This window comes from Streptomyces sp. 4N509B, from assembly GCF_052245655.1.
Taxonomy (GTDB): Bacteria; Actinomycetota; Actinomycetes; order Streptomycetales; family Streptomycetaceae; genus Streptomyces.
Genome location: NZ_JBQQBZ010000001.1, coordinates 1 through 56,431 on the forward strand (window position 1 = coordinate 1; position 56,431 = coordinate 56,431).

Annotated in this window: 47 protein-coding genes, 3 tRNA genes and 1 pseudogene (1 of these 51 cut by a window edge); 31 read left to right on the forward strand and 20 right to left on the reverse strand. The window is 73.2% G+C overall.

Going from position 1 to position 56,431, the window contains the following annotated elements; translation table 11 throughout:
- Positions 1 to 18 precede the first annotated feature (18 nt).
- The 4 genes from ACTWP5_RS00005 to ACTWP5_RS00020 all read right to left on the reverse strand — a co-directional run bounded on the left by ACTWP5_RS00005 (position 19) and on the right by ACTWP5_RS00020 (position 5,575).
- Positions 19 to 1,083: an ABC transporter ATP-binding protein gene (locus tag ACTWP5_RS00005; RefSeq protein ID WP_443218525.1), complete on the reverse strand. Its 1,065-nt coding sequence runs from the start codon at positions 1,081 to 1,083 to the stop codon at positions 19 to 21.
- A gap of 195 nt (positions 1,084 to 1,278) precedes the next feature.
- Entirely contained in the window at positions 1,279 to 2,316 is a 1,038-nt protein-coding gene (locus ACTWP5_RS00010; protein ID WP_443218526.1) for an extracellular solute-binding protein, read from the reverse strand.
- A 180-nt stretch (positions 2,317 to 2,496) separates the two neighbouring features.
- Complete coding sequence (locus ACTWP5_RS00015) at positions 2,497 to 3,507, reverse strand: LacI family DNA-binding transcriptional regulator (protein WP_443218527.1); 1,011 nt, start codon at positions 3,505 to 3,507, stop codon at positions 2,497 to 2,499.
- A 202-nt stretch (positions 3,508 to 3,709) separates the two neighbouring features.
- The gene (locus ACTWP5_RS00020; RefSeq protein WP_443218528.1) at positions 3,710 to 5,575 is read right to left on the reverse strand and encodes an AMP-binding protein; all 1,866 of its coding nucleotides are present in this window, start codon (positions 5,573 to 5,575) and stop codon (positions 3,710 to 3,712) included.
- Positions 5,576 to 5,709: 134 nt separating this feature from the next.
- Between ACTWP5_RS00020 and ACTWP5_RS00025 the strand changes: the two genes are divergently transcribed.
- Complete coding sequence (locus ACTWP5_RS00025) at positions 5,710 to 6,942, forward strand: damage-control phosphatase ARMT1 family protein (RefSeq protein ID WP_443218907.1); 1,233 nt, start codon at positions 5,710 to 5,712, stop codon at positions 6,940 to 6,942.
- Positions 6,943 to 7,223: 281 nt separating this feature from the next.
- On the opposite strand, the gene ACTWP5_RS00030 is transcribed toward ACTWP5_RS00025, so the two are convergent.
- Together ACTWP5_RS00030 and ACTWP5_RS00035 are read right to left on the reverse strand one after the other, a co-directional pair.
- Positions 7,224 to 7,490 carry a hypothetical protein gene (locus tag ACTWP5_RS00030; RefSeq protein WP_443218529.1) on the reverse strand — a complete coding sequence of 89 codons (267 nt, stop codon included), beginning with the start codon at positions 7,488 to 7,490 and terminating at the stop codon, positions 7,224 to 7,226.
- Positions 7,487 to 7,933, reverse strand: coding sequence for a hypothetical protein (locus tag ACTWP5_RS00035; RefSeq protein ID WP_443218530.1), 447 nt, complete (start codon positions 7,931 to 7,933; stop codon positions 7,487 to 7,489). Before ACTWP5_RS00035 ends, ACTWP5_RS00030 begins: the two co-directional genes overlap by 4 nt.
- A gap of 112 nt (positions 7,934 to 8,045) precedes the next feature.
- On the opposite strand from ACTWP5_RS00035, the gene ACTWP5_RS00040 reads away from it, so the two are divergent.
- The 3 genes from ACTWP5_RS00040 (at position 8,046) to ACTWP5_RS00050 (ending at position 10,220) form a co-directional block, all read left to right on the forward strand.
- Positions 8,046 to 8,789: a helix-turn-helix domain-containing protein gene (locus ACTWP5_RS00040; protein WP_443218531.1), complete on the forward strand. Its 744-nt coding sequence runs from the start codon at positions 8,046 to 8,048 to the stop codon at positions 8,787 to 8,789.
- Positions 8,786 to 9,280 (forward strand): NUDIX domain-containing protein, encoded by a 495-nt coding sequence (locus tag ACTWP5_RS00045; protein WP_443218532.1) that lies wholly within the window; start codon positions 8,786 to 8,788, stop codon positions 9,278 to 9,280. Before ACTWP5_RS00040 ends, ACTWP5_RS00045 begins: the two co-directional genes overlap by 4 nt.
- Before the next feature lie 274 nt (positions 9,281 to 9,554).
- Positions 9,555 to 10,220, forward strand: coding sequence for a YdcF family protein (locus ACTWP5_RS00050; protein ID WP_443218533.1), 666 nt, complete (start codon positions 9,555 to 9,557; stop codon positions 10,218 to 10,220).
- Here ACTWP5_RS00050 and ACTWP5_RS00055 read toward each other — a convergent pair.
- A complete protein-coding gene (locus tag ACTWP5_RS00055) occupies positions 10,215 to 10,670 on the reverse strand; it encodes an Lrp/AsnC family transcriptional regulator (protein WP_443218534.1) in 456 nt (151 codons plus the stop codon). The genes ACTWP5_RS00050 and ACTWP5_RS00055 overlap by 6 nt on opposite strands.
- A 123-nt stretch (positions 10,671 to 10,793) precedes the next feature.
- Here ACTWP5_RS00055 and ACTWP5_RS00060 point away from each other — a divergent pair, with 123 nt between their 5' ends.
- Together ACTWP5_RS00060 and ACTWP5_RS00065 are read left to right on the forward strand one after the other, a co-directional pair.
- On the forward strand, positions 10,794 to 11,342 hold the full coding sequence (locus tag ACTWP5_RS00060) for an RBBP9/YdeN family alpha/beta hydrolase (RefSeq protein ID WP_443218535.1): 549 nt from the start codon (positions 10,794 to 10,796) through the stop codon (positions 11,340 to 11,342).
- Positions 11,343 to 11,443: 101 nt separating this feature from the next.
- Positions 11,444 to 12,328: a calcium-binding protein gene (locus ACTWP5_RS00065; RefSeq protein WP_443218536.1), complete on the forward strand. Its 885-nt coding sequence runs from the start codon at positions 11,444 to 11,446 to the stop codon at positions 12,326 to 12,328.
- 127 nt (positions 12,329 to 12,455) lie between these two features.
- On the opposite strand, the gene ACTWP5_RS00070 is transcribed toward ACTWP5_RS00065, so the two are convergent.
- On the reverse strand, positions 12,456 to 13,238 hold the full coding sequence (locus ACTWP5_RS00070) for a helix-turn-helix domain-containing protein (protein ID WP_443218537.1): 783 nt from the start codon (positions 13,236 to 13,238) through the stop codon (positions 12,456 to 12,458).
- Between the two features lie 245 nt (positions 13,239 to 13,483).
- Between ACTWP5_RS00070 and ACTWP5_RS00075 the strand changes: the two genes are divergently transcribed.
- The 7 genes from ACTWP5_RS00075 to ACTWP5_RS00105 all read left to right on the forward strand — a co-directional run bounded on the left by ACTWP5_RS00075 (position 13,484) and on the right by ACTWP5_RS00105 (position 19,860).
- Positions 13,484 to 14,149: a DUF4097 family beta strand repeat-containing protein gene (locus tag ACTWP5_RS00075; RefSeq protein ID WP_443218538.1), complete on the forward strand. Its 666-nt coding sequence runs from the start codon at positions 13,484 to 13,486 to the stop codon at positions 14,147 to 14,149.
- Positions 14,150 to 14,181: 32 nt separating this feature from the next.
- Positions 14,182 to 15,183 (forward strand): ATP-binding cassette domain-containing protein, encoded by a 1,002-nt coding sequence (locus ACTWP5_RS00080; RefSeq protein WP_443218539.1) that lies wholly within the window; start codon positions 14,182 to 14,184, stop codon positions 15,181 to 15,183.
- Complete coding sequence (locus ACTWP5_RS00085; protein ID WP_443218540.1) at positions 15,180 to 15,971, forward strand: ABC transporter permease; 792 nt, start codon at positions 15,180 to 15,182, stop codon at positions 15,969 to 15,971. The genes ACTWP5_RS00080 and ACTWP5_RS00085 overlap by 4 nt, the downstream gene beginning before the upstream one ends.
- 293 nt (positions 15,972 to 16,264) lie before the next feature.
- Complete coding sequence (locus ACTWP5_RS00090; protein ID WP_443218541.1) at positions 16,265 to 16,711, forward strand: hypothetical protein; 447 nt, start codon at positions 16,265 to 16,267, stop codon at positions 16,709 to 16,711.
- Positions 16,712 to 16,799: 88 nt separating this feature from the next.
- A complete protein-coding gene (locus tag ACTWP5_RS00095) occupies positions 16,800 to 17,183 on the forward strand; it encodes a VOC family protein (RefSeq protein WP_443218542.1) in 384 nt (127 codons plus the stop codon).
- Positions 17,184 to 17,553: 370 nt separating this feature from the next.
- A complete protein-coding gene (locus tag ACTWP5_RS00100) occupies positions 17,554 to 18,423 on the forward strand; it encodes a lytic polysaccharide monooxygenase auxiliary activity family 9 protein (protein WP_443218908.1) in 870 nt (289 codons plus the stop codon).
- 183 nt (positions 18,424 to 18,606) lie between these two features.
- A complete protein-coding gene (locus ACTWP5_RS00105) occupies positions 18,607 to 19,860 on the forward strand; it encodes an RsmD family RNA methyltransferase (RefSeq protein ID WP_443218543.1) in 1,254 nt (417 codons plus the stop codon).
- A 42-nt stretch (positions 19,861 to 19,902) separates the two neighbouring features.
- Here ACTWP5_RS00105 and ACTWP5_RS00110 read toward each other — a convergent pair whose 3' ends face one another.
- Positions 19,903 to 21,246, reverse strand: coding sequence for a phospholipase D-like domain-containing protein (locus ACTWP5_RS00110; RefSeq protein ID WP_443218544.1), 1,344 nt, complete (start codon positions 21,244 to 21,246; stop codon positions 19,903 to 19,905).
- Between the two features lie 220 nt (positions 21,247 to 21,466).
- Between ACTWP5_RS00110 and ACTWP5_RS00115 the strand changes: the two genes are divergently transcribed.
- The 7 genes and pseudogenes from ACTWP5_RS00115 to ACTWP5_RS00145 all read left to right on the forward strand — a co-directional run bounded on the left by ACTWP5_RS00115 (position 21,467) and on the right by ACTWP5_RS00145 (position 31,848).
- Positions 21,467 to 22,045: a TerD family protein gene (locus ACTWP5_RS00115; RefSeq protein WP_443218545.1), complete on the forward strand. Its 579-nt coding sequence runs from the start codon at positions 21,467 to 21,469 to the stop codon at positions 22,043 to 22,045.
- 14 nt (positions 22,046 to 22,059) lie between these two features.
- Positions 22,060 to 24,021: a TerD family protein gene (locus ACTWP5_RS00120; RefSeq protein WP_443218546.1), complete on the forward strand. Its 1,962-nt coding sequence runs from the start codon at positions 22,060 to 22,062 to the stop codon at positions 24,019 to 24,021.
- A gap of 374 nt (positions 24,022 to 24,395) precedes the next feature.
- Positions 24,396 to 24,956 (forward strand): hypothetical protein, encoded by a 561-nt coding sequence (locus tag ACTWP5_RS00125; RefSeq protein ID WP_443218909.1) that lies wholly within the window; start codon positions 24,396 to 24,398, stop codon positions 24,954 to 24,956.
- 300 nt (positions 24,957 to 25,256) lie between these two features.
- Positions 25,257 to 25,967: pseudogene (locus ACTWP5_RS00130) on the forward strand (carbohydrate kinase family protein); the annotation flags it as partial.
- Positions 25,968 to 26,474: 507 nt separating this feature from the next.
- Positions 26,475 to 27,902: a 6-phospho-beta-glucosidase gene (locus ACTWP5_RS00135; RefSeq protein ID WP_443218910.1), complete on the forward strand. Its 1,428-nt coding sequence runs from the start codon at positions 26,475 to 26,477 to the stop codon at positions 27,900 to 27,902.
- Entirely contained in the window at positions 27,902 to 31,021 is a 3,120-nt protein-coding gene (locus tag ACTWP5_RS00140; protein WP_443218547.1) for an alpha-mannosidase, read from the forward strand. The genes ACTWP5_RS00135 and ACTWP5_RS00140 overlap by 1 nt, the downstream gene beginning before the upstream one ends.
- Before the next feature lie 278 nt (positions 31,022 to 31,299).
- Positions 31,300 to 31,848 (forward strand): GNAT family N-acetyltransferase, encoded by a 549-nt coding sequence (locus ACTWP5_RS00145; RefSeq protein ID WP_443218548.1) that lies wholly within the window; start codon positions 31,300 to 31,302, stop codon positions 31,846 to 31,848.
- A 54-nt stretch (positions 31,849 to 31,902) separates the two neighbouring features.
- Here the strand turns inward: ACTWP5_RS00145 and ACTWP5_RS00150 are convergent, their stop codons facing one another.
- A complete protein-coding gene (locus ACTWP5_RS00150; protein WP_443218549.1) occupies positions 31,903 to 32,151 on the reverse strand; it encodes a hypothetical protein in 249 nt (82 codons plus the stop codon).
- 34 nt (positions 32,152 to 32,185) lie between these two features.
- A complete protein-coding gene (locus ACTWP5_RS00155) occupies positions 32,186 to 33,880 on the reverse strand; it encodes a sodium:solute symporter family protein (RefSeq protein ID WP_443218550.1) in 1,695 nt (564 codons plus the stop codon).
- 162 nt (positions 33,881 to 34,042) lie between these two features.
- Here ACTWP5_RS00155 and ACTWP5_RS00160 point away from each other — a divergent pair, with 162 nt between their 5' ends.
- Together ACTWP5_RS00160 and ACTWP5_RS00165 are read left to right on the forward strand one after the other, a co-directional pair.
- The gene (locus tag ACTWP5_RS00160; protein WP_443218551.1) at positions 34,043 to 34,519 is read left to right on the forward strand and encodes a hypothetical protein; all 477 of its coding nucleotides are present in this window, start codon (positions 34,043 to 34,045) and stop codon (positions 34,517 to 34,519) included.
- Between the two features lie 60 nt (positions 34,520 to 34,579).
- Complete coding sequence (locus ACTWP5_RS00165) at positions 34,580 to 35,518, forward strand: hypothetical protein (protein ID WP_443218552.1); 939 nt, start codon at positions 34,580 to 34,582, stop codon at positions 35,516 to 35,518.
- Here ACTWP5_RS00165 and ctaD read toward each other — a convergent pair.
- The gene (ctaD, locus tag ACTWP5_RS00170; protein WP_443218553.1) at positions 35,511 to 37,277 is read right to left on the reverse strand and encodes an aa3-type cytochrome oxidase subunit I; all 1,767 of its coding nucleotides are present in this window, start codon (positions 37,275 to 37,277) and stop codon (positions 35,511 to 35,513) included. The two genes, ACTWP5_RS00165 and ctaD, sit on opposite strands and share 8 nt — an antisense overlap.
- Positions 37,278 to 37,511: 234 nt before the next feature.
- Here ctaD and dapF point away from each other — a divergent pair, with 234 nt between their 5' ends.
- Both dapF and ACTWP5_RS00180 read left to right on the forward strand, forming a co-directional pair.
- Positions 37,512 to 38,552 carry a diaminopimelate epimerase gene (gene dapF, locus ACTWP5_RS00175; RefSeq protein ID WP_443218554.1) on the forward strand — a complete coding sequence of 347 codons (1,041 nt, stop codon included), beginning with the start codon at positions 37,512 to 37,514 and terminating at the stop codon, positions 38,550 to 38,552.
- Between the two features lie 37 nt (positions 38,553 to 38,589).
- A complete protein-coding gene (locus ACTWP5_RS00180) occupies positions 38,590 to 39,555 on the forward strand; it encodes a hypothetical protein (protein ID WP_443218555.1) in 966 nt (321 codons plus the stop codon).
- A 22-nt stretch (positions 39,556 to 39,577) separates the two neighbouring features.
- Here ACTWP5_RS00180 and ACTWP5_RS00185 read toward each other — a convergent pair whose 3' ends face one another.
- Positions 39,578 to 40,549, reverse strand: coding sequence for a YihY/virulence factor BrkB family protein (locus ACTWP5_RS00185; RefSeq protein ID WP_443218556.1), 972 nt, complete (start codon positions 40,547 to 40,549; stop codon positions 39,578 to 39,580).
- A gap of 141 nt (positions 40,550 to 40,690) precedes the next feature.
- Between ACTWP5_RS00185 and ACTWP5_RS00190 the strand changes: the two genes are divergently transcribed.
- The 5 genes from ACTWP5_RS00190 to ACTWP5_RS00210 all read left to right on the forward strand — a co-directional run bounded on the left by ACTWP5_RS00190 (position 40,691) and on the right by ACTWP5_RS00210 (position 45,825).
- Positions 40,691 to 40,987, forward strand: coding sequence for a DUF6480 family protein (locus ACTWP5_RS00190; RefSeq protein WP_443218557.1), 297 nt, complete (start codon positions 40,691 to 40,693; stop codon positions 40,985 to 40,987).
- Between the two features lie 205 nt (positions 40,988 to 41,192).
- Positions 41,193 to 41,267: transfer RNA gene (locus tag ACTWP5_RS00195), tRNA-Asp, on the forward strand.
- Positions 41,268 to 41,271: 4 nt separating this feature from the next.
- Positions 41,272 to 41,348, forward strand: a tRNA-Phe gene (locus ACTWP5_RS00200).
- A gap of 146 nt (positions 41,349 to 41,494) precedes the next feature.
- The gene (gene hrpA, locus ACTWP5_RS00205; RefSeq protein ID WP_443218558.1) at positions 41,495 to 45,616 is read left to right on the forward strand and encodes an ATP-dependent RNA helicase HrpA; all 4,122 of its coding nucleotides are present in this window, start codon (positions 41,495 to 41,497) and stop codon (positions 45,614 to 45,616) included.
- A gap of 134 nt (positions 45,617 to 45,750) precedes the next feature.
- A tRNA-Asp gene (locus ACTWP5_RS00210) sits at positions 45,751 to 45,825 on the forward strand.
- 314 nt (positions 45,826 to 46,139) lie between these two features.
- Here ACTWP5_RS00210 and bldC read toward each other — a convergent pair.
- Together bldC and ACTWP5_RS00220 are read right to left on the reverse strand one after the other, a co-directional pair.
- Positions 46,140 to 46,346, reverse strand: coding sequence for a developmental transcriptional regulator BldC (bldC, locus tag ACTWP5_RS00215; protein ID WP_019431930.1), 207 nt, complete (start codon positions 46,344 to 46,346; stop codon positions 46,140 to 46,142).
- 429 nt (positions 46,347 to 46,775) lie between these two features.
- Positions 46,776 to 47,621 carry a hypothetical protein gene (locus tag ACTWP5_RS00220; protein WP_443218559.1) on the reverse strand — a complete coding sequence of 282 codons (846 nt, stop codon included), beginning with the start codon at positions 47,619 to 47,621 and terminating at the stop codon, positions 46,776 to 46,778.
- Between the two features lie 253 nt (positions 47,622 to 47,874).
- Between ACTWP5_RS00220 and ACTWP5_RS00225 the strand changes: the two genes are divergently transcribed.
- Both ACTWP5_RS00225 and ACTWP5_RS00230 read left to right on the forward strand, forming a co-directional pair.
- Positions 47,875 to 48,993: a Leu/Phe/Val dehydrogenase gene (locus ACTWP5_RS00225; RefSeq protein ID WP_443218560.1), complete on the forward strand. Its 1,119-nt coding sequence runs from the start codon at positions 47,875 to 47,877 to the stop codon at positions 48,991 to 48,993.
- 380 nt (positions 48,994 to 49,373) lie between these two features.
- Positions 49,374 to 49,649, forward strand: a complete 276-nt coding sequence (locus tag ACTWP5_RS00230; protein ID WP_443218911.1) for a DUF3073 domain-containing protein — start codon at positions 49,374 to 49,376, stop codon at positions 49,647 to 49,649.
- 184 nt (positions 49,650 to 49,833) lie between these two features.
- Here the strand turns inward: ACTWP5_RS00230 and purM are convergent, their stop codons facing one another.
- From purM to purQ, 5 genes are all read right to left on the reverse strand, one after another.
- On the reverse strand, positions 49,834 to 50,937 hold the full coding sequence (purM, locus tag ACTWP5_RS00235) for a phosphoribosylformylglycinamidine cyclo-ligase (RefSeq protein ID WP_443218561.1): 1,104 nt from the start codon (positions 50,935 to 50,937) through the stop codon (positions 49,834 to 49,836).
- A gap of 103 nt (positions 50,938 to 51,040) precedes the next feature.
- On the reverse strand, positions 51,041 to 52,576 hold the full coding sequence (gene purF / locus ACTWP5_RS00240) for an amidophosphoribosyltransferase (RefSeq protein WP_443218562.1): 1,536 nt from the start codon (positions 52,574 to 52,576) through the stop codon (positions 51,041 to 51,043).
- A gap of 82 nt (positions 52,577 to 52,658) precedes the next feature.
- Entirely contained in the window at positions 52,659 to 53,480 is an 822-nt protein-coding gene (locus ACTWP5_RS00245; RefSeq protein WP_443218563.1) for a sterol carrier family protein, read from the reverse strand.
- A 54-nt stretch (positions 53,481 to 53,534) separates the two neighbouring features.
- Positions 53,535 to 55,838 carry a phosphoribosylformylglycinamidine synthase subunit PurL gene (gene purL, locus ACTWP5_RS00250; protein WP_443218564.1) on the reverse strand — a complete coding sequence of 768 codons (2,304 nt, stop codon included), beginning with the start codon at positions 55,836 to 55,838 and terminating at the stop codon, positions 53,535 to 53,537.
- Positions 55,838 to 56,431, reverse strand: partial view of a phosphoribosylformylglycinamidine synthase subunit PurQ gene (gene purQ, locus ACTWP5_RS00255; protein ID WP_443218565.1) — the 3' portion only. The gene runs 81 nt beyond the window's last position; the window shows 594 of its 675 coding nt (coding positions 82-675); the start codon falls outside the window, past its right edge — the gene reads right to left on this strand; its stop codon occupies positions 55,838 to 55,840. The genes purL and purQ overlap by 1 nt, the downstream gene beginning before the upstream one ends.

Sequence of the window (56,431 nt, forward strand, 5' to 3'; positions counted from 1 at the left end):
GCGGGGAGTCGAGCGTCGTCATGCGGTCACCAGCCATGCCCTGGCCGACTCGCAGTCGAGCGAGACGGTGTCTCCCGTACGCGGGCCCGAGGTCTGGTCGGGGGTGGTGATCTGCACCGTCAGCTCGCCCTCCAGCGCCACCTCGTAGGACGTGGTCGCGCCGTTGAACTCCAGGTTCGTGACGGTGCCGCGCAGCCTGCCCTCGTCCGGGGTGGTGAACCTCAGCGTCTCCGGGCGCAGCGAGAGGAAGGTGCGCTCCCCGGCCGCCAGCTCCAGGTCGTCACGGCGGGAGACGGCCAGCCGCGCGCCGCCGGGCAGCACGACGGTGACGTCCTTCTCCCGGGCCTCGGCCACCTCGACCGGCAGCACGTTGCTGCGTCCGATGAAGCGCGCGACGAACGCGGTGGCCGGGCGGTGGTAGATCTCGCGCGGCGTGTCCACCTGGTGCACGCGGCCCGCCTCCATGACGGCGATGCGGTCGCTCATCGCCATCGCCTCGGCCTGGTCGTGGGTGACGTAGACGCCGGTGATGCCGGCCTCGCTCTGCACGCGGCGGATCTGCACCCGCGTCTCCTCGCGCAGCTTGGCGTCCAGGTTGGACAGCGGCTCGTCGAGGAGGAGGACCGAGGGCGAGATGACGACGGCGCGGGCGAGCGCGACCCGCTGCTGCTGGCCGCCGGACAGCTCGTCGATGCGACGGTCCTCGTAGCCGTCGAGCCCGACGTCCGCCAGGACCCGGGCGACGCGGCGCGCCTTCTCCTTCTTCTCCACCTTGCGGACGGTCAGCCCGTAGGCGACGTTCTGCGCCACCGACAGGTGCGGGAAGAGGGCGTAGTTCTGGAAGACCATGCCGGTGTCGCGCCGGTTCGGGGCGGTGCGGGTGAGGTCCTTCTCACCGAAGAGGACCCGCCCGCTGGTCGGCTGCACGAAGCCGGCGATGATCCGCAGCATCGTCGACTTGCCGCAGCCCGACGGGCCGAGCAGGGTGAAGAACTCACCTCCCTCGATCGTCAGGTCCATGCTGATCGGTGGTGAGTCCTCGCCGTACACCTTGGTGACGTTGTCGAGTTGGACGGGAATCATGCGTGCTCCGAGATGATGCGGTGGGTGCGTGGGTGCGTGCGTCTGTCGGCGTCAGTCGGCGTCTGGGTGCGCGGGGGCGCCCGCGAGGGCGGGCGTCACCTCGGCTGCGGCTGCTCGGTCCGGGGCCCGCCGGGGGCGGGGGCCACGCGCGGACGGGCGGAGGCGCCGGGGCGCGCTCAGCCGCTGGTCAGCTGCTCAGCCCTGGTTCTGGATGTTCTCGGCCCAGTAGGCGAACCAGTCGTCCTGGTGACGGTTGATCTCGTCCCAGTCCACCGTCATCTCCTTGACGTCGAGCTCCTCCAGCCACCTCGGGGTGCGCTGGAGCGGCAGCGTGGGGTACTGGTAGAAGTCGTCCGCCAGGAGCTGTTGGATGTCCGGGCTCATGAGGAACCGCAGGAAGGCGTCGGCGCCGCGGGGGTTCGGCCCGTTCCTGATCTTGCCGACGCCGTCGGTGACCATCGGGGAGCCCGACGCGGGGATCACGGGCCTCATCGACATCCCGAGGTCGGCCTGGACGAGGGTGTCCTGGAGGTTCCAGACGGTGACCGCCGCCTCCTGCCGGTGCACGCGGAGGTAGAGGTCGTTCGGGTTGGCCGTGTACGCCTTGGTGTTGGCGTCCAGCCTGCGCAGCCAGTCGTAGCCGGGGCCCGGGTCGCCGCCGGCGCCGGCCTCGCGCCAGATCATCGCGCAGTAGATGCTGCGCATCGTGCCGGAGGCGGCCACGTCGCGGATGAGGATGTCGCCACGGAAGGTGGAGGTGACGAGGTCGTCCCAGTCCTGCGGCGCCTGCTCGGGGCTGAGCATCTCGGGGTTGTAGACCATCACCAGGACCACGCGCATCTCGCCCAGCCACAGGTCGTCCTGGCCCCGGAACTCCTCCGGGACGCGTCGGACGACGTCCCGGGGCGCCGGCTCCAGCAGCTCGTCGGCGACCGCCTGGTCGAACTGCTGCTGGGTGCCGCCCCACCAGACGTCCGCCTGGGGCCTGGCCTTCTCGGCTCCGACCCGGGCGAGCACGTCCTGGGCGCCCATCGTGAGGATCCGCACCTTGCCCCGCCACTCGGGGTGTGCCTCCTCGAACGCGGCGATGACCCCCTCGTTGATGGCCTCCGGGCGGGCGCCGTAGATGGTGAGGTAGTCCTTGGACGAGGCCGTGAGATCGAGGCCGCAGCCCGCCAACGGCAGGCTCACCAAACCGGCCGAGGCGAGGCCCAGCCAATCACGACGACGCATTACTGCTCCTTCGCAGACGTACGGTGTACACCACTGACGCATGCGGGGATCCGAAACCGGAGGGAGACTCACGGCGGTCAGCGGACATGTCCAACGAGTTGGTAGATCGATCCAGCATCACGATGCGTGGTGGTAGATCGATCTACCATTGCTAGAGAGTGAAGGGCGGGGCGGCAGCTGTCAAGAGATGTGACAGCCGCATGACTGCCGGATGGCGAGCTCGGGCTCGGCGCGACGCACCACGGGAGCGGCGTACGGGTCGGTCATCCGGTCCAACAGCAGCCGCGCGGCCCGCTGTCCCAGGCGCCGGCCGCGCACCGAGACGCTCGTCAACGGCGGCTCCCACAGGGCCGCTCCGGGGATGTCGTCGTATCCGATCACGCGGACCCCGCCGGCGGCGACGCCGGCCTCCCGCAGCGCCCGGTAGAGACCGAAGGCGACGCTGTCGCTGTGACACACGACACCGTCGGGCAGCTCGCCGCGCGCCAGCAGCTCCCGGCCGCCCGCGAGGCCGCCCTCGCCGCTGGTCTCGCTCGGCAGCTCGATCAGCTCCCCGGTGTGCCCCGCCGCCCGCGCGGCCCGCCGCACCCCGGCGATCCGCTCGTGGCGCGAGAGCATCCACGCGGGTCCGCCGAGGTACGCCAGCCGCTGGCAGCCGTGCCAGAGCAGGTGTTCCCCGGCGAGCTCGCCGCCGCGCACGTCGTCCGTGCCGACGAAGCTCGCCTCGGCGCCCTCCACGTACCGGGTGACGAAGACGTGCCCGAGGCCGGCCTCCGTCAGCCGCTCGGTCAGCGCGGGGTCGGTGCCGCTGGCCGGGACCATCGCCAGGCCCGCGATGCGGTGCTCCTGGAGCGCGGCGATCGCCTGGTCCTGCTGCTCGGCGTCGTCGCGGGTGACCGTCAGCAGCGGCAGGTACCCGGCCTGGCGGAACTCGGTCTCCAGGCCCAGGATCACCTCGGCGAGGTTGGGGTTGCCGATGTTGGTGACGACGACGCCGACGACCTTGGCGTGCCGGGTGCGCAGGGAGGCGGCGGCCTGGTCGTAGATGTAGCCCAGCTCGGCCATGGAGGCGAGGACCCGCTCCCGGGTGCTCGGCGAGACGCGGCCCGTGCCCCGCAGCACCAACGACGCCGTCGCCCGCGACACGCCCGCGTGCGCTGCGACGTCCCGCAACGTGACCTTCTCGCCCACACCCAGATCCTAGAGAACCGGGGAGGACGACGGACCACCGCCGTGGCACGCGACGTCGTGGGCATGGGCACCGCCGCGGTGCTCCGCCCACGGTGCGGCGGTGCCGCGCCGTGCCCCGCCCGCGGCGGTGGGCTCGGCCGGCGCCGCGCCGCCGCCGCGTCGCGCCCCGGCCCCATCGCGGCTGGCTCGGCCGCCCGCCGCCTCAGCCCGCCGGCACCTGGTCGCCCGGCCGCTCGTCACCGGGACGCTCGTCGCCGGGTCGCTCGTCGCCGGGTCGCTCGTCGCGCCAGTCGGTGGGGCTGCCGCCCGTGGCCGCCAGGTCCGCCTCTCGGGCGCGGAGTTCGACGCGGCGGATCTTGCCCGAGATGGTCTTCGGCAGCTCGTAGAACTCCAGCCGCCTGATCCGCTGGTACGGCGCGAGGTGCTCCCGCGCGTACCGCAGGATCGACCGCGCCGTCTCCTCGGTCGGCTCGTGCCCGGCCGCGAGGGCGACGTACGCCTTGGGCACGGCCAGCCGCACCGGGTCGGGGGCGGGGACCACCGCGGCCTCGGCGACCGCCGGATGCTCGATCAGCACGGACTCCAGCTCGAAGGGGCTGATCTTGTAGTCGCTGGCCTTGAAGACGTCGTCCGTGCGGCCGACGTACGTGACGTAGCCGTCGGCGTCGACGCTCGCCACGTCGCCCGTGTGGTAGTACCCGCCGGCCATGGCCTCGGCGTTGCGTTCCTCGTCGCCCTGGTAGCCCGTCATCAGGGGCAGTGGGTGCGACGCGAGGTCGAGGCAGAGCTCGCCCTCGCCGGGCCCGTCGAGGGCCTGGCCGGTGACGGGGTCGACGAGGACGACGGGGACGCCGGGCAGGGGGCGGCCCATGGAGCCGGGACGCACCTCGGACTCCGGGGTGTTGGCCACCTGGGCGGTGGTCTCCGTCTGCCCGAAGCCGTCGCGGATCGTCAGCCCCCACGCCCGGCTGACCTGCGCGATCACCTCCGGGTTGAGCGGCTCGCCCGCGGCGCTCGCCTCCCGCAGGGTGGGCGGGCGCTCGCCGAGGTCGGCGTTGATCAGCATCCGCCACACGGTGGGCGGTGCGCAGAACGAGCTGACCTCGCGTTCCCGCAGCGAGGCGAGGAGGGCCGCGGCGTCGAAGCGGCGGTAGTCGTAGACGAGGATCGTGGCCTCGGCGATCCACGGGGCGAAGAACGAGGACCAGGCGTGCTTGGCCCAGCCGGGCGAGGAGATGTTGAGGTGGACGTCGCCGGGGCGCAGGCCGAGCCAGTACATGGTCGTCAGGTGGCCGAGGGGGTAGGAGACCTGGGTGTGCTCGACGAGCTTCGGGCGGGCCGTGGTGCCGGAGGTGAAGTACAGCAGCAGCGGGTCGCCGGGGGCGGTGCCGGGGTGGGGCACGGGGGTGTGGGGGAGGTCGGCGGCCTCGCGGAGGTCGGCCCAGCCGGCGTCCGCCGCGTCGCCGACGGCCTGGGGTCCGCCGACGAGCCCGACGGGCCCGGCCGCACCGACGGGCCCGGCCGCACCGACGGGCCCGGCCGCACCGACCGGCCCGACGCTGAAGCGCGTGAAGTCGCCCGGCACCCCGTCGAAGCGGGCCGCGTCCGCCGCGTCGCAGATGGCGTGCCGGACACGGCCTCGGGCCACGCGGTCGGTCAGGTCGGCCGTGGAGACGGCGCTCGTCGTCGGCACGATCACCGCACCCAGCTTCATGATCGCCAGCATCGACTCCCACAGCTCGACCTGGTTGCCGAGCATGAGGATCACCGGGTCGCCCTTGGCGACGCCGCGGGCGGCGAGCCAGGTGGCGAGCCGGTCGGAGCCGCGGGAGAGCTCGACGAAGGTGCGGCGCGTGGTGGTGCCGTCCTGGGCGACGACGAGCAGCGCGGGGCGGTCGGCGTTCTCCGGCTGGCGCGCGATGGTGTCGAACCAGTCCACCGCCCAGTTGAACCGGTCCCCCAGCTCGGGCCACCGGAACTCCGCCACGGCGCGGGCGTGGTCCCCCCGGGCCTTGAGGAGCTGGTCCCTGCTCGCACGGTACGCGTCGTAGGCGTCGCTCGCGGTCACGGTGTGGTCCTTTCGCCGCCGTTGCCGTCCTCCGCGATCATCACGCGGGGTGGTCTACTCGGGGAAGACCGGTGGCGGCAGAAATGGGGTGTGCGACGGTGGCGGCTGAGAGCCCCGAGGGCGACGCGACGGACGTGGCGAACACGGCGGACGTTGCGGACGCGACGGACACGACGAACGCGGCGACGGTGGTCACGGGTGCGCCGGGCAGCTTCGCGTGGAGCGTGCTCGCGCGACGGCACCCGACGCTGATCCGGCAGGTCGACGAGGCCCACCCCTACGGCCCCGTCGAGCGGGCGGCGCTGGAGGAGCTGTTGGCGGAGATCGGCGAGAACGGCGCCATCCGCCCGCTGCCGGCCACCGCCCCCGACCGTGGGCGCTGGGAGCGGTGGGGGCTCACGGAGCTCGCGGGGCGCTCGTGGTTCGAGGTGCCGTTCCTGTGGGCGGAGAGCTACTTCTACCGGCGGATTCTCGGGGCCGTCGGGTACTTCGAGCCGGGCGGGCCGTGGCAGGGCGTCGACCCGTTCGCACCGGCCAAGCGGTCGGAGCTGGCCAGCGACACGGTCGACGAGGAGCTGAGGGCGCTCGACGCGCTGGAGGGGCGTGAGGTGGCGGAGCAGGGCGCGGCGCTGCTCCAGGGGGCGCTGTGGGGGAACCGCGCCGACCTGGGCTTCCTGGCGTCGGCCCCCGCCTCCGCCTCCGCCTCCGGGTCCGCAGGGGACGCGTCGGCGGCGACGGGCCTGGTCGCGGACGACAGCGCCGCGCTGTGGGAGCTGCTGGACCCCGAGAAGCCGCCCGCGGCGGTCGCCGTGGTCGCGGACAACGCCGGCCGGGAGCTGATCCCCGACCTCCTCCTCGTCGACCACCTGCTCCGCCACACCCGGGCCGACGCCGTCGACCTGCACGTGAAGCCGCACCCGTACTTCGTCTCCGACGCGGTCACCGCCGACCTGCTGGCCGCGCTGGAGCGGCTGCGGGCGGCGGCGGGCCGGGCGGGCGAGGCGGGCGCGCGGCTGTGGCAGGCGTTGCGCGACGGGCGCCTCGCGGTCCGCACCCACCCGTTCTGGTGCGCGCCGCTGTCCTACCGGCGACTGCCGGAGGACCTGCGGCGCAGCCTCGCGTCCTGCTCGCTCACGATCCTCAAGGGCGACCTCAACTACCGCCGCCTGGTCGGCGACCGCCTCTGGCCGCCGACCACCCCGTTCGCCGAGCTGACGGCGTACTTCCCGACGCCCGTCGCGGCGCTGCGGACGCTCAAGTGCGACGTGGTCTGCGGCCTCACGCCCGAGCGCGAGGCGGCGCTCGACGCGACGGGCGAGACGTGGCGCAGCAGCGGACAGCACGCGCTGGTCCAGGTGCGGACGTAGCACCCGGGGCCCGGCTGCGGCGGGGCCGCGGGGTGGCGAAGCGGCAGGCACCCACCCCGGGGTGTGGGTGTGAATCAGCGGGTCCCGGGGTGGGCGGGGGTGTCCCTCACCGCGGTGCGGCACCCCAGCGAAGGGGCGGACCGGGGCGGGAGCGGCACGGGGGCGCCTCTTCCTTGGCCGCTCGGGGCTGGTCCGGTCGGGGGACATTGCCCGAACCACCGTCCGCCCGGCCGGTGCAGGGGCCGGAGGCGGCGACTCGGGATCCTTCCCTTAGAAACGCGCTACGTGACGTGTTGCTGGCGATCGGGCGGGAGGGCGAGCTTGTCGAGGTCGGCCCGCCACTCCCACCCCGACCCGTCCACGGGCCGCAGATGCGCCTCCGTCCACAACACCCGCTCGCGCCCGAGCACGTCGTACCTCACGTGCTCGACGACCAGCCCGAGCCGCCCGGCCCTACCGGTGCGCGGCTCGACCACCCGCTGCCCGATCCACGGATGCGCCACGTCCCGCAACACCTCCTTATCGCCGCCGCCCAGGACCTCGTTCACCGGGCTTCTCCCGTCCTGACGACAGCGACCATGAGCGCCTCGTGCAACAGGCCGGCGTCCGTCAGGCAGTCCCGCCCCGGTTCCGGCTGCACCAGCCACTCCACCCACCGGGTGTGGCCCCGGGCGATCGACGGCACGAGCAGACGACACGCCACCGAGTAGACCTCCACCGGCAGCCACTGCCGCCAGCCCTCCGCCGCCCCCGGCGCCACCAGCCAGCAGTAGACGCCGTCCCGGCTGTCACCGATCACCGGCCCCGACCGCCCCGCCAACGCCTCCAACACGACGGCGCCAAGCCCTTCGGGAGCGCGAACGGCATCCCACCACCGCCCGCACTCCACACGCCGGGCAGCGACATCGGAAGGCGGCAGCCACACGGGGAGCGGGGAGGCGCGGGGCGCGGCGGCACGTTCGAACTCGGCCTTGTCTGGTGCTTCAGCCATGACGCTAGGATTCCGGCCCGTCACGGACAGCACATCGACACGGCGAGACATCTGCCGACACTTTGGGGACATCGTCCCGTCGCGACATGTCTGTAGGTGTCACCATGTCGCCATGGTCAACGAACGGTTCCGGCGTGCCATGCATCGTGCCGGACACGACATCAACTCACTGGCAGCTGCCGCCGAGGTGTCGACAAAGTCCGTTGAACGATGGATCGGCGGGAGTTCGACCCCTCACGCTCGCACGAGATTCCGCATCGCGGCGATCCTCCAGGAAGACGAGAGCTATCTCTGGCCGGAGGCCGTGAACAGAGCGTCGCTGGCCGGCGCCGAACTCGTCGCCACCTACCCACGCCGCGGTGATGTCCCACGCCATCTGTGGACGGAGCTCCTCCGTGCGGCCCAACGCGACATCGATCTCCTGGCGTTCGCCGGCCTGTTCCTCACCGAAGAACATCCCGAATGGATCCCCACCCTCGTCGAGAAGGCGACGAGTGGGGTTCGGGTACGTCTCCTCCTCGGCGACCCCGAGGGCTCCCAACTGGCCGCGCGCGACACCGAACACCGCATCGGCGGCGGCGTCGCGGGCCGGGTCGCCGCAGTGCTGGCGTACTACGGCCAGCGACTGCCCAGCACCGTGGAGGTCCGGCTCCACGACACCCCGCTGTACAACAGCATCTACCGGTTCGACGACGACATGATCGTCAACGTCCACGCCTACGGCGTGCTCGCCGCCTACACGCCGGTCATGCACCTACGGCGGATAGACGGCGCCTACTTCACCACCTACACCGAGTCCTACGAACGGGTGTGGGCCTCGGCGAGGCCCGCCGACGACGTGATGGAGCGCCAGTGAGGAGAGCCACCCACAGGGTCGACTACTGGAAGGACCCGGCCGCGCCGAAGCCGACCAGTCGGAAGACGTCGGCCTCGGTCTTCGTGCGGGACGGGCACGGCCGGCTCCTGCTGCTCCGGCGTGTCGACAACGGCCTGTGGACCATCCCCACGGGCGGCGTGAAGAAGGGCGAGACCGTCGCCCAGGCAGGCGTTCGGGAGTGCCGCGAGGAGACCGGGCTCGACGTCGAGGTGACCGGACTCGTGGGAGTGTTCTCCACCCCCGAGCACGTCATCGCCTACCTCCACGACGACGAGGTGCTGGAGGTACGCCAGCCGATCAACATCTGCCTGCGCGCCACGGTGGTGGGCGGCACGCTGGCGCCCGAGCCCGCCGAGGCGTCAGAGGTGCGGTGGGTGGATCCAGCCGAGCTGAACGCCCACCCGACCCATCCGGCGATCATGGCCCGGATCACCCACGGCCTCCGGTCAGACGAGCCCTACCTCGCCTGACCCCACCGCGGCGCCGACGACCTCGCGCCCTCCCCGCGCTACGTCACCGTTTCCCGCAGCAGTGCAGCGGAGCGCCTGGACAGCGCCCACGGCCGCATCCCGCTGAACGATCCCGCGACCCGCGATGATGGCCTTGGTGTCCTCGGCGAGGCCGCGATCAGCGCCGCCCGTTTCGAGTTGTCCCACCGGCTGGCCAGCATCGAGAACACCAGGGCCAGAACAACCGGGGTCGTCGTCCGGCCCCGTCCGTCGCTGACCAGGGAGAGAACAGGGCGTGGGAAACAACGAACGGACGCTCACCGAGGAGCAGCGGCACCAGGCCCTGTTGGTCTGGGAGTACCACCACATGGGCCACGAGCCGCGAGCCGTCGACGTCGCCATCGGCCTGGGCAGCCACGACCTCGGCGTCGCCCGGACCGCCGCCGACCTCTACCACCGAGGTCTCTTCCCGACCCTGGTGTTCACCGGCGGCAACAGCCGCACCACGCGGAGCCGGTTCCCCCGTGGCGAGGCCGTCCACTTCCGCGAACACGCCCTCGACCACGGTGTCCCCGACTCCGCGATCCTGGTCGAGCCGAACGCGGCGAACACCGGCCAGAACATCACGCTCAGCCGCGATCTTCTCGCCTCGAACGGCATCGTCCCGACGACGGTCATGCTTGTCTCGAAGCCCTACGTGGAGCGGCGCTCCTTCGCCACCGCCCGCAAGCTGTGGCCCGAGGTGGGAATCGTCTGCGCGTCGGAGCCCCTGGGACTGGACGACTACGTCAAGAACGTCGGCGACGAGAAGCTCGTGGTCGACATGCTCGTCGGCGACCTCCAGCGGGTCATCGAGTACCCCCGTCACGGCTTCGCCATCGCCCAGGACGTCCCGGACGACGTTCACGCCGCGTACGAGTCCCTCGTCCGCGACGGCTTCACCAGCCGCCTCCTCTCATGACGTCGCTGCCGTGGCGTCGGTCAGCGGCTTCCGGGGGTAGGCCCGGAGCACGAGGGATGTGGTGACAGGGCCGAAACGGGCGAGTGCGTCGACGACTTCTTCGAGGCGTCCTGCCTGCGGACAGTGGACGTCGAAGATCAGGCAGTCCTCCCCGGTGACTCTGAGGGTGGAGGCTATCTCGGGGGTCCGGGAGGCGAGGTCCAGGGCGCGTGCGAGCTGGGCGTGGGTGGTGCGCAGCCGGATGACCGCGTGAATGTTCAGACCGAGGGCTGCCGGGTCGACCACGGCTCGGTAGCCGGTGATGACGCCGTTCCTCTCCAGCCGTTGGATGCGCGCGCTGGCCGCGGGCTGTGAGAGTCCGACGCGGCGCCCCACCTCCGCGCCGGTCAGCCGGCCGTCGGCCTGGAGCAGGGCGAGGATGTCCCGGTCTATCCGGTCGAGTGATTCCATTGTCGTCCGCACCGTTTTCCTTGAGATCAGTTGTGCCGCCTCCACCGGCCTGATGCATCCCACAGAATCGGCACCAGGCGCTCCCGTGATCGTAGGGAGCGACGAGTGAAACGGTGGTGGGCAGTGGCGGCGTACGTCATCATCCCGGGTATCGACGGCTCGGACGGGCAGCACTGGCAGACCCTGTGGGAGCGGCGGTGGGGCACCTCAGCGGTGAGGATCTCGCCTGCCTCGTGGTCCGCCCCCGAGCTGGATGACTGGGTCGACGCCGTACAGGAGGCGTACGACGACGCTTCCCGGCAGGACAGCCGCGTCGTGTTGGTGGCCCACAGCCTGGGCTGCTGGGCCGCGTCCGCCTGGCTGGACAGGAACCCCTCGATCCCGGCGGGCGGCGCGTTCCTGGTCGCGCCGCCCGACCCGCACGGGCCGGCGTTCCCACGCCAGGCGGCCGGGACGTTCGTCGAGGTGTCGGCGCAGCCGTTGCCCTGCCCGGCCCTGGTGGTGTGCAGCACCAACGACCCGTACTGCACCCCCGAGGCAGCCGCCGGGTTCGCGGCGCGGTGGGAGGCACGATGGCACCTGGCGGGCGCGCACGGGCACCTCAATTCCGCCAGCGGCCTGGGCTCGTGGCGGCACGGCCGTGACCTCCTGGACTCGCTGGCCCAGGAGTGATCGACCACCGCACCGGTCGCGGTCCTCCGTACAACGACTCCCCGACGCGCTGTGTCTGACCCAGCGATATGGACACTTCACGTACAACCCATGGGGGCGGCATGCGAACAGGCACGGGCAGAGCGCTGCGGAGATCGACCGTCATCGTGGGGGCGGCGGCGCTGGTGGCCGTCGGCCTCGCGGCCCCTGCCTCCGCCGCCACCCTCGCAACCGCCGAGGTGGTGGACGGCACCGTCCGCTACACAGCGGGCGACAACCAGAACAACGAGGTCTACCTCCACGTCTCGGACGACCAGGACGAGGTGCACATCGAAGACGTCATATGGTCCATCATTCCCGGCCCCGGCTGCGCCCGCGTCGACCCCGACGACAGGATGAGTGTGGTGTGCGACCTCGCGCCCGTGGACGGCGACCACGACTACCGAACGGAGATCGATCTCGGGGACGGGGACGACCTGCTGTCCTCCGCTGTGGCTGGCCGCAACCTGTTCCGAGGCGGCGACGGTGCGGACATCATCCTGGCCACGACCGAGGACCGCGTCATCGGCGGCTACGGCGATGACCTGCTCAACGGTGGCACGGTGCAGTACGGCAACGCGGGCGACGACGACCTGTACTACGGCGGCACGAGCTACGGGGGCGCGGGCTCGGACTACCTGGTGGCCAGCAAGGAGCTGGCCTACGGCGGCACCGGCGATGACACGTTGCAAGGCACCGAGGACGGTGACCAGTTGGACGGCGGCATCGGCCACGACATGGTCTGGAGCCTCAGCGGCGACGACGAGGTGTACGGCCAGGACGGCAGGGACGTGATCTACGGCGGGAAGGGCCACGACACGGTCTACGGCGGCAGGCACGACGACCGCCTGTTCGGCAACAGCGGCGACGATCTCCTGTACGGCAACAGCGGCAACGACTACCTCAGCGGCGGCCCCGACTCGGACCACCTGTCCGGCGGCCCCGGAACCGACCTCGAGAAGCAGTAAGCACCAGCGGACCCGAGCGCCCGTCGTCGCTGCGGCCAGTCAAGGCCCATGAGCCGGCGGGCGCTGTCGGCCGGCCCGTGGAGACGCCGCAGGGGAAGGGGATCGAAGCCGGTCCGAACGAAACCGGCTAGCCGTCGTCCGGACGCGGCGTGGCGGTGCCACCCGGTGGTGGCGTCGCCTCCGACTTCGTCGCCTCGGTGTTCGCGTGGAGGATCTCGCGGGCCTCGTCCGCGGCGCGGATGATCGCCTCGGTGATGACGTCGAGGAAGCGGGCGATGTTCGCCAGGCGGGCGGCGGCCGGCGTGTCGGGGCCGAGGACGCCGACGCCCTGGCGTGCGGTGTCGGCGAGCTGGGCGGTGCCGCGGGCGCTGGCCAGCATGGACTGGTACCAGACGTCGTCGTCGACGGCGTACCGCTCGCGGCGGCGTTCGTCGCGCTCCCGGCGGACGAGGCCCTGGTTCTCCAGGAAGGCGATCGACTTGGAGACGGACGCCGGGCTGACCTGGAGGCGCTGGACGAGCTCGGCGGCGCTGAGGCTGCCGGCGTCGCTGAGGCACAGGGCGGTCAGCACCCGGGCCATCATCTTGGGCACGCCCGACTCCATCACGACGGTCGTGAACGTCTCCTCGTACTCGCGCACCGCCTCGGCGTCGCGCCCGTCGTCGGCCTGGGGCGGGGCCTGCGGGCCCCGGGCCGGGGCCGCCCGCCTGCGGCGGTGGACGCGGCGCTCGGTGGCGCGGTGGGCCAGGTCGGCGCGGTAGGAGCCGGGGCCGCCGTTGCGCATGACCTCGCGCGTGATCGTCGAGGTGGGGCGCTCCAGGCGCCGGGCGATCTCCGCGTACGCGAGCCCGTCGGCCAGCCCGAGCGCGACCTGCTGGCGTTCCTGCTGGGTGAGCCTGCCTCCCGGCATCGCGGTCTCCCTCCGACGCTGACGCTCTCCTGGGGCCGCCAGCCTAACGCCCGAAGCGCGCCCATCGCAACGGACGAATCCCGGAACTGTTGCGTTAGCTCTCGATCCATTGCAACGATTTCTCGGCTCTCACGTGCAGTTATGGCTTTCGAGTGCAACGAGTTCGTTGCCAGATCCATGAACGCAACGTAGCGTTTCCAAAGTCAGAAACGACAGCGCACGACCCACCGCACGAGGAGAGCACCATGCACACGTTCGACACCCCGGCCCCCGTCTCCGTCGTCCTCGACATCCCGGCGGGACGCGTCCGGCTCGTCGCCGCCGACCGCGCCGACACCACGGTCGAGGTCCTGCCGACCGACGCCGCCAAGGGCCGCGACGTGAAGGTGGCCGAGCAGACCACCGTCACCCACGCCGACGGCGTCCTGCGGATCGCGACCCCGGCGAGGAACCAGTTCCTCGGCGCCTCCGGGTCCGTCGAGGTGACGGTCCAGCTGCCCGCCGGCTCACACGTCGAGGCGAAGGCGTCCAGCGTCGAGTTCCGAGGCGTCGGACGGTTCGGCGAGGTCGCCGTCGAGGGCGCGCAGGCCGCGGTCGAGCTCGACGAGGCCGCGAGCGTCCGTCTCGCCACCTCCGCGGGTGACGTCTCGGTCGGCCGACTCGGCGGCCCCGCCGAGATCACCACGCGGAAGGGCGACATCCGGATCACCGAGGCCGTGCGCGGCACGGTCCGCCTGCGCACCGACGCCGGCGACATCACGGTCGGCGCCGCCCACGGCGTCTCCGCCTCCCTGGACGCCGGCACCGGCTACGGCCGCATCCACAACGCGCTCAGGAACACCGAGGGCACCGCCGAGCTGAGCGTCCACGCGACCACCTCCCACGGCGACATCACCGCCCGCAGCCTCTGAGACCTCGAAGGACCCCTGAAGGAGCCCCCACCATGACGAACCTGGCCATCGCGGCGAACGGGCTGCGCAAGTCCTACGGCGACAAGCTCGTGCTCGACGGAGTCGACCTGGCCGTCCCCGAGGGGACGATCCTCTCCCTCCTCGGCCCGAACGGCGCCGGCAAGACCACCGTCGTCAAGATCCTCTCCACCCTCGTCTCCGCCGACGGCGGCCACGCCCGGGTGGCCGGCCACGACCTGGCCGCCGACCCGCAGGCGATCCGCGCGGCCATCGGCGTCACCGGCCAGTTCTCCGCCGTGGACGGCCTGATCACCGGCGAGGAGAACATGCTCCTGATGGCGGACCTGCACCACCTGACCAGGAACGAGGGGCGACGGGTCACCGCCGAGCTGCTGGAGCGCTTCGACCTCGTCGAGGCCGCCAGGAAGCCCGCCTCCACCTACTCCGGCGGCATGAGGCGCCGCCTCGACATCGCCATGACCCTGGTCGGCAGCCCGCGGATCATCTTCCTCGACGAGCCGACCACCGGCCTCGACCCGCGCTCCCGCCACACCATGTGGCAGATCATCCGCGAGCTCGTCACCAGCGGCGTCACCGTCCTGCTCACCACCCAGTACCTGGAGGAGGCCGACGAACTCGCCGACCGCGTCGCCGTCCTCACCAACGGCACCATCGCCGCGGAGGGCACCGCCGACGAGCTCAAGCGCCTCATCCCCGGCGGACACGTCCGCCTCCGCTTCACCGACCCGGCCGCCTACCAGCACGCCGCCACCGCCCTGCGCGAGGTCACGCGGGACGACGAGGCGCTCTCCCTCCAGATCCCCAGCGACGGCAGCCAACGCGAACTGCGCTCCCTGCTCGACTGGCTGGACGCCGCCGGCGTCGAGGCCGACGAACTGACCGTGCACACGCCCGACCTCGACGACGTCTTCTTCGCCCTCACCAGCGACACCCCCGGCGCCCCCGGCGCCCCCGGCACCACCGGCGCCCCCGGCACGACCGTCCCCGCCCAGTCCAAGGAGACCGCCCGATGAGCACCCTCTCCCTCGCCGTCCGCGACTCGTCCACGATGCTGCGCCGCAACCTCCTCCACGCCCGGCGCTACCCCTCCCTCACCCTGAACCTGCTGCTCACGCCGATCATGCTGCTGCTGCTCTTCGTCTACGTCTTCGGCGACACGATGAGCTCGGGCATCGGCGGCGGCCCTCCCGACCGCTCCGCCTACATCGCCTACGTCGTCCCCGGCCTCCTGCTGATGACCATCGGCAGCACCGTGATCGGCACCGCCGTGTCCGTCGCCAACGACATGACCGAGGGCATCGTCGCCCGCTTCCGCACGATGGCGATCCACCGCCCCTCCGTGCTCGTCGGACACGTCCTCGGCAGCGTGCTCCAGTCCATCGCCAGCGTGGTCCTCGTCGGCGCCGTCGCCGTGGCCATCGGCTTCCGCTCCACCGACGCCACCGCCTTGGAGTGGCTGGCGGCCTTCGGGCTGCTCGCGCTCTTCGCCCTGGCGCTCACCTGGATCGCCGTCGGCATGGGCCTGGTCAGCCCGAACGCCGAGGCGGCCAGCAACAACGCGACACCCCTGATCCTGCTGCCGCTCCTGTCCAGCGCCTTCGTGCCGGTGGACGCGATGCCGGGCTGGTTCCAGCCGGTCGCCGAGTACCAGCCGTTCACCCCCGCCACCGAGACCCTGCGCGGCCTGCTCCTCGGCACCGAGATCGGCGGCAGCGGATGGCTCGCCCTCGCCTGGTGCCTCGGCCTCGCGGTGCTCGGCTACCTCTGGTCGACCTCGACGTTCAACCGCGACCCGAAGTAGGCGCCGTGGCAGCGCGGGACCTCCCGCACCCCTCCGGCCCTCCCCTCCCGCCTCCGGGGCGGCGCGCACCGACACCGCGTCGGAGCACGCCGCCCCGTCGGCTTCCTCGGACGAACGAGTGAGGTTGCCACGCAAACGGGTGCGACCCCGGCGGAGGTCCCGCCGCCCCGCTCCGGAGTGGGGAGGGTGGGGGTGCGGAGAGCGGGGAGGTGGCGCGGGGCACGGCCGGCCTCCCGCCCCTCCTCCTTCCCCTTCTCCCCCACCCTGCCGCCCACCACCGGAAGGACTCCGGCATGACGTCACACCGCAGCAACTCCCGCCTCCCACGCCACCTGGCAGTCCGCGGCCCGGCGGTCGCGCTGGCCGTGGCCGCCCCCGTCGCCCTGGCGGCGGTCGCGGCCACGCCCGCTCAGGCCCAGGACACCGCGTGGACCCTGGAGGTGCTCGGGGCCCACTACCTCCCGGACGAGGGGACGCTGAGCCTCGTCGTCGTCGGCGAGTGCCCGGCCGGGGAGCGGGAGACCCTGACGTTCGAGGGCAGGGGCGTGGACGACGCGGACCTGTCGCCGCGCGAGACCACCCTCTTCTGCGGGCCCGAGGGCACGTACAACGACCGGCTGGAGTGGGAGGACGCCCCCGAGTCCGTGTGGGGCGAGGGCAAGCCGCTGTTCTGGAGCGCGGTGATCGCCGGCACGGACGACCCCGAGCTGGAGGAGTTCGGCACCGAGATCATCTTCTGAAGGGCGCCCGGGGGCCCGAGGGCTCCCGGGACCCCGGAGGACGAGGCACGCCGACGATCCGCCGGGCCGTCTCCGTACACTGCCGCCCATGGCATGCCGCATCAGTGAGCTGATCCTCGACGCCGCCGACGCCGAGCGGCTCGCCACGTTCTGGAGCGAGGTCCTCGGCTACGTCGAACTCGACCGGGAGGAGGACGGCAGCATCGCGATCGGGCCGCCCGACGCCGGTTTCGGCGGCCCGCAGCCCATCCTCATCCTCAGCCCCAGCGACGATCCGCGGCCCACGAAGCTCCGTCTGCACATCGACGTCAACCCCACCGACCGCGAGCAGGACGCCGAGTTGGAGCGGCTGCTCGCGCTCGGCGCCACGCCCGCCGACGTCGGACAGACCGGCGAGGAGAGCTGGCACGTCCTGGCCGACCCGGAGGGCAACGAGTTCTGCCTCCTGCGCACCCGGCTCCAGCCACTCTGACCGCACGCGGCGCGTGGGCCGGGAGAGGGAGTCCGGGAGTCGGCGGACGACGTAGGCGTGCCTACGCCGTCGGCGTCGGAAGGGTGCGTGGGACTGCTGGGACAAGTCACCACGTAGAGCAGCGGGTTCACCACGTACGAGCGCTTACATAACGATCCGATACCCGCTACGGTGGTTGCGGGAGCGCTCCCACGACACGCCTGTACGAACCGGCGACGGGCCGCCGGACACCGGTCAGACGTTCGTCCGTGGGCCGGTGCCGTCGGCTGTCCATCGCGGGCAGACGACCCTTCTCGAGGAGAACTCCGTGAGCATTCGATCGACCGACCGAAGAGCCGCCCCGGCCGGCGGAGGCCGGAAGGCCAGGAAGATCCGCCTCCTGAGCGTGCTCGGTGCGGGACTGCTGGGTCTCGTGATCGCGTCCCTCCCCACCCCCGCCTCCGCGCACGGCGCGACCACCCTGCCCGGCTCGCGCACCTACCTGTGCTACCTGGACCTCCAGCGCAACAGCTCCACCCAGATGCCGGCCAACCCCGCCTGCGCCGACGCGGTGCGGCAGAACGGCACGGGCCCGCTGTACAACTGGTTCGCCGTGCTCGACTCCAACGGCGGCGGCAGGACCACCGGATACATTCCCGACGGCACCCTGTGCAGCGGTGGCAACCGTGGCCCCTTCAACTTCTCGGCGTACAACGCGGCCCGCACCGACTGGCCCGTCACGCACCTGACCTCCGGCCAGAGCATCGAGCTCCAGCACAGCAACTGGGCGCACCACCCCGGTAGGTTCAACGTCTACATCACGAAGAACGGTTGGTCCCCCACCTCGCAGCTCCGCTGGAGTGACCTGGAGCAGATCAGCAGCGTGACCAACCCGCCGCAGCGCGGCTCCGTCGGCTCCGACGGCGGTCACTACTACTGGAACGTCCAGCTGCCGCCCCGCTCCGGCCAGCACATCGTCTACGTGCACTGGATCCGCTCCGACAGCCAGGAGAACTTCTACTCCTGCTCCGACGTCGTCTTCGACGGCGGCAACGGCCAGGTCACGTACGGCAACGGCCAGACCATGAGCGCGGAGGACGTCGCCGCGGCGGCCGAGCAGGCCCAGGTGTCGGCCCCGGCCGACTACGCCGAGGGCGCGCACTCCGACCACGCGCACCACGCCTCGACCGCGTCCGGCTCCTCGGCCTCCGCCGCGGTGCTCGACGCCGTCCGCGGGGTCCTGCCGAGCTGGCTGCGATGACCCCTCTCGGCCGCCGGGGCTGACCCCTCCGCAGCTCCGGGGCCGAGACCCCGGCCTCCCGGCGGGCACGACCGTGCCGGGAGGCCCGCACCGTCTCGTTGGCCGAACGCCCACGCCCGACGGGCCGCCCGACGGGGTCCACGGCCCGTCGGGCGTGGCGTTTCCCGGCGTTAGGCTGGGGCCATGCCGCCGTCCCGCACGCCCCGTAGCTCCGGGCGGCGACGGCCCGCCGCCGGTTCGAGGGGCGCCGGGTTCAGGGGCGCGGCGGGGCGGGGACGGGCCGCCGCCTCGACGGGCAGGTCAGCGGGCACGTCCGCGTCGCGGCCGAGGCCGGGGCCGACGTCGACCGCCGACCGCCGGGTCGAGGTCGTCTTCGCGCCCGGCCTGGAGCAGCTCGTCCGGGAGGAGCTGACCGCGCGGCTCGGCCACCCGCGCGCGGTGCGCCCCGTCCCCGGCCGTGACGACTCCCTCTTCTTCGACTACGCCGACTCCTGGCGCCGCCTGCTGGACCTGGGCACCGTCGTCGCCCCGTTCGCCGTCCTGCCCTTCGCCGTGCCGCGCCCGAAGTCCCTGCTCAGCGGCGAGCACCTGGCGCGGCTCGCCCACACCCTGCGCGCGGTGCGGCGGATCAACGCCGACGCGCCGCCCGCGTCGTTCCGCTTCGAGGCGGCGGGCCGCGACTCCTCCGTCTTCCAGCGGCTGGGCGAGGAGCTGGCCGCCGCCAGCGGGCTGCGCCACGTCCCCGGCGAGGGCGACCTGCCGCTGCGCTTCCGCCGCGCCGTTCACCCGGACCATCCGAGGGACGGCTGGGAGGTGCTGGTCAGGCTCTCGACGCGGCCCCTGTCCGACCGCCCCTGGCGGGTGCGGGACGTGCCGGGCGCGGCGGGCGCGCCCATCGCGCGGGCGATGGCGCTGCTGACCCGTCCCGTGCCGCGCGACCGGGTCGTGAACCTGATGTGCGGCTCGGGCACGCTGCTGGTCGAGCGGCTGCTGGCGGCCCCGGCGCGGCGGGCGGTCGCGGTCGACGCCGACGCCGCCGTCCTCGACGCCTGCGCGGCGAACCTCGCGGCGGCGGGGCTCGCCGACGCCGTGACGGTGGCGGAGGCGGACATCCGCGAGCCGGGGCGGGCGTGGGAGGCGTCGGGGCCGTTCGACGTCGTCCTGGCCGACCCGCCGTGGGGCACGCTGGTCGGCGACCACGCGCGCAACGAGGCGCTGCACCTGGCGCTGCTGGAGCGGGCGCACGCGGTGGCGGCGCCGGGCGCGCGGCTGGCGGTCCTCACCCACGAGGTGCGGCAGATGGAACGCTGCCTCGCCGCGACGGGGCGGCTGTGGGAGCCGGTCGGCGAGACGCGGGTCTTCCAGAAGGGGCACCACCCGCGGATCTACCTGCTGCGCGCGCGGCACGGCGAGCGGCACGGCGGCGGCGCGGCGTAACGGGGCGTGGACGGCGCGCGGGCCGTCACGGCCTGCGGCCCGTCAGCCGCCGCAGGCGGCGCGCAGCGCGGTGAACCACGCCAGGTACTGGTCGTGGACGGCGCGGCCCATGACGCGCAGCTGGGAGTCGTCGGAGTTCTCCAGATGGGTGAAGTTGGCGCTGCCGGTGTAGACGCGCGGCACGGTGTCGTCGTCGTAGTGGCCGTCGATCAGCATCACCTTGGCGTGCGGGCGCACCTCGTGGCCTTCGGAGACCGTGTAGCGGCAGGGGGTGAGCTGGATGCGCTGGCCGCCGGAGGCCGTCCGGTTCAGCACGGCGAGCGGCTCGGGCTCGATGCCGCCGGCCGCGTGGACGATCTCGATCCGGCAGTTCTCCCCGCGCAGCCGGAGGAGTTCCTCCGCGATGGCCGTCCGGTGCTGGGTGAAGGCGGAGACGACCAGGCGGACGGCGGTCTGGCGGGTGACGCCGGCCTCGTCCTGGTAGGTGCAGCCGACGCCGCGCAGCACGTTGACGATGGGGTCGCCCGTGCCCTGGGCGCGGGGGTAGAAGTGGGCGCGGTGGGTGGTGCCGGTGGGGGTGGTCCACCAGTAGTCGGGGTCGACCGGGACGGTCCTGCCGCGCTGGAGGTCGGTGAAGTGGGTGAGGTAGCCGGCGTAGGAGGTGGGGTCGGCGAAGGTGTAGGCGTCGTTGTAGGAGTTGTGGACGTACCAGTCGTTGAGGTTGGACGAGCTCTGGAAGACGACGTCCTCGTGGACGACGCCGCCCGGCAGGACGACGCGGGAGAGGAGGGCGAACTTCTCGTGTGAGTAGTTCCGCGCGATGCAGCCGCGCCCGCTGCCGCAGCCGACGACCCAGGAGCGGGCGGACTCGTCGTGACCGAGGGCGGCGTCGAGCGCGTCGTGGAAGGGTTCGTTGCCGGCGGAGGTGTTGAGGATGACGCGGACGCCGACGCCGCGGTCGTGGGCGGCGACCAGGCTGTTCAGCACCCGCTGGGGGTAGCCGCTGGGGCCGGCCTGGAACTCGAACATCGCGAAGTGGATCCGCTCGCCCGCGGGGACCGCGTCGAGGAGGCCGACGAGCTGGTCGAAGACGGCCGTCTGGGCGGCGGTCGGCGTGCCGCTGCCGGGGCCGGCGGCCGGGTCGTTGAAGACGGGGCCGTTCATGACGACGGCCGGCGCGGCCGAGGTCCCGCTGGTCGGCGCCGTCTCCCCGGGCGCCTCGGGCGCCTTCCCGGACGTCTCCCCGGGCTGGGCCGCCGGACCTCGTCCGGCGGCCGGGGGCCCGGCCGCGAGCGACGCCGCCAGCAGCGTCGCCACCACGCAGAGCAACGCCACGACCGACGGCACCCGCCGCCCGGTCACGCCACGCGAGGAGCCACCGCTCATCGTCCGCCTCCCACAGAACCGGCCGTGCACGCCGCCTAGTTGGCATGTGCATTACCCAGCGAAGGCGGTGGGGACGCGGAAACCCCGAGGCTGCCGGGGCTGAGTGTCGCAAGAAAGACACAATGCTGGCCGACGGGGGCGGAGTGTCGGTGGCACTGCGTAGTCTGCCTGAGCAACCGCCTCACATGGCGGTGTGAGCGAGCCGAGAGAGGACCAGCACGTGAGCGTCAACTTGTCCAAGGGTCAGGCCATCAGCCTGCAGAAGTCCGACGGGGGGACCCTGACCGCGGTACGCATGGGGCTCGGCTGGCAGGCGGCACCGCGCCGCGGCCTCTTCGGGTCGCGCACCCGCGAGATCGACCTCGACGCCTCGGCCGTGCTCTTCGCCGACCGGCAGGCCGTGGACGTCGTCTTCTTCCAGCACCTGGTGAGCGACGACGGCTCCGTGCGCCACACCGGTGACAACCTGGTCGGCGGCGCGGGGCAGGGCGGGGACGACGAGGCGATCCTCGTCGACCTCCAGCGCATCCCCGTCCACATCAACCAGATCGTCTTCACGGTGAACTCCTTCACCGGCCAGTCCTTCGCCGAGGTGCAGAACGCCTTCTGCCGCCTGGTCGACGAGACCAACGGCCAGGAGCTCGCCCGGTACACGCTGACCGGCGGCGGCCCGTACACGGCCCAGATCATGGCCAAGGTCGGCCGGAACGGCACCGGGTGGACGATGACCGCCATCGGCGAGCCGGCCAACGGACGGACCTTCCAGGACCTTCTGCCCGCGCTCGTTCCGCACCTCTAGGCGGTGCGGCACTGATGACGGCCGAGCTGATCCGGGGGCAGAACCACCCCCTCCCCGACACCCGGCTGGAGATCCGCGTGTCGGCCCCCACGCCCCTCGTCGCCGGCGCGACGCTCAACGACGAGCAGTGGCGGATGCGGGACGCGTCGTGGATCGCGCACCCGGCCTCGCCCCAGCTCCCCGGTCTCGAGGTCTCCCGGCAGGCCGCCGCCGCCCACCGCCTCGCCGTGGACCTCGGCGCCCTCCCCGAGGCCGTGCACCGGGTGAACGTCCTGCTCTCCCTGCCCACGGTGCCGGGTTCGCCGCCCAGCTTCGGTTCGCTCGCGGCGCCCTTCGTCGCCGTCACGGGCCTGGACGGCGCCGAGATCGCGAGCTACACGATCACGGACCTCGCCGCGGAGTCCGCCGTCGTGGCGATCGAGCTCTACCGCAGGCAGGACGCGTGGAAGGTGCGCGCCGTCGGCCAGGGGTACGCGGGCGGGCTCGCGGCCATGCTCCACGACCAGGGCCTGCCGCAGGCCCAGGAGCTCGCCGCCACGATCAACGACGCGGTGGCCAGCGGCATGGCCCGCTCGATCGCGCCCCCTCCCTCCTCCGGGGAGCGGGACAGGACCCGGCACACCGCGCCCGTCGGCGGCGGCACCGGCGCCGACACGGCCGCGGCGAGTCCGTCGGGGGCCTCGGGCGCCTCGGGCTCGCCGGCCACGGGTGGCCGCATCAACTACCAGCACCCACGGCGCGCCGCGGCTCCACCTCCGCCGCCCAGCGCTCCCCCGCCCCCGCCGGGCGCCCCGTCGGGCGCGCCGCCGAACGGGCAGCCGTCCCCGGCTCCCGGCGCCGCGCCGCAGCCCGTCGCGGGCGACGCCTCCGGCTGGAGCATGGAGGAGCGGCTGTACAACCAGGTCTGGGGCATGTTCGAGGACCTGGCCCGCTCGGGCGCCGCGTACCGCAGCGCCGTCGCGTTCGCCGACTCCCGCCTGGACCAGGAGCTGGACCGGCTGCTGTCCGACCCGCGGACGCGGGTCGGCCCCACGGCGGAGGCGGCCCGCGCCGAGGCCCGCGCCCGGCACGGCCAGCTCGCCGACCAGGCGCGCGCCGTCTTCGACCGGGACCTCGCCCAGCTCGTGGCCGAGATCGAGGTCGTCGAGCCGGCCCTGCCGCCGGCCCTGGCGCGGTGGGACAGCGCGGCCTGGCGGACGTACGAGGTGCCCCGCGAGGCGCCGATGGCGCTGCGGCTGGGCGACCTCAGCCTGCCGGAGCACGCCCCGGGCCTGCGCATCCCCATGCTGGTGCGGCTGCCGCTCCACCGCGGCCTGTGGATCGACAGCGGCCGGCACGGCGGCCGTTCCGTGGAGTCGGCGCTGATCGACTCCGACGAGCTGCGACGCCTCGCCGCCGAGACGGCCACGGCGCTCGCGGCCCGCCTGGTGGCGGTCCACCCCGTCGACGCGTTCACGGTCCACGTGATCGACCCGGCGGGCTCGGCGGCCCGGTCGTTGGCGCCGCTGGTGGAGTCGGGCGCGCTGCGCGAGCCGCCGGCCGCGGGCGCGGCCGGGGTCAGCGAGGTGCTGGCGCGGCTGACGCAGCGGGTGGACCTGGTGCAGATGGCGGTGCGCAGCGGCGCGGGAGACGCGCTGCCGCCGGACCTCGACACCGCCGAGCAGCTGCTCATCGTCCACGACTTCCCGCACGGCTTCGACGACCGCTCGGTCACCCAGCTGCGGTATCTGGCGGACGAGGGGCCCTCGGTCGGGGTGCACCTGATGATGGTGGCCGACCGCGAGGACGCCAGCGCGTACGGGCCGATCCTCGACCCGCTGTGGCGTGCGCTGCTGCGCGTCACGCCGGTGCCGGACGACCACCTGGCCGACCCGTGGGTGGGTCACGCCTGGACGTACGAGCCGCCGCTGCCGCCGCCGGGCGACGCGGTGCTCGCCTGGGTGCTGCGCCAGCACGCGGCGGCCCGCCTGCCGTAGGCGCGGCGCGTTCGTCCCCCCGAGGGCCCCGTCGCCCGGTCGGCCTCCACCGGCCGGGCGGCGGGGCCCTCGGCGGCTCGCCCTCGGCGGCTCGCCCTTGGCAGCTCGGGCTCGACGGCTCACGCCGGTGGCTCGCCCCGGGCGCTCGGCGCTCAGCCCGACGGCCTCCCGCTCCCGACTTCCCCACCCTCCCCACGCCTCACCGGCTCCCCACCGGCGTGCGCCTCGTCGCGTTCGTCGGCTCCGCACTCTGGCGGACGCGCGTAGACCTCCGGCATCATCGTCGTGCACCACCCCGTACCGCCTGCCTGATCCCCCACAACTCCCCCACCTCGCAGGAGGTTTCCGTGGTCTTCCCGCGTCCCTCGCGCCCCGTGCGGGCGCGCTCCGCGCTCTCCGTGCTCGCCTCCCTCGCGCTGGCCGCCGGCGCGCTGCTCGCCGGCTCCGGCTCCGCCTCCGCCGCGCCGACCGCGTCCGTGTCCGCGACCGCGACCGCGTCGTCGGCGGAGACGGTCGTGCCGCTCCAGACGAAGATCAGCCACTCGCAGGCCACCTCGATGTTCCGGGCGTCCGGCATCACCTGGTCCTCCTCGGGCGGCTGCTCCGACCGCAACAACCCGACCTGCACCTCGTTCGAGCAGCTCAACCTCATGTCGGCCCAGGGCGCCCAGACCCTGAAGAGCGCCAGCGGCTGCGCGCTGAACATCACCGGCGGCACCGAGACCGGCCACGCCGGCGGCACCTACAGCCACTGGAACGGCTACAAGCTGGACTACTCCCTCAGCTCCTGCGTCAACGGCTACATCACCGGCAGCTTCACCTACATCGGCCAGCGCGGCGACGGCGCCGCCCTCTACGAGTCCGGCTCGGGCAACATCTACGCCCGCGAGAGCAACCACTGGGACGTCACCTACTACAACTGCGGGGGCTGCTGACCGGCTGACGGCCCCCGCCGACAGCCGTTCACGACCCTTGCGCGAACGAGCGGGAGCCGTGCAGTCTCTCGCCTGACGCGGGCCGCGTGCGCTCGGCCCGCGCGCCGCGAGAGGAACACGTCGATGTCGCCGTACGGCCAGTCAGGTCCTGCCCCCGACCCTCTCGATCCCCTCGGCCCGCTCGGCCCGCTCGACCCCGAGCCCTACGACGTGTTCCTCTCCGGCCTCCTCTTCTGGGACCTCGCCTTCACCGGCCTGCCCACCCCGCCCACCCCCGGCGCCGAGGTGTGGTCGGACGGCATGGGCACCTCCCCGGGCGGCATCGCGAACTTCGCCGTGGCCCTCGCCCGCCTCGGCCTGCGCACCTGCCTGGCGACCTCGTTCGGCGACGACCTGCCCGGCGAGCACTGCTGGCGCGCCCTCGCCGACGGCGAGGGCGTCGACCTCTCCCGTTCCCGCCGCTTCTCCGGCTGGCCCACCCCGGTGACCGTCGCGCTCGCCTACGACGGCGACCGCGCCCTCGTCACCCACGGCCGCCCGCCGCCCCTCGACGCCGACGAGCTGGTCGGGCAGCCGCCGCCCAGCCGCGCCGCCGTCGTCCACCTCACGCCCGAGCCGCTCGCGTGGCTGGCCACGGCCCGCTCCGCCGGCACGCGGATCTTCGCCGACGTCGGGTGGGACTCCCACGGCAGCCCGGACCGCGCCGTGCTCGACCAGCTCGCGCTCTGCGACGTCTTCATGCCGAACGCCCGCGAGGCCATGGGCTACACCCGCACCAGCAGCGTCGCCGCGGCCCTGGCGAAGCTCGCGGAGCGCGTGCCGCTCGCCGTCGTCACCTGCGGCGCGGACGGCGTCCACGCGGTGGACGCCACCACGGGGGAACGCGCTCACGTGCCCGCCGTGCGGGTGGGCCGGGCCGTCGACACCACCGGCGCGGGCGACGTCTTCGGCGCCGCGCTCGTCGCCGCCACGCTCCACCCCGGCGACTGGCCGCTGGCGACGCGGCTGCGTTTCGCCGCGCTGTGCGCCGGGCTGTCCGTGGGCCGGCCGGGCGGCGCGGCGGCGGCGCCCGACCTGGTCCGGATCGCCCGCTGGTGGCGGGAGGTCCGCGCCCGCGACGGCGATCCCGAGCCGCGCCGCGCCTACGCGTTCCTCGACGCCCTTCCCCTGCCCGCGCTCCCGACCCCCGGGGCGGCCGAACCGGCCGATGACGCGGCCACGGCCCGCGTCGCCCCCACCCACCCAGAGGCTGTCTCGCCATCCCCGGTGGATCAGGGAGCGGCGTCCTGCGGCTTCTCCCCCACGCCGCTTTGCGGCGCGGGGGCGCCCCCAGCAAGGCGGGGAGGGAGTCAGCCTCGCAGGCTGGCGACCGACGACAACGCAGCATGGGGGCACCTCCCGGACCCCGCCAGGGGTCTGGGGGAGGGAGTCGCAGGACGTCGCGAGCCCGCCGGGGATGACGAGGCGGCCTCTAGTCTGACGACGGCGAACGCGACGGACGGCGAACGAGGGACACGCATGGCACCGACAGCACACCCGACGGGCGCGACGACCCGCCTGACGATCCTCGGCGGCGGCGGCTTCCGCGTCCCGCTGGTCCACGCCGCGCTGCTCGCCGACCCCCACCGGCAGATCACCCACCTCACCCTCCACGACACCGACGCGGGCCGGCTCGCCGCCGTCCGCGCCGTCCTCGCCGGCCAGGCCCTGGCCGCCACCGCCAGCCCCACCGCCAGCGCCGGCGCCCGCCCCGGCCCCGAGATCACCGCCACCACCGACCTCGACGAGGCCCTGCGCGGCGCCGACTTCGTCTTCTCCGCGATCCGCGTCGGCGGCCTTGCCGGCCGCGCCGCCGACGAGCGCGTCGCGCTCGCCGAGGGCGTCCTCGGCCAGGAGACCGTCGGAGCCGGCGGCATCGCCTACGGCCTGCGCACCGTCCCCGTCGCCACCGACATCGCCCGCCGCGTCGCCCGCCTCGCGCCCGACGCCTGGGTCATCAACTTCACCAACCCCGCCGGCCTGGTCACCGAGGCCATGTCCCGCGTACTGGGCGACCGCGTCGTCGGCATCTGCGACTCCCCCGTGGGCCTGGGTCGCCGCGCCGCCCGCGCCGCCGGCGTCGACCCCGACGCCGTCCGCCTCGACTACGTCGGCCTGAACCACCTCGGCTGGCTGCGCGGCCTCCACGTCGCCGGCCGCGACGTGCTGCCGGGGCTGCTCGCCGACACCGCCGCCCTCACCTCCTTCGAGGAGGGCCGCCTCTTCGGCCCCGACTGGCTGCGCGCGCTCGGCGCCCTCCCCAACGAGTACCTGCACTACTACTACTTCGCCCGCGAGACGGTCGCCGCCCACCGCGCCGCCGAGCGGACCCGCGGCGCGTTCCTCCACGAGCAGCAGACCCGTTTCTACGCGGCCACCCACCCCGACCCCGAGGCGGCGCTGCGCGCCTGGGACGCCACGCGGGCCGAGCGGGAGGCCACGTACATGGCGGAGAACCGCGAGGCCGCCGACGCCGGGGAACGCGACCCCTCGGACCTGGAGTCCGGCGGCTACGAGGGGGTAGCACTGGCTCTGATGCGCGCCATCGCCACGAACGAGCCCACCCGCCTCATCCTCAACGTGCGCAACCGCACCACGCTGACGGCCCTCGACGCCGACGCCGTCGTCGAGGTCCCCTGCCTCGTCGACGCCTCCGGCGCCCGCCCCCTCGCCACCGACCCCCTCCCGCCCTACGCGACGGGCCTGGTCACCGCCGTCAAGGCCGTCGAGCGGCAGGTCATGGCCGCCGCCGAGACCGGCTCCCGCGCCGCCGCGGTCCGCGCCTTCGCCCTCCACCCCCTCGTGGACTCCGTCCACGTCGCCACCCGCCTCACCGACGCGTACGCCGACGCCCACCCCGGCCTCGCCCACCTGCGCGGTCAGCAGTCAGCCGTTAGGAGCCGTTGATGCACGACGAACGCCGCCGGATCGAGGCCCGGACCCACCGCCTCCTCACCCAGCGCATCCGCCCCGCGATCCACGCCGACAGCCGCCCCCTCACGCTCCACGCCTGGCAGGTGCCGGGCGAGCCGGTGCCGTTCGCCGAGGCCGCCGACCCGGCCACGCCGTACGAGCCGTTCGGCGTCGGCACCCCGTGGGGGCCGCCGTGGGGCACCACGTGGATCAGGGCAGTGGGCGAGGTGCCGGCCGCGTGGGCCGGGCGCCGCGTCGAGGCGGTGTTCGACCTCGGCTTCGACGGCAAGGGCCCCGGCTTCCAGGCGGAGGCCCTGGTCCACACCCTCGACGGCACCGTGCTGAAGGCCGTCAACCCGCAGAACCAGTACGTCGCGGTCGCGAACCCGGCGCGCGGCGGCGAGGAGGTCGCCTACCTCCTGGAGGCCGCCTCCAACCCCGACATCCTCGCCGACGACTTCGCCCGGCCCACGCCGCTCGGCGACCCGGCGACCGCCGGCAGCGCCCCGCTCTACACCTTCGCCCGCGCCGACCTCGCCGTCCTCGACGAGGAGGTGTTCCACCTCGCGCTCGATGTCGAGGTGCTGCTGGAGCTGGCGTTGGAGCTCTCCGACGCCGAGCCGCGCCGCCACGAGATCCTCCGCGCCCTCGACCGCGCGATGGACCTGCTCGACCTCGACGACGTCGCCGGCAGCGCCGCCGCCGTCCGCGCCGCGCTGCGCGAGCCGCTCTCGCGCCCCGCCCACGCCAGCGCCCACGCCCTGTCGGCCGTCGGCCACGCCCACATCGACAGCGCCTGGCTGTGGCCGATCCGCGAGACGAAGCGGAAGTCGGCCCGCACGTTCGCGAACGTGACGGCGCTGGCCGAGGAGTACCCCGAGTTCCTCTTCGCCTGCTCGCAGGCCCAGCAGTACGCGTGGGTCAAGGAGAACCACCCGCAGGTCTACGAGCGGATCCGCGAGGCCGTGCGGAACGGCCAGTGGGCGCCGGTCGGCGGCATGTGGGTGGAGGCCGACGGCAACCTGCCCGGCGGCGAGGCCCTGGCGCGCCAGCTCGTCCACGGCAAGCGCTTCTTCCTCGACGAGTTCGGCGTCGAGACCCGCGGCGTGTGGCTGCCCGACTCCTTCGGGTACACCGCGGCCTACCCGCAGCTGGCGCGCCTGGCCGGCATGGAGTGGTTCCTCACGCAGAAGATCTCGTGGAACCAGACGAACAAGCACCCCCACCACACCTTCTGGTGGGAGGGCATCGACGGCTCCCGCGTCTTCACGCACTTCCCCCCGATCGACACCTACAACGCGACGTTCTCGGGGCGGGAGATGGCCCACGCCGTCCGCAACTACCAGGACAAGGGGCGCGGCACGCGCTCACTGGCGCCGTTCGGTCACGGCGACGGCGGTGGCGGACCCACCCGGGAGATGCTGGAGCGCGCCCGCCGGCTGGCCGACCTGGAGGGCTCGGCGACGGTGAGGATCGAGCACCCCGACGCGTTCTTCGCCGCCGCGCGCGAGGAGTACGAGGACGCGCCGGTCTGGCGCGGCGAGCTGTACCTGGAGCTGCACCGCGCCACGTACACCTCGCAGGCCCGCACCAAGCAGGGCAACCGGCGCAGCGAGCACCTCGCCCGCGAGGCGGAGCTGTGGGCCGCGACCGCGGCCGTCCGCGTCCCGGGATACGCGTATCCCTACGAGGAGTTGGACCGCCTGTGGAAGGCGATCCTGCTCCACCAGTTCCACGACATCCTGCCGGGCAGCTCCATCTCGTGGGTGCACCAGGAGGCCGAGGCGGCGTACGCGCGCATCGCGGAGGAGCTGAACACCCTCACCGCCGGCGCGCTGACGGCCCTGGCCTCGCTGTCCCCGGGCGAGGAGGCCCTCGCCGTCCACAACACGAGCCCGTACCCGCGCACCGAGGTCGTCGACCTCCCGGGCGGCGCGCCCGCCCTCGCCACCGTCCCCGCCTCCGCCGCGGCGACCGTGGCCCCCGGCCCCGAGCCGGCCGCCACGTCCGCCACCCAGCCCGCCGCCCGGCCCGCGCCCGCGTCCGGTCTCGACCCCGTCTCCGTCACCGGCCTCACCCTGGCCAACGGCCTGGTCCGCGTCGAGTTCGCCCCGGACGGCACCCTCGCCTCGGTCCGCGACCTCGCCGCCGACCGCGAGGTCCTGGCCCCCGGCGCGGCCGGCAACCTGCTGCGCCTCCACACCGACCTCCCCAACTACTGGGACGCCTGGGACATCGACAAGCACTACCAGCACCGCTACACCGACCTCCGCGAGGCCGACGCGGTGACCGTCACGGAGAAGGGCCCGCTGCGCGCGACGGTCCAGGTCGTGCGCTCCTTCGGCCGCGGCTCCCGCGTCACCCAGTCCGTCACCCTCCGCGCCGGCTCCCGCCGCGTCGACGTCCACACCGAGATCGACTGGCACGAGCAGGAGAAGATCCTCAAGGCCGCGTTCCCCCTCGACCTCCACGCCGAACGGTCCTCCGCGGAGATCCAGTTCGGCCACGTCCAGCGGCCCACCCACACCAACACCAGCTGGGACGCGGCCCGTTTCGAGGTCTCCGGCCACCGCTGGGTCCACGTCGGCGAGGCCGGGTACGGCGTGGCGATCCTCAACGACGCCACCTACGGCCACGACGTCTCGCGCACCACGCGGGAGGACGGCGGCACGACGACCACCGTCCGCCTGAGCCTGGTCCGCGCCCCCCGCGTCCCCGACCCCGTCGCCGACCAGGGCCGCCACGCGTTCACCTACGCGCTGCTGCCCGGCGCCACCGTCGCCGACGCGGTCGCCGAGGGCTACGCCCTGAACCTGCCGCTGCGCGTCGCGCCGGGCACCGACCAACCGCCGCTCGTCACCAGCGAGAACCCGGCCGTGACCATCGAGTCCGTCAAGCTCGCCGACGACCGCTCGGGCGACGTCGTCGTCCGCCTCTACGAGTCCCTCGGCGGGCGCGCCACCACGACCCTCCACACCACCTTCCCCGTCACCGGGGCGACCGTGACCGACCTCCTCGAACGCCCCCTGCCCGACGCCCCGGCCCTGGACACCGCCCGCGTCGCCCTCCGCCCGTTCCAGATCCTGACCGTGCGCCTGCGCCGCGTGCCCTAAAGGCTGTTCCGCAATCCCTGGTGGATCAGGGAGCGGCGTCCTGGGGCTTCGATTGCAAGGCGGAGGAGGGAGTCAGCCTTGCAGGCTGGCGACCGACGACAACGCGGCAAGGGAAGTCGCGGGGCGTCGCGAGCCCGCCAGGGATTGCGGGACAGCCTTTAGGCCCGTCCGGCGCACTCCCGCCACCGCCAACGCGTTGAGGCGGCGGGCCCCGCGTGTTACGAAGGTCCGGGTTCGCACGGTTGACGTGACGGCGGTGGGCGGAAAGGGAGGGCCGTATGGGACTCGCGGCACGCGGGGCGCTGGTGAGGCTACGGGCCATGGAGCCGGAGGACGGCGAGGCGCTGTGGCGGTGGAACCACGACGCCGAGGTGATGCGCTGGATGAACGACGGGTACGCCGAGTCGCTGGCGCGGGTCAGCCACCGGATGGAGAACCGGGCGCCCGCCACGTACGGGGACGTGATCTACGGCGTCGAGGTGCTCGCCGACGGCCGGCTCGTCGGCCTGGTGCGGCTGCGCGACGCCGAGCCGGAGACCGGCTGCGCCGAGTTGGACGTCTATCTCGGCGAGAAGGACTCCTGGGGCCACGGGTACGCCACGGACGCCGTGCGCGCGATGTGCCGCTACGGCTTCGACAAGATGCGGCTGCACAAGATCTCGCTGGACGTCGTCACGGAGAACCACGCCGCCCGCCGCGTCTACGAGAAGGTCGGCTTCGTCGAGGAAGGCCGGCTGCGGAAGGTCTTCCGGCGGGACGGCGCGTGGTACGACATGATCGTGATGGGCCTGTTCGAGGAGGAGTTGCGCGACGCGGCCGGCTCCTGAGCCGGCGCAGCTCCCGAGCCGGCGGCCGGGCCCGCGAGCCACGGTCGCGCTCGGTCAACGGCCGACGGGCCGCAGCAGGGCCCAGGCCGTCATCAGCGCCGCGACGGCGAGCATGCCGAGGCCGGAGAGCAGGTTGATGTGCTCCTCGTCCTCGCCGGCCAGCGCGGTCGCGGTCAGGACCGCGCCGTAGAGCGCGAGCAGCGCGGCGATGACGTGGCGGACGTCGAACGCCCGCCGGCCGTCCGGGGGCGGGGTGCCGTCGGGGGTGCCCGCGGGGGCGTCCGTGGGGGTGTCGTCGGTCATGGGCGGTGGCCTGCCTTTCCCTCCGTCAGGGGACTCATCCGAAGATGATGTTGAAGAGGACCGCGAGCGCCAGGGCGATGCCGGCCAGCAGCCCGGGGCGCCGGTACCAGCCGGCGTCCGCGCCCGTCGTCGCGGCGCGGCGGCTCTCGCGCGGGGTCAGCGCGTAGACGAGGCCGACGAGCTCGGCGTCGGAGCGCGGCCGGGTCCGGAGGCTGACGGCGACGCTGACGGCGATGTCGACGACGAACGCCACGCCCGCGCCGAGGAAGCTGGCGCCCTGGTCGCCGAGGTCCCCGGTCGCGTCGGCCCGGTGGAGCAGGAAGACCGTCAGGGCCGAGAGCATGCCGCACACCAGCCCGAGCCAGCCCGCCGTCGGGGTCATGCGGCGCCAGAACATGCCGAGGATGAAGGTGGCGAAGAGCGGGGCGTTGAAGATCGAGAAGAGCTGCTGGAGGTAGTCCATCAGGTTGGCGTAGCCGGCGGCGATGGCGGCGGTGCCGACCGCCGCGAGGGTGGCGCCGACCGTGACCCAGCGGCCCATCCGCAGGTAGTAGTCGTCGGGCCGGTCGCGCGCGACGTAGCCCTGCCACAGGTCGTAGGTGAAGACGGTGTTGAACGAGCTGAGGTTGGCCGCCATGCCCGCCATGAAGGAGGCCAGGAGGCCGGCGAGCGCCACGCCGAGCATCCCGTTGGGCAGCAGGTCCCGCATGAGGAGCAGCAGCGCGTCGTTGTAGTCGATGTCCCCGCCCGTCTCCTCGCCGCGCTTGTAGGCGGCGAGTTCCGGCACGTGGACGGCCGCGATCATGCCGGGGATGACGACGACGAACGGGATGAGCAGCTTCGGGAAGGCGCCGATGATCGGGGTGCGCTGGGCGGCGGACATGCTGCGGGAGGCCATGGCGCGCTGCACCTCGACGAAGTTCGTGGTCCAGTAGCCGAAGGAGAGCACGAAGCCGAGGCCGAAGACGAGGCCGACGACGCTGAGGAGGCTGTTGTCGAAGCCGGTCAGCTCGCTGCCGGGCCAGGCGGTGAGCTGTTCCCCGCCGCCGGGCCCGTCGCTGACGCGGTCGACGAGGCCGTCCCAGCCGCCGACGCGGTGCAGGCCCGCGAGGGTCAACGGCAGCAGACCGGCGACAATGACGAAGAACTGGAGCACCTCGTTGTAGATCGCGGCCGAGAGGCCGCCGGCCGCCGTGTAGGCGAGCACGATCGCGGCGGCCGTCAGCATCGACACCCACAGCGGCCAGCCGAGGAGGGCGTTGACGATGCTGGCGAGGAGGTAGAGGTTGATGCCGGCGATGAGGATCTGGGCGACGGCGAAGCTGATGCCGTTGACGAGGTGGGCCGGCGGTCCGAAGCGGCGGAGCATGAACTCGGGGACGCTGCGCACCTTCGAGCCGTAGTAGAACGGCATCATCACGATGCCGAGGAAGAGCATCGCGGGGACGGCGCCGATCCAGAAGTAGTGCATGGTCGGCATGCCGTACTCGGCGCCGTTGGCCGACATGCCGATGACCTCGATGGCCCCGAGGTTGGCGGCGATGAAGGCGAGGCCCGTCACCCAGGCGGGGAGGGAGCGTCCCGAGAGGAAGAAGTCGAGGCTGGTGGCGATCCGCCGCCGGGCGGCGTAGCCGATGCCGAGGACGAACGCGAAGTAGAACGCGAGCAGCACGTAGTCGAGGGCGTTCGCGTCGAGGCGCAGCTGCTCCTGTGCCAGCTCGGTGACCATGGCCGCCGCGTACCCGACCGCAACGGCGCGAAACGGTACGAGATGCGCTTTCCACGCATTATCCCTACCGTGGACCTACCCGGGAGGGTCGCGTTCCGGACCATCCCGGACCACGCGGGGCACGGGAGGTGTAAACACGCCGTCCCTGCGCACTCGTTGGTCATGAACGGCTGGAGCGTGCTGCTCGTGGTCGTCGGCTACCAGGTCGTGGCGTTGCTGGCGGCGAGGGCGGCGTACGGAGTGCAACGTGCCCGTGTCATCACGCGGGAGGCGCGGTGGCACGAACGTGTGGGCGCGGGCCCCACGGTCGGAGTCCCCCTGGGCGAGGGCCCGCTGGACGATCCCGCGGTCGATCCCGCGGACGACCCCGCGGACGACCCCGTCGAACGCTTCGAGGACACGGACGGGGCGAGCGTCGCCACCGCGGCCTTCCTCTTCGGGCTGGCCTGGCCCGTCACGGTGCCGGCGTACGGCCTCTACTGGTGCGCGCGGTTCGTGATCACGGCGAACCCGCCGCTGACGGAGGTCGAGCGCGAACAGCGGATCGCGGAACGGGGACGGCGGATACGGGTGTTGGAGGAGGAGTTGGAACGTGAGGTGGAGCGGGGGTTGAAGACCCTGGACCGGCTGGAGGACTAGGACGTTCCGCTTGCGGTCGGCCACTGTCGGCGAGGGGGCGCTGGCGCTAGCGTCGAGTCCATGTCCTCTCACAGACGGTGGAGTTGGTGTGTGGCCGCGGTGTTGGTGGCGGCGGCGGTGGGGTGTTCGTCGTCCGGAACGGACGACGGGGACGGACCGGGCCCGGGCGGGACGAACGGCTCGGAGACCGGCGGGGCCGGGAGCGGGCTGACGAGGGCGCTGGAGCGGCTGCCGGCCGAGCAGCCGCTCCCCTTCTCCGTGAGCTACGTGGACGCGGAGCGGGTCAACGCGCTCCTCGCCGCCGACCCCGAGCGCTTCGCCTTCTCCGCGTACCTCGGCACGCCGCTGCTCCAGGCGCTGGCCACGCCGGACCACCTCTTCGGCCTCGACCGGGAGAACGCCGAGTTCGCGGTGAACTTCGGCCCCTCCTCGACGTACGGGTACTGGCGGGGAGCCTTCGACCCCGAGGCGATCGGCCGGGACCTCGCGGCCGACGACTTCGAGGAACGCGAGGGGGTGTGGGTCAGGGAGAGCGACGGGGTGACCCTGCGGCTGGCCGCCGAGGAGATCGCGTGGTCGGTGGAGGACGACGGCACGCTCCCCCCGTCCGAGGAGGACGGCGGCGCCGGCGCCACCCTCGCCGACGACGCGGACTACGGGTGGCTGACCGAGTGCCTGGGCGAGGACGCCCACCGCGTGGAGATCACGCAACGCGAGCCGGGCGAACGCGTCGCGCTGCGGGGCATCGGCCTGCTGGCGCCCCTGGACGACCCCGGCGCCTCCTCGTCGCGGATCTGCGTCGTGACCGAGAGCCCGGACGCGGCCGGGGAGCTCGCGGACGAGGTGCGCGCGCTGCTCGCCGAGGAGCCCGAGCGGTACGCCGACGCCACCGTGGACGCCTCGGACGACCACGTGTGGATCACCGTGCCGGACGGCCCCGAGCGCGCGTCGGGCTGGCTCCTCACCGACGACCTCGACATGCTGCTGCTGGTCAGCTGACCCGGTCCGCCCCCGGCCGCGCCGGCCCCTCACCCCGCCGCGCCGGCTCCTCACCCCGCCGCGCCGGCTCCTCGCCCCGCCGCACCGCCCGGTCACGGGCCGCCCACTCCGGATGGTGGAGGTCGAAGGCCGGGGACTCGGAGCGGATGCGCGGCAGCGTCGTGAAGTTGTGCCGTGGCGGCGGGCAGGACGTCGCCCACTCCAGCGAGCGGCCGTAGCCCCACGGGTCGTCCACCTCGATCCGTGGGGCGTGGCGGGCGGTCCACCACACGTTGTAGACGAACGGGAGCGTCGACAGGCCCAGCAGGAACGCCCCGATGCTGGAGACGGTGTTGAGCGCCGTGAAGCCGTCGGCCGCGAGGTAGTCGGCGTAGCGGCGCGGCATGCCCTCGGCCCCGAGCCAGTGGTGGACGAGGAAGGTGCCGTGGAAGCCGACGAACAGCGTCCAGAAGTGGATCCGGCCCAGCCGCTCGTCGAGCATCGTCCCCGTGATCTTCGGCCACCAGAAGTGGAAGCCGGCGAACATCGCGAAGACGACCGTCCCGAAGACGACGTAGTGGAAGTGGCCGACGACGAAGTAGGTGTCGGTGACGTGGAAGTCCAGCGGCGGTGCGGCCAGGATGACGCCGGTCAGGCCCCCGAAGAGGAACGTGACGAGGAAGCCGATCGACCACAGCATCGGCGTCTCGAAGCTGAGCGAGCCGCCGGCCATCGTGCCGATCCAGTTGAAGAACTTCACCCCGGTCGGGACCGCGATCAGGAAGGACAGCAGCGAGAAGAACGGCAGCAGCACCGCGCCCGTGGCGAACATGTGGTGCGCCCAGACCGTCATCGACAACCCCGCGATGACGATGGTCGCCGCGACGAGCCCGAAGTACCCGAAGATCGGCTTCCGCGAGAACACCGGGACGATCTCGGAGATGATGCCGAAGAACGGCAGCGCGATGATGTACACCTCCGGGTGGCCGAAGAACCAGAAGAGGTGCTGCCACAGCAGCGCGCCGCCGTTGGCGGAGTCGAAGACGTGGGCGCCGAGCGAGCGGTCGGCCTCCAGCGCGAACAGCGTCGCGGCCAGCACGGGGAACGCCATCAGGACCAGCACGCTGGTCAGCAGCACGTTCCAGGTGAAGATCGGCATCCGGAACATCGTCATGCCCGGGGCGCGCATGCAGATGATCGTGGTGATGAAGTTGACCGCGCCGAGGATCGTGCCGAAGCCGGAGAAGGACAGGCCCATGATCCACAGGTCGGGGCCCATGCCGGGCGAGTGCACGGCCCCGTTCAGGGGCGCGTAGGCGAACCAGCCGAAGCTGGCCGCGCCCTGCGGGGCGAGGAGGGAGCCGACGACCAGCGCGCCGCCGAAGAGGAACAGCCAGTACGCCAGGGCGTTCAGGCGCGGGAACGCCACGTCGGGCGCGCCGATCTGCAACGGCATGACGAGGTTGGTGAAGCCCGCGAAGAGGGGCGTGGCGAAGAGCAGCATCATGACCGTGCCGTGGAGCGTGAACGCCTGGTTGTACTGCTCGGCGGAGACCAGCTGCATGCCGGGCCTGGCCAGCTCGGCGCGCATCACCAGGGCCAGCGCGCCGGCCACGAGGAAGAAACCGAAGGAGGTCGCGATGTAGAGGGTCGCGATCTGCTTGTGGTCGGTGGTGGTGAGCCAGCCCACGAGGGCGCGGCCGGGGGTCCTGGCCCCGCCGGGGCCCGGCCACGACGGCGTCCGCTCGCGCGGCGGGGGCGTCCCGGTCACGGTGGCCATGAGCGTCCTTCCTCGGGGGCTGCGCCGCGGGCTCGTCGTCCTCGGCCCGCGTCGTCGCCCGTTGTAGTGGTGCGGGCGGGCGCGGGCGGGGGATTGGCTCCTTCGTGGGCGTTGCCGTGCCGGGCGTTGCCGTGGTGGGCGTTGCCGTGGTGGGCGTTGCCGGGCCCGTGCCCGTAGCATGGCTACACACCGCAACGATCTCCAGGACGACCAGGACAGCGAGAAGCACACGCCATGGCACTCTCCGTCGCCAAGACCCACGGTTCGCGGAACGACATCTTCGTCGTCGACGGCTCGCCCGACGACCACTTCGCCTCGGCCGCCGAGGTCGAGCGGGCCGTGACGCGCCTGTGCGACCCGGGCTCCGGCCTGGGCGGCGACGGCGTGTACTTCGTCGCGGACGAGGCGGGCGACGCCGACGGCGGGGCCCGCGCCTGGTTCTTCAACCCCGACGGCTCGCCGTCCCTGCTCTGCGGCAACGGCATGCGCTGCGCCGGCCGCCTGCTGCTCGACCGCCGCCAGTCACGCTCCGTGGTCGTCCGCACCGGGCCGTACGCGTTCACCGTCCGTGACGCCGGCCTGACGGCGCACGGGGTGCGGCAGGTCGCCGTCGAGCTGCCGCCCGTGGACTTCACCCCGGCGGAGCCGATCGTGGCGGACGTCGCGTGGCCGTTGGTCGACCGCGAGCTGCCCGTCCTCGGCCGGCGGGTCACGGCGCTCGCGGTGCCCAACTCGCACCTGGTCTCGCTGGTCGACGCGTACCGGGAGGAGGAGCTGGTCGCGGCGGGCGAGCTGGTCGCCGCGACGCCCGGGGCGTTCCCGCTGGGCGCGAACCTCTCGTTCGTGCTGCCGCTCCGCCCCGAGCAGGGCGGGTCGGCGGACGCCGAGGGGCTGGAGGAGGTCTTCGTCCGCACCTACGAGCGCGGCGCCGGCCTCACGCCGTCCTGCGGATCGGGCATCGTCGCCTCACGCGCGGTCCTGACCCGCCTCGGCCTGGTCGAGCCCGGCCGGCCCGTCCTGGTGCGGAACGTCGGCGGCGTCGCCCGCAGCTGGCTCGAACCCACGGGGGTGCCGGTGCTGGAGGGCAACGCGACGCTGGTGTACCGCGTGGAGCTGGACGCGGCGGCGCTGCTCGGCGAGGAGCCGCTCGCGGCCGTCGCGGCGGCGGCCGGCGTGGAGGCGCACCAGGCCGAGGTCGACGCCTTCGCCGCGCTCAGCGAGGAGAACGCCAAGGCGCTGCGGGAGTCGGGAATCCGCACGGCCTACACCGGCTGAGCCGGAACCGCCCGGGGGCCGCCCCCGTCGAAGGGCCATGGCGACACAGCACAGGCGTTCCCGGCCCCTGACGCCGGCCCGCGCCTCCCGCTCTGCCCGCTCGTCCCACTCGTCCCGCACGCGGCTGTCGGCCGCCGCGCTCGGGCTCGCGGTCGCCGCCGGCGCGTGGGGCGTCACCGGGTGCGGCGGCGAGGAGCGGCCCGCCGACGCCGCCGACCCCGGGGCGGCGGACGCGGACGACCCGACGACGCGGCGCCTGGCGGAGGTCGCCCAGGCGTGGCGGGGTTCGAACGCCGCCGACGAGTGGGCCGAGGGCTACTACCCGGTCGACGACCACATCCAGCTGCCCGACGGCGGCCTGCGCGGCACCGCGGACCTCAGGGCGTTCACCAGGCTCAGCTTCCGCACCCGCGTCGAGCTGCCCGAGCGCGGCCAGGACGACGGCCTCGTCTCCGCGAGGGCGGCGTTCGACCGCCTCGACAGCGGCTACGCCGCCTCCTGGCCCGACCGCCCGGCGCTGGAGGTGACCGGCGTCGAGCTGGGCACCATGGAGATGCGCACCAACGAGGGCCCGGCCGAGATCCCGGCGTGGCTCTTCGCGCTCGACGGCTACGACACCCCGCTGCGGGTGGCCGCCGTCGCGGAGCCCGAGGAGATGCCGCGGGCGCCGGTCGAGCCGCTGGGGCCCGGCGTCGGGGCCGACACCTCGATGCAGCTGCTGGGGCTCGTGTCGGTGTCGCGGGACGGCGGGACCATCGCCGTGGCGGCCGGGCACGGGGCCTGTGACGACGGCCCGGCGATCGAGGTGCTGGAGACGGCCGACAGCGTCGTCGTCGCCGGCTCGGTCGTCACGGGACCGGATCCGGCGGAAGCCTGCACCGGCCAACTCCTCAGCGAGACGCTGACGCACGAGCTGTCGGAGCCCCTCGGCGACCGGCCCGTGCTCGACGCGTTCAACGGCCGCGTGCTGCGCCCCAGCACCGAGCCCGGCCTGGTGGAGTGACGCGCGGCGGGGCGGCCCGGCCCTACGCCGCCCTCCGCTCCGACCCGGGCTCCTGCCCGGGCTCCTGCCCGGGACCCGTCCTCGGCGCGGCGGCCCCACGCTCCCCGTTCGCCCGCTCCACCCCCGCCTCCGCGTCCTCCTCTTCCTCCCGTTCCTGACGCTCCAGCCCCGCGTCGAGCACGAGCCCGAGGAGGAGCGCGGTGTTGGAGATCCACAGCCAGATGAGGAAGACGATGATCGCGGCGAAGCTGCCGTAGGTCTTGTCGTAGCTGCCGAAGTTCGCCACGTACAGGCCGAACGCGGCCGAGGCGAGCAGCCACAGCAGCACGGCCAGCAGGCTGCCGGGGGAGACCCAGCGGAAGGGCCGGCGCTCGGCGGGGGCGATCCAGTACAGCACCGCCACGAAGAGCGCGACCAGGACGACGAGCACGGGCCACTTCGCGACGTTCCACACCGAGACGAACCGGTCGCTCAGCCCCAGCACGTCGCCGGCCCGCCGCGCGAGCGTGCCGGTGAGGACCACGCTGGCGCTGATCAGCGCGGCGAAGACCACGAGCAGCGCGGTGATCGCGACCCGCAGGGGCAGCGCCTTCCACGCCGGCCGGTCCTTCTCCACCCGGTAGATCGTGTTGGAGGCCCGCATGAAGCCCGCCACGTACCCGGACGCCGACCAGAGGGCCAGCGCGACACCGACGACGAGGGCGAGCCCGGCACGCCCCTGGCCGCCGCGGAGCTCGTCCAGCATGGTGGTCAGGATGTCGCGCGCGGGCCCGGGGGCCAGCGTCTCGACGTTGTCCGTCAACGGGTCGATGGCCGCGTCGCCGATCAGGCCCGCGAGCGAGACCAGCGCCAGCAGGCCGGGGAAGACCGACAGCACTCCGTAGTAGGTGAGCGCCGCGGCCCAGTCCGAGATGTCGTCGGCCTTGAACTGCTTCAGGGCTCGCCGCACTCCGGCCCACCACGTCCGCAGGTTCGAGGTCCAGAGTCCAGCCATGCGATCCATCCTGTTATGTCTGTTTCGTCTTCGCCAGTCGGGATACCCGGGCCCCCACCACAGGGCGGGGACGGACGAGGAGCGGGAGGAACCATGCCCGACGAACAGAACGACAGGCGAGGCCGACCCACCCCCCTCCGTGTGTCCCGAACGCCCCGAGCCGAACCTCCCGGCCCCGATCCCCACGGCCACGACCCCCACAGCCACGATGCCCACAGCCAGGACCCCGACCCGGCGACCACGCCGGGCCTGGACCGCGGCGTCTCCGTGCCGGTCGGCGACACCCCACCCGCCGAGGGCTCCCTCTCGGAGTCCGGCCCGGAGGAGACCCACAACCCCACCCGCGGCTGGGCGACGGCCCCGCTGCTCGCCCTCGTCGTCCTCACCGCCGCCGTCGCGGGCTTCTTCGTCACCTACGCGGTGCTGCTGGCGCTGTGAGCGGACCGGCCACGGGCCGGGCGGGGACCGGGAGCGGTCGGAGACTCCGCCGTTCCCGTGTTAGGCTGTTGGTCGTTTCTACGGGATGATCCGCCCTTGCTGACCAGCGATTTCGATGGCTCCGCAGGGCCCAGGGGAATCACGTTGGGGGCACGCACCATCCTGTGCGAGACTGTCTCTCGCACCGCACGAGGTGCACACGCAAGGTCCTGTGGAGCAGTTTGGAGTGCTCGCCACCCTGTCAAGGTGGAGGCCGCGGGTTCAAATCCCGTCAGGACCGCTCCGGCTGGGTAGCTCAGTTGGTACGAGCGTCCGCCTGAAAAGCGGAAGGTCGCCGGTTCGACCCCGGCCCCAGCCACCAGTCCTCAGCAGCACGAACGCCTCTCCCGAGCACCGGGAGGGGCGTTTTCTCGTGCCGTGGGCGGAGCCCGTGACCGCCGCCGCGGGCGTCGCCGCGCGGGTAATCGCTCGCCGCGTTGTGCGTCGGGGTGAGACGCTTGGGAGCGTATGTCTACCGACGCCTCCCCTCCCGTTTCCCCCGCCTCCCCCGCGTCCACCACGCCCGCCGTCAGCGAGGCCGGGCTGGCCGAGCGGCTGTCCGGCCTCATGCTGCGCGACCAGCGGCGGCTCGGCCGCCGGCTCGACGGGGCCCGCCGCATCCGCAAGCCCGCCGCCCGGCGCGCCGTGCTGGCCGAGATCGCCGAGGCGGTCGACGCCGGCGAGCGGCTCGTGGCGCGGCGCCAGGCGGCCGTTCCCGCGATCAGCTATCCCGCGGAGCTGCCGGTCAGCCAGCGCAAGGACGTGATCATGGAGGCGATACGCGACCACCAGGTCGTGATCGTCGCGGGCGAGACCGGCTCGGGGAAGACCACCCAGATCCCGAAGATCTGCCTGGAGCTCGGGCGCGGCGTGAAGGGCCTGATCGGCCACACCCAGCCCCGCCGGATCGCGGCGCGCACGGTGGCGCAGCGCGTGGCCGACGAGCTGCGGACGCCGCTCGGCGAGGCCGTCGGGTACCAGGTCCGCTTCACCGACCAGGCCAGCGAGAACACCCTGGTCAAGCTGATGACCGACGGCATCCTGCTCGCCGAGATCCAGCACGACCGCGAGCTCCACGCCTACGACACGATCATCATCGACGAGGCGCACGAGCGCAGCCTCAACATCGACTTCCTCCTGGGGTACCTGGCGCAGCTGCTGCCGCGCCGCCCCGAGCTGAAGGTCGTCATCACCTCGGCGACGATCGACCCCGAGCGCTTCGCCCGCCACTTCCGCGGGCCCGACGGGCGCGAGGCCCCCGTGGTCGAGGTCTCCGGGCGGACGTATCCGGTGGAGGTGCGGTACCGCCCGCTCGTCGAGGAGGGCGAGGGCGAGGAGGGCGACCGGGACCGCGACCAGGTGACGGCCATCTGCGACGCCGTGGCGGAGCTGGAGCGGGAGGCGCCGGGCGACGTGCTGGTCTTCCTCTCCGGCGAGCGGGAGATCCGCGACACCGCCGAGGCGTTGGAGAAGCTGGAGCGCCGCAAGCTCCAGCCGGCCGAGGTGCTGCCGCTCTACGCGCGCCTGTCCCACGCCGAGCAGCAGCGCGTCTTCCAGCCCCACACGGGCCGGCGGATCGTGCTGGCGACGAACGTCGCCGAGACGTCCCTGACCGTCCCCGGCATCAAGTACGTCATCGACCCGGGCACCGCCCGCATCTCCCGTTACAGCCACCGAACGAAGGTGCAGCGCCTGCCGATCGAGCCCGTCTCGCAGGCCAGCGCCAACCAGCGCAAGGGCCGCTGCGGCCGGACCAGCGACGGCGTCTGCATCCGGCTGTACTCGGAGGAGGACTTCCTCTCGCGGCCCGAGTTCACCGACGCCGAGATCCTGCGCACCTCGCTGGCCTCGGTCATCCTCCAGATGCACGCGGCACGGCTGGGCGAGGTCGAGCGCTTCCCGTTCATCGACCCGCCGGACCGCCGCAGCGTGACGGCCGGCGTGCAGCTGCTGGAGGAGCTGGGCGCGTTGGACGGCGCGGGGGGCCTGACGGAGACGGGCAGGCGGCTGGCGCGGCTGCCGGTCGACCCGCGGCTGGCGCGGATGGTGCTGGCCGCGCGGGACAACGGCTGCGTCCACGAGGTGATGGTGATCGTGGCGGCGCTGTCGATCCAGGACCCGAGGGAGCGGCCGGCGGACAAGCAGCAGCAGGCCGACGCCAAGCACGCCCGCTTCCGCGAGGGGCCCGGCGAGGACTCGGACTTCCTCGCCCTGGTGCAGCTGTGGGAGTACGTGCGCGAGCAGCAGCGGGAGCTGTCCTCCTCGGCCTTCCGCCGCATGTGCCGCGCCGAGTTCCTGAACTACCTGCGGATACGCGAGTGGCAGGACATCTACGCGCAGCTGCGGTCCGTGGCGCGCACGATGGGCATCGAGCCGACGCGGAACGACGAGCCGGCCCGCGTCCACCAGTCGCTGCTGCCGGGGCTGCTGTCGCACATCGGGCTGAAGGACACCGACAAGCACGAGTACCTCGGGGCGCGCGGCGCGAAGTTCGCCGTCTTCCCCGGCTCCGCGCTCTTCAGGAAGCCGCCACGCTGGGTGATGTCGGCCGAGCTGGTGGAGACCTCCCGGCTGTGGGCGCGGATCAACGCCCGCATCGAGCCGGAGTGGATCGAGCCGCTCGCCGGCCACCTGGTGAAGCGCACGTACAGCGAGCCGCACTGGGAGCAGAAGCAGGCCGCGGTGATGGCGTACGAGCGGGTCACGCTCTACGGCGTGCCGATCGTGGCGCACCGGAAGGTGAACTACGGCCGGATCGACCCGGAGACCTGCCGCGACCTCTTCCTGCGCCACGCGCTCGTGGAGGGCGACTGGCGCACTCAGCACCGCTTCTTCCACGACAACCGCAAGCTGCTGGCCGAGGTGGAGGAGCTGGAGCACCGCGCCAGGCGCCGCGACATCCTCGTGGACGACGCGACGCTCTACGACTTCTACGACCAGCGGATCCCCGAGGACGTGGTCTCCGGGGCGCACTTCGACGCCTGGTGGAAGCGGGCGCGGCGCGAGGACCCCGACCTGCTGAGCTTCGAGAAGTCGATGCTGATCAACGAGCGGGCGGCGGGCGTCGCGGAGGAGGACTACCCGGACCTGTGGCGGCAGGGAGAGCTGCGGCTGCGGATCACGTACCAGTTCGAGCCGGGGACGGACGCGGACGGCGTCACGGTCCACGTGCCGGTGCAGGTGCTGAACCAGGTGACGCCGAGCGGGTTCGACTGGCAGATCCCGGGATTGCGTGAGCAACTGGTCACGGAGCTGATCCGCTCGCTGCCGAAGCCGATCAGGCGGCACTGCGTTCCGGCGCCCGACGTGGCGCGGAGGTTCCTGGCGGAGGTGTCGGGGGCCGGGGTGGTGGGCCGGGTGCCGCTGGTGGAGGCGTTGGCGGACGGGCTGACGCGGCTGGTCGGCCAGCCGGTCGACGTCGCGGACTTCGACGCGGGCCGGGTGCCCGACCACCTGCGGATCACCTTCCGGGTGGTCGACGAGCGCCGCCGGCGGTTGGCGGAGGGCAAGGACCTCGCGGAGCTGACGCGGCGGCTGCGGGCGGACGCCCGGGCGGCCCTCGACCGGGCGTTCACGACGCCCTCCGGGGGCGCGGACACCGCGGGTTCCGGGCGCGCCGGGCGCGGCGGGAGGGGCGGGCGCGGCGGCGGCCGGGACGGCTCGGGCGCGGGCGGCGCGGGGGCCGAGGCGCCCGCGGCGGCGTGGCCGCGCGACGGGCTCACCTCGTGGACGATCGGGACGCTGCCGCGCGTGGTGGAGACCCGGCGCGGCGGGCAGCCGGTGAAGGCGTTCCCCGCGCTGGCCGAGGCGGCCGACGGCCGCTCCGTCGGCGTGCGGCTGTGTGACAACGAGGCGGAGCAGCGGGCGGTGATGCGGCTCGGCACGCGGCGGCTGGTGCTGCTGCGGCTGCCGACCGACCCCGCGCGGTTCGTGGAGCGGCGGCTGGACAACGCGGCCAAGCTGGCGCTCGCCGGCGGCCCCGGCGGCGGCGTGCGGGAGCTGCTCGCGGACTGCGCGGCGGCCTCGGTCGACCAGCTCGTCACGGCGCACGGCGGCCCCGCCTGGGGCGAGGAGGGCTTCGCGAAGCTGCTGGACGCGGTGCGGGCCGACGTCGTGGACGTGACGCTGCGGGTGGTGCGGCAGGCGCGGGAGGTGCTGACGGCGCGGCAGGCGTGTGAACGGCGCCTGGCGGGGCTCACCAGCCCGGTGGTGCGGGAGTCCGTGGCGGACGTGCGCCAGCAGCTCCACGCGCTGGTGCACCCGGGGTTCGTCACCGAGCACGGGGCGGCCCGCCTGCCCGACCTGCTGCGGTACCTGACGGCCGCCGACCGGCGGCTCCAGCAACTGCCGCGGCACGCGGAGCGGGACGTGGCCAGGACGGACAAGGTGCGGGCGCTGTGGGAGGAGTACGAGCTGGTGCTGGAGCGCTTCCCGCAGGGCCAGCCGCCGCCCCGGGAGGCGACGGAGATCCGTTGGATGTTCGAGGAACTGCGCGTGAGCTACTTCGCGCACGCGCTGGGCACGGCGTACCCGGTCTCGGACAAGCGGATCCTGAAGGCCATCGACGCGGTGACGCCCGGCGTCCGCTGAGCGGGGACGACCGCGGGCGGGGCGGCCGCCGAGGGGGGACGGCCGTGGCCGCGGGCGGGACCGTGGCTGGCCGGGGGCGGGGCGCGGGGCGGCCGGCCGCTGGGGTACAGTCGTGAAGTCGCTTCGTGCGACCTGGTCCTGTGGAGCAGTTTGGAGTGCTCGCCACCCTGTCAAGGTGGAGGCCGCGGGTTCAAATCCCGTCAGGACCGCGGTAGTCAGCCGGACGAAGGCCCGGATCCCCACGTGGGGGTCCGGGCCTTCCCGCGTGAGGTGGGCCTCTACCTCAGACAGCTCAGCGTGGACAAGCGTTGTGCGCTGTGACGGGAGTCACGCAAGTCGGTTGCTGCGTGAGCTCGTCTGATCCCGCAGAGAAACATGCCAATTTAATATGTGCAATTGCACGACCCCGCGAGGCGGGCCTCCGGCCCAAACGAAGATCGCGCCGGACCCGGCGGAGTCCGACGCGATCAAGCGTCCCAGTGAGCCGGGGTGGGGGCCCCGGCACCTGGGTCTGCGGTGTTGCTCAGGCCTCACCACGCTGCTGCGGGATGCCCGCGAGCAACGCGCGCACCTCCGCTTCGCGGTAGCGGCGGTGCCCGCCGAGCGTGCGGATAGACGTGAGCTTGCCCGCCTTTGCCCAGCGTGTGACCGTTTTCGGGTCTACGCGGAACATGGTGGCAACCTCAGCCGGGGTCAGCAGCGGCTCGGCATCAGGGGTGCGAGCGGTCATGAGCGGCCTCCTCGGGAGAACCGAACCATCACGGTTCTTTCCTCTAAATTCTGCACCTTGACCCACGTTGCCCGAAATGGCGGACGCGGGCCGAGTCGGTTATAGGACGAACGGCTTGTCCTCGGCACTACAACTACACCATCCGTCCAGCCGGGTCGGCCAAACCGATGGAATTGCCCTCTCAGGTGTTCAACCTCGGCGGAAGCCGATGGACCATGCCATAGCGGACAGTCACTCAGCCGTAACGATCCGTCATGAGCTGATGAGTCGTCACCAGTTCCGCGTCCGTGGACACGAGAAGACCCTTGCGAGCTCCTTGTCCTATTTTGACACGAGGAGAGCACTTGTAGGCAAGACTTCCGGAGAGTGCCATCCATCACCCTTGGGGGCCTTTGGTCCCGGGTCGAAGGTCCCGTGGAACCGCCGGAATCAGTTGGCGAACTGCCGCTCGCGGACTGTCATCCAGCGGTCGGTCAGCTCCTCGTAGCGCCGGCTCGCCTCCTCCAGGTCCCCCTGGGAGAGCGCGGCCAGCCCTTCGGCCACCTCGGCGACGGAGTGGTCCTCCGCCAGCTCGTCCTCGGAGATCGTATAGACAAGACCGCCGTAGTCCAGTTCGACCAGTGACCTCGGGTGAAACTCCTCCAGCCAGCGGCCCACGTCCGTGAGCGCGTCACCCAGCGGTCCCTCGGGCATCGCCCTGCGCACCGTCCGCAGCCCGCGCGCCACACGCCGGCGGGCCTGCACCATCGGCGTGCGGTACAGCAGCCGGGGCGTGTCCTCCCCCGGCGACTCCGACGCCTTGGAGAAGATCCGCTCCTCCTCCGCGAAGAGCACGAACCACCGCACCGGCACGTGCCACAGCGCCGACCTGATCCACGGCCTCGCGTCGGGGTTCCGCTCCCGCCAGCTGTCGTGCTCCTCGATCGCCCGCGCCCGCTCGGCCGGCGGCAGCACCGCGTCGACCACGGCCTGCGGCATCATCCAGTCCCCGACCTCGCCCAGCGCCTCCCACGACCGCAGCCGCGTGCGCCAGGGGCAGACGCAGACCACGTCGTCCACCCGGGTGACGTACGCGTCGACGCTCTCCCGCGCCGGCGCCGCGTGCGGCGGCGTGGCCAGCGACTGCCGCAGGGACTCCCGCAGCTCGTCCTGGACGCCCGGCAGCCGCTCGGCGGGCCTGGCGGCGTACTCCGCCCAGTAGGAGCGCTCGGGCTCGGGAAAGGCCGCCAGCGGCTCGTACACCCTCAGGAACGCGGCGTAGGGAATCCTCGGCACGCCACCCCTCCTTCGCCCTTCCCACGCCCTGACGTCCGCGGGTCCGACGCTCGTCGTGACTCGATGGTGCCAGTCTTCGTGACGTGGGGGCACGCGTGGTACGTCCCAGGCTTAGGCTCGTGCCACCGGGTTCCCACACGGGACGGCGGTGTCGGGGATCCTCCACCACCCTTGGAGGCCGCCCCCACCACCGCGCAAGTTTCCTCCCCAAACCTGGGGAGGGTCCTCACACCTCACACGAGGAGTCACCACCGTGACTGACGTACTCCCCACCGAGGCCGGGGTTTTGGACCTGCTCTTCCACTCTGAGCAGGGGGGCCACGAACAGGTCGTTCTCTGCCAGGACCGGCCCACCGGTCTGAAGGCCGTGATCGCCATCCACTCCACCGCCCTGGGCCCCGCCCTGGGCGGCACCCGTTTCCACGCCTACGCGGAGGCCGCGCGCCCCGAGGAGGCCGCCGTACGCGACGTGCTCAACCTCGCGCGCGGAATGAGCTACAAGAACGCCCTCGCCGGCCTGCCCCACGGCGGCGGCAAGGCCGTGATCATCGGAGACCCAGAGCGGATCAAGACCGAGGCGCTGCTGGAGGCCTACGGGCGCGTCATCTCCACCCTCGGGGGCCGCTTCGTCACCGCGTGCGACGTGGGCACCTACGTGACCGACATGGACGTCGTCGCCAGGACGACCCAGTGGGTCACCGGGCGCTCGCCGGAGCACGGCGGCTGCGGCGACTCCTCCGTGCTCACCTCCTACGGCGTCTTCCTGGGCATGCAGGCCTGCGCCCAGCACCTGTGGGGCTCGCGCGACCTCGCGGGGCGCACCGTCGCCATCGCCGGCGTCGGCAAGGTCGGCCATCTGCTCGTCGACCACCTCGTCGAGGCCGGCGCCCGCGTCGTCGTCACCGACATCCGCGAGGAGGCGGTGCGGAAGGTCCTCCAGGCCCACCCGGGCGGCGCCGTGACGGCCGTGCCGGACACGCGCACGCTCGTCCGCACCGAGGGCGTCGACATCTACGCGCCCTGCGCCCTCGGCGGCGCGCTCGACGACGACACCGTCGCCCACCTCACGGCGTCCGTCGTCTGCGGCGGGGCGAACAACCAGCTCGACCACCCGGGTGTCGAGAAGGACCTCGCCGACCGCGGCATCCTCTACGCGCCCGACTACGTCGTGAACTCCGGCGGCGTCGTCCAGGTCGCCGAGGAGATCATCGGCTTCGACTTCGCACGAGCGAAGAAAAAGATGGAGCGCATCTACGAGACCACGCTGGAGGTCTTCGCCCGCGCGGCGGCCGACGGCGTGCCCCCCGCGGTCGCCGCGGACCGCATCGCCGAGCACCGCATGGCGACGGCGGCGGGCCGCCTGGCGGCGTAGCTCACACCCCGCGCTCGGCCCGACCTCGTCCCGACCTCTCCCACAGCCCCGCGGGCGGTTCCGCCCGAGGTCACGCGCGGATCTCGCGCACGGTGGCCGCCGCGGGCGCCCTCCCCGACGCCCCCGGGGGTCCTCCGGACGGGCCCCCGGGGCGAGTCGTGTGACGAAAGACGGTAAAATTGGTGCTGACCAGCACGGAGAGGGTCATCGGGCACGCTGTCGGAGCCTGAAGGTGTGGCGGACGGCGTACCGCAGCCACGCGGAAGCAGGTACGGTTGAAGCCCGAAAGGTCGGGCACTCGTCCGAGGGCCCGCTCTCAATCATGAACGGATGTCAACACTCCGGGGCGGATGCGCCCCGTCGTTGAGGGGGTCGAGCCAATGGGGCGCGGCCGGGCCAAGGCCAAGCAGACGAAGGTCGCCCGCCAGCTGAAGTACAACAGCGGCAGGACGGACCTGAGCCGTCTGGCCGAAGAGCTGGGTGCATCGACGCCGGACCGGCCGTCAAACGGCGAGCGGTTCGAGGACGACGACGAGCGGGACGACGAGCTGTACTCGCGGTACGCGGAAATGTACGAGGAGGAGGATGACGACGAGGACGAGACGTCCGCGTCCGACCCCTCCTCGTCGACGTCCGCGAAACGGCGCGGCGCCTGAGGTAGGGCAGCCGACCGCGACGGACGACACATCTTCATCACAGAGCTGACCCGGTCCGGCAGTGCCGGACCGGGCTCTGTGCTGTGCGGGGCCGGCGCGCTCGCCACCCCGACGGCACCCGAACGGCTCAGGGTCTCCCGTGGATCGTGCCGGGCCGGGTCCACCGGGGACGACGGGACGGCCTTCAGCGGTAGTCGCCACCCAGGGTGACCGCCGGGGCGGGGGCCCCGTCCGACACGCCGCCGGGCCGTGCCGTGGGCCGCTCCTCGATCTCGCCCATCACCCAGGCCGTGACACCGCGCTCCGCCAGCGCGGCCAGCGCCCCCGACACCGCCGCCTGGGGCACCACCGCGGCCATGCCCACGCCCATGTTGAACGTCCGCTCCAGCTCGGCCCTGGCCACGCCGCCGACCTCGCCGACCAGGCCGAAGACGGGCTGCGGGGACCACGTGGAGCGGTCGAGGCGGGCGCTGAGCCCGTCGGGGATCACGCGGGCGAGGTTGTTGGCCAGGCCGCCGCCCGTGACGTGGGCCAGGGCGTGCACCTCGGCCGCGGCGAGCAGCGCCAGGCAGCCCCTGGCGTAGATGCGGGTGGGCTCCAGCAGCTCCTCCCCCAGCGTCCGGCCCACCTCGGGCACGTGCCGCTCCAGCGTCCAGCCGGCCCGCTCCAGGAAGACGTGCCGCACCAGGGAGTACCCGTTGGAGTGCAGGCCCGAGGAGGCCATGCCCAGCACCGCGTCGCCCGCGCGGACGCGCTCCGCGCCCAGCAGCTCGTCGGCCTCGACCACGCCGGTGGCGGCGCCCGCGACGTCGTACTCGTCCGGGCCGAGCAGACCCGGGTGCTCCGCGGTCTCGCCGCCGACGAGCGCGCAGCCGGCCAGCGCGCAGCCCTCGGCGATGCCCTTGACGATCGCCGCGACACGCTCGGGGTAGACCTTCCCGACGCAGACGTAGTCCGTGAGGAAGAGCGGCTCGGCGCCGCAGACCACGAGGTCGTCGACGACCATCGCCACCAGGTCGCGGCCGATGGTGTCGTGGACGTCCATCCGCTGCGCGACGGCGAGCTTGGTGCCGACGCCGTCGGTGGCCGAGGCCAGCAGCGGGCGGCGGTACCCCTTCAGCGCGGAGGCGTCGAACAGGCCGGCGAAGCCGCCGAGGCCGCCCACGCTCTCCGGCCGCTGGGCGGTGGCCACCCACTTCTTCATCAGCTCGACGGCGGTCTCGCCCGCCTCGATGTCCACGCCGGCGCCGGCGTAGCTGGCCCCGGCACCGGGTGCCTCGTTGCTCATGGGTCTGCCTTCGCTGGTGTCGCGGGATGGGCTCGGTGTGCTCGGTGGGGTCTTCTGGGTGCTCGTGTGGTGCTCGGCGTGCGGGACGTCCTCGTGGTGGCGGCTACGGCCGGCCCGGGGCACGCGTGCCGCCCGCGCCGGCCGTCAGCAGCGGGAGGCTCCGACGGTGCGCTCCCGGCTGCTCCAGGACGTCCTTGCCGAGGCGCTCCGGGTCGGGCAGCGCCATCGGGTACTCGCCGTCGAAGCAGGCGCGGCAGAGCCGCCCCTTGTCGATCGTGGTGGCCTCGACCATGGCGTCGAGCGAGATGTACGCGAGCGAGTCCGCGCCGAGCGAGAGGCCGATCTCCTCGACCGACAGGTCGTTCGCCACCAGCTCGGCGCGGTCGGCGAAGTCGATGCCGAAGAAACAGGGCCACTTGATGGGCGGCGAGCTGATGCGGACGTGCACCTCGGCGGCGCCGGCGTCGCGGAGCATCCGGACCAGGGCTCGCTGGGTGTTGCCCCGCACGATCGAGTCGTCGACGACGACCAGCCGCTTGCCCCGGATGACCTCCTTCAGCGGGTTGAGCTTCAGCCGGATGCCCAACTGCCGGATGGTCTGGCTGGGCTGGATGAACGTGCGGCCCACGTAGGAGTTCTTCACCAGGCCCGCGCCGTAGGGGATGCCGCTCGCCTCGGCGTACCCGATGGCGGCCGGGGTGCCCGACTCGGGGGTCGGTATCACCAGGTCGGCCTCGGCCGGCGCCTCGGCGGCCAGCCGGCGGCCCATCTCCACCCGGGAGAGGTACACGCTGCGGCCGTCGATGGAGGTGTCGGGGCGCGCGAGGTACACGTGCTCGAAGACGCAGCCGCGCGGCTTCGCTTCCGCGAAGCGGCTGGAGCGGGGGCCGTCCTCGTCGATCGCGACCAGCTCGCCCGGCTCGATCTCGCGGACGAGCGTCGCCCCGACGATGTCGAGCGCGGCCGTCTCGGAGGCGACGACCCAGCCGCGCTCCAGCCGGCCGAGGACCAGCGGCCTGATGCCCTGCCGGTCCCGAGCGGCGTAGAGCGTGTCCTCGTCCATGAAGACGAAGGAGAACGCGCCCTGCACCTGCGGCAGCACGCGCGCCGCGGCCTCCTCGACGGTGAGCGGGGCACCCGTGTCCGGGTCCCGCTGGCCGGCGAGCAGGGCGGTGACCAGGTCGGAGTCGTTGGTGCTGGCCGGGCCGCGGCGGGAGCCCGCGCCCTTCTCGCCGGGCAGCTCCGCGACGAGCTCGGCGAGCTCGGCGGTGTTCACGAGGTTGCCGTTGTGGCCCAGCGCGATCGAGCCGTGGGCGGTGGCGCGGAAGGTGGGCTGGGCGTTCTCCCAGGTGGGCGCGCCGGTCGTGGAGTACCGGGTGTGGCCGACGGCGAGGTGGCCGGTCAGCGAGCGCAGCGAGGTCTCGTCGAAGACCTGCGAGACCAGGCCCATGTCCTTGAAGACGAGGATCTTGGAGCCGTCGCTGACGGCGATACCAGCCGACTCCTGGCCCCGGTGCTGGAGGGCGTAGAGCCCGAAGTACGTGAGCTTGGCGACGTCCTCGCCGGGGGCCCGAACGCCGAAGACTCCGCAGGCGTCCCGTGGGCCTTGCTCTGGGTGTCGTCCCTCACCACATGGCACGTGCACGAGTCTAGGCCAGCCCTCCGTCCCTCGGGGAACCCCGGGAAGTGAGAGATCTCCCACCCCGACGCCCTTGTCCGGGTTATCCGAGGACCGGGAGGTGGTCGGCGAGCGAGCCGGCGCGGTCCCCGCTGGCCCTCAGGCGGCCGCTGGCCGTGGCGGCGTCCCAGGTGGTGCGCCCCGTGGCCAGGCGCAGCCAGGTCAACGGGTCGGTCTCGACGACGTTCGGCGGGGTGCCGCGCGTGTGCCGCGGCCCGGCCAGGCACTGCACCGCCACGAACGGCGGGACGCGCAGCTCCGTGGAGGAGCCGGGTGCCGCCGCGGCGAGCGCGTCGGCCAGCACCCGCACCGTGGTGGCCAGCGCCTGCCGGTCCAGGCGCACCGGGACGCCCACCGCGCGCGCCAGGTCGTCGCTGTGCACGACCAGCTCCACGATCCGGGTGACGGTGAAGTCCAGCGCGCGCATCGCGCCGAACGGGTGCGGCAGCAGCAGGTCCTCGCGGATCGCGGTCTCCAGCACCGCGTCGAGTTCCTCGGCGGCGGCGTCGAGCGCGGCGGCCTGGTCGGCGGTGGCCGCGGCGTCGCGCCGGGCCGTCGCGTCGAGCCGTTCGGCGATGTCGGCCGTGGAGACCGCCCAGCGGTTCAGGTCGGTCTCGGGGCGGCTCACGACGGGCGCCGGCTCGGCCAGCAGCCGCGGCACGGCGTCGATCTGCCCGGCGATGTGGGCGAGCAGCGTGCGCACGTCCCAGCCGGGCAGGCCGGAGGGCGCCGCCAGCTGCGCCGCGCTGAGCCGCGGTGCCACGAGCCGCAGGCTCTCGACCTGGGCGAGCAGGGCGTCCCCGACCCGCTGGGGAGGGTAGACGCGGGGCTTGCGTCGGACGGCACCACCAGACCCACCAGACATGTGAGGGAGCTTACGACGAACGACGGCGTGGCCGGCGTACGTCCCGCGAACCCGTCAGCCGAAGAGGGCGGGCAGCGTACGCTCGTGCGCCTCCCTCAGCTCCGCGAGCGACAGCGTGAACTGACCCTGGACCTCGACGGCGTCCCCGTCGGTGACCCCGACGCGGGTGGCCGGCAGGCCACGGGCGGCGCACATGTCGGTGAAGCGGACCTCCTCGGAGCGCGGCACGGCGACGACGGCGCGGCCCGCGGACTCCGAGAACAGGAAGGCGAAGGCGGACAGCTCCTCGGGCACGACGAGGCGCGCCCCCACGCCGCCCCGCAGGCAGGACTCGACCACGGCCTGCACCAGGCCGCCGTCCGACAGGTCGTGCGCCGCGTCGACCATGCCGTCGCGCGAGGCGCTGACCAGGACCTCGGCCAGCAGCCGCTCGCGTTCGAGGTCGACACGCGGCGGCAGCCCGCCGAGGTGGTCGTGGACGACCTGGGACCAGGCGGAGCCGCCGAACTCCTCCGCGGTGTCGCCGAGGAGGTACAGCAGCTGGCCCGCCTCGCGGAAGCCGAGGGGGGTGCGGCGGGTGACGTCGTCGATGACGCCGAGGACGCCGACGACGGGGGTCGGGTGGATCGCGGCCTCGCCCGTGGAGTTGTACAGCGAGACGTTCCCGCCGGTGACGGGGGTGCCCAGCACCTGGCAGGCGTCGGCCAGGCCGCGGGTGGCCTCGGCGAACTGCCACATCACGGCCGGGTCCTCCGGCGAGCCGAAGTTCAGGCAGTTGGTCACCGCGAGCGGGCGGGCGCCGGTGGCGGCGACGTTCCGGTACGCCTCGGCGAGCGCCAGCTGCGCGCCCGCGTACGGGTCGAGCTTGGCGTAGCGCCCGTTGCCGTCGGTGGCCAGGGCGACGCCGAGGTGCGTGGACTCGTCGACGCGGATGACGCCGGCGTCCTCGGGCTGGGCGAGGACGGTGTTCCCCAGCACGTACCGGTCGTACTGGTCGGTGACCCAGGACTTGGCCGCCTGGTTCGGCGAGGCGACCAGGGCCAGGACCTGCGCGCGCAGCTCCTCGGGGGTGGCGGGCCGCGGCAGGCGGCCCGCGTCGTCGGCCTGGAGCGCGTCCTGCCAGTCGGGGCGGGCGAGGGGGCGCTCGTAGACCGGGCCCTCGTGGGCGACGGTGCGCGGCGGCACGTCGGCGATCTGCTCGCCGTGCCAGAAGATCTCCAGGCGGCCGGTGTCCGTGACCTCGCCGATGACGGTGGCGAGCACGTCCCACTTCTCGCAGACCGCGAGGAAGCGCTCCACGTGGCGCGGTTCGACGACGGCGCACATCCGCTCCTGCGACTCGCTCATGAGGATCTCCTCGGGCGTGAGGGAGCTGTCGCGCAGGGGGACGGTGTCGAGGTCGACGCGCATGCCGCCGGTGCCGGCGGAGGCGAGCTCGGAGGTGGCGCAGGACAGGCCGGCGCCGCCGAGGTCCTGGATGCCGGTGACGAGCTTCTCGGCGAAGAGCTCCAGCGTGCACTCGATGAGGAGCTTCTCCTGGAACGGGTCGCCTACCTGCACCGAGGGGCGCTTGGCGGGGCGGCCCGCCGCGTCGAAGGTCTCCGAGGCCAGGACGGAGACGCCGCCGATGCCGTCGCCGCCGGTGCGGGCGCCGTAGAGGATGACCTTGTTCCCCGGGCCCGAGGCCTTGGCGAGGTGGATGTCCTCGTGGCGCATGACGCCGACGCACAGGGCGTTGACCAGCGGGTTGCCCTGGTAGCAGGGGTCGAAGACGACCTCGCCGCCGACGTTCGGCAGGCCGAGGCAGTTCCCGTAGCCGCCGACGCCTGCGACGACGCCCGGCAGCACGCGGCGGGTGTCGGGGTGGTCGGCGGCGCCGAAGCGGAGCGGGTCCATGACGGCGACGGGGCGGGCGCCCATGGCGAGGATGTCGCGGACGATGCCGCCGACGCCGGTGGCGGCGCCCTGGTACGGCTCGATGTACGAGGGGTGGTTGTGCGACTCGACCTTGAAGGTGACGGCGTACCCCTGGCCGACGTCGACGACGCCGGCGTTCTCGCCGATGCCGACGAGCAGCGCGTCGTTGGCCGGGGCCTTCTCGCTGAACTGCCGCAGGTGGACCTTGCTCGACTTGTACGAGCAGTGCTCCGACCACATGACGGAGTACATGGCGAGCTCCGCCCCGGTGGGGCGGCGGCCGAGGATCGCGCGGATGCGCTCGTACTCGTCCTGCTTCAGGCCGAGTTCGGCCCAGGGCTGGGAGAGGCCGGGGGTGTCGGTGGCGTGCTTGACGGTGTCGAGCGTCGGCTTGGACACCGGCTGCTGCTGTGGCTGCTGTGGCTGCTGTGGCTGCGACATCAGGAGACCAGCTTCGTGAGGATCGAGGTGAAGAAGCCCAGGCCGTCGGTGGTGGGGCCGGTCAGGGGCTCGACCGCGTGCTCGGGGTGGGGCATGAGCCCGACGACGTTGCCCGCCTCGTTGCGGATCCCGGCGATGTCGCGGCGTGAGCCGTTCGGGTTGACGTCGAGGTACCGGACGACGACGCGGCCGGTGGCCTCCAGCTCGTCGAGGGTCCGCTCGTCGGCGACGTACCCGCCCTCGCCGTTCTTCAGGGGGATGGTGATCTCCTGGCCGGCGGTGTAGGCGGAGGTGAAGGGCGTGTCGGTGCTCTCGACGCGCAGCCTCTGGTCGCGGCAGACGAAGTGGAGGTGGTCGTTGCGCGTCAGCGCGCCGGGCAGCAGGTGGGCCTCGCACAGCACCTGGAAACCGTTGCAGATGCCGAGGACGGGCATGCCGCCGCGGGCGGCGTCGATGACGGAGGCCATCACGGGGGAGAAGCGGGCGATGGCTCCACAGCGCAGGTAGTCACCGTAGGAGAAGCCGCCGGGGAGGATCACGGCGTCGACCTGGTGCAGCTCGCGGTCGCGGTGCCAGAGCGCGACGGGCTCGGC

Bases quoted from the DNA above. Each gene is read 5' to 3' on its own strand.
- ACTWP5_RS00105 (WP_443218543.1), top strand. From the start codon at position 18,607: ATGCCGCCGTCCCGCACGCCCCGTAGCTCCGGGCGGCGACGGCCCGCC.
- ACTWP5_RS00110 (WP_443218544.1), bottom strand. From the start codon at position 21,246: ATGAGCGGTGGCTCCTCGCGTGGCGTGACCGGGCGGCGGGTGCCGTCG.
- ACTWP5_RS00185 (WP_443218556.1), bottom strand. From the start codon at position 40,549: ATGGCTGGACTCTGGACCTCGAACCTGCGGACGTGGTGGGCCGGAGTG.
- ACTWP5_RS00135 (WP_443218910.1), top strand. From the start codon at position 26,475: ATGGCACCGACAGCACACCCGACGGGCGCGACGACCCGCCTGACGATC.
- ACTWP5_RS00075 (WP_443218538.1), top strand. From the start codon at position 13,484: ATGCACACGTTCGACACCCCGGCCCCCGTCTCCGTCGTCCTCGACATC.
- ACTWP5_RS00245 (WP_443218563.1), bottom strand. From the start codon at position 53,480: ATGTCTGGTGGGTCTGGTGGTGCCGTCCGACGCAAGCCCCGCGTCTAC.
- ACTWP5_RS00070 (WP_443218537.1), bottom strand. From the start codon at position 13,238: ATGCCGGGAGGCAGGCTCACCCAGCAGGAACGCCAGCAGGTCGCGCTC.
- ACTWP5_RS00090 (WP_443218541.1), top strand. From the start codon at position 16,265: ATGACGTCACACCGCAGCAACTCCCGCCTCCCACGCCACCTGGCAGTC.
- ACTWP5_RS00180 (WP_443218555.1), top strand. From the start codon at position 38,590: ATGGCGACACAGCACAGGCGTTCCCGGCCCCTGACGCCGGCCCGCGCC.
- ACTWP5_RS00055 (WP_443218534.1), bottom strand. From the start codon at position 10,670: ATGGAATCACTCGACCGGATAGACCGGGACATCCTCGCCCTGCTCCAG.
- dapF (WP_443218554.1), top strand. From the start codon at position 37,512: ATGGCACTCTCCGTCGCCAAGACCCACGGTTCGCGGAACGACATCTTC.
- ctaD (WP_443218553.1), bottom strand. From the start codon at position 37,277: ATGGCCACCGTGACCGGGACGCCCCCGCCGCGCGAGCGGACGCCGTCG.
- ACTWP5_RS00005 (WP_443218525.1), bottom strand. From the start codon at position 1,083: ATGATTCCCGTCCAACTCGACAACGTCACCAAGGTGTACGGCGAGGAC.
- ACTWP5_RS00080 (WP_443218539.1), top strand. From the start codon at position 14,182: ATGACGAACCTGGCCATCGCGGCGAACGGGCTGCGCAAGTCCTACGGC.
- ACTWP5_RS00120 (WP_443218546.1), top strand. From the start codon at position 22,060: ATGACGGCCGAGCTGATCCGGGGGCAGAACCACCCCCTCCCCGACACC.
- purL (WP_443218564.1), bottom strand. From the start codon at position 55,838: ATGTCGCAGCCACAGCAGCCACAGCAGCCACAGCAGCAGCCGGTGTCC.
- ACTWP5_RS00095 (WP_443218542.1), top strand. From the start codon at position 16,800: ATGGCATGCCGCATCAGTGAGCTGATCCTCGACGCCGCCGACGCCGAG.
- ACTWP5_RS00150 (WP_443218549.1), bottom strand. From the start codon at position 32,151: ATGACCGACGACACCCCCACGGACGCCCCCGCGGGCACCCCCGACGGC.
- ACTWP5_RS00140 (WP_443218547.1), top strand. From the start codon at position 27,902: ATGCACGACGAACGCCGCCGGATCGAGGCCCGGACCCACCGCCTCCTC.
- hrpA (WP_443218558.1), top strand. From the start codon at position 41,495: ATGTCTACCGACGCCTCCCCTCCCGTTTCCCCCGCCTCCCCCGCGTCC.
- ACTWP5_RS00155 (WP_443218550.1), bottom strand. From the start codon at position 33,880: ATGGTCACCGAGCTGGCACAGGAGCAGCTGCGCCTCGACGCGAACGCC.
- ACTWP5_RS00065 (WP_443218536.1), top strand. From the start codon at position 11,444: ATGCGAACAGGCACGGGCAGAGCGCTGCGGAGATCGACCGTCATCGTG.
- bldC (WP_019431930.1), bottom strand. From the start codon at position 46,346: ATGACCGCTCGCACCCCTGATGCCGAGCCGCTGCTGACCCCGGCTGAG.
- ACTWP5_RS00040 (WP_443218531.1), top strand. From the start codon at position 8,046: ATGGTCAACGAACGGTTCCGGCGTGCCATGCATCGTGCCGGACACGAC.
- purM (WP_443218561.1), bottom strand. From the start codon at position 50,937: ATGAGCAACGAGGCACCCGGTGCCGGGGCCAGCTACGCCGGCGCCGGC.
- ACTWP5_RS00085 (WP_443218540.1), top strand. From the start codon at position 15,180: ATGAGCACCCTCTCCCTCGCCGTCCGCGACTCGTCCACGATGCTGCGC.
- ACTWP5_RS00145 (WP_443218548.1), top strand. From the start codon at position 31,300: ATGGGACTCGCGGCACGCGGGGCGCTGGTGAGGCTACGGGCCATGGAG.
- ACTWP5_RS00035 (WP_443218530.1), bottom strand. From the start codon at position 7,933: ATGGCTGAAGCACCAGACAAGGCCGAGTTCGAACGTGCCGCCGCGCCC.
- ACTWP5_RS00165 (WP_443218552.1), top strand. From the start codon at position 34,580: ATGTCCTCTCACAGACGGTGGAGTTGGTGTGTGGCCGCGGTGTTGGTG.
- ACTWP5_RS00230 (WP_443218911.1), top strand. From the start codon at position 49,374: ATGGGGCGCGGCCGGGCCAAGGCCAAGCAGACGAAGGTCGCCCGCCAG.
- ACTWP5_RS00010 (WP_443218526.1), bottom strand. From the start codon at position 2,316: ATGCGTCGTCGTGATTGGCTGGGCCTCGCCTCGGCCGGTTTGGTGAGC.
- ACTWP5_RS00160 (WP_443218551.1), top strand. From the start codon at position 34,043: ATGAACGGCTGGAGCGTGCTGCTCGTGGTCGTCGGCTACCAGGTCGTG.